The organism is Rhizorhabdus wittichii (assembly GCF_017607425.1).
Taxonomy (GTDB): domain Bacteria; phylum Pseudomonadota; class Alphaproteobacteria; order Sphingomonadales; family Sphingomonadaceae; genus Rhizorhabdus; species Rhizorhabdus wittichii.
The window spans coordinates 1-57,355 of record NZ_CP059321.1 but is presented as its reverse complement, the minus strand read 5'-3'; the positions used below and the strand labels follow the sequence as shown (position 1 = coordinate 57,355).

Below are 57,355 nucleotides of genomic sequence, written 5' to 3'. Positions count from 1 at the left end.
CCGCCCGACGGCACCCTGGACCGCGAGAATCGCCCTAATTTACAGGCCATCGAGTACGCGTACCCCTTATCGCCAGAGCACAACCCGCTAGTAGCGGGAGCGTATCAAAAGATGCGATTAGTGCGACGACGTTTTGGCACGGGGTTTGCCCGGAGCTTTGATGGGGCTTCGTAACATTACGCATATTGAGTCGGGAGCCGGGTCCATAGTCTTGGTGGCGAAGAAAGGTTCTTCACCGCCAGTTTTCCTCGGCGGGTCTTGTAAACTCAGCCAAGGAGGCTTCCACCATGTTGCTCAAGAAGAAGATCACCATCGCGCTTGCAGGCCTCGCCGTGCTCGGCGCCGCGCCTACCTACGCCCAGGGCATCGGCCACAGCTTTTTCATGCGTGGATCGATCGTCGGCAAGGACACGACCGGAACGGTCGTTTGTGTGGGTAAGGCCGACGGCGCGACCGTAGGCCAGGTCCTCGAGGTCTACCGTGTGGAAAGCACACCTGGACCTTCGAAGACCCCCGGCGCGGGCTTCCGGCGCGTGGCCGTCGGGCACGTCAAGATCGATCACATTTTCGATGACCATTTCGCGCATGTGAGCATCGCCGACGGCACGCCGAAGGTCCACGACATCGTCGAACTCCGCAGGAAATAAGTCGGCAGCGGGGACGGCGACCGCCGTCCCCACCATCAACGCCACCTCGCTGCAGAACGAGACCGGCACGATCGCTCGCAACCAAGCGACGAACACCGGCCTGGGTGCACGAGACATGAATTGAAAGGAATCGAGATGCGCTTCAAGAAGTCAATATCGATGGCCATGGCGAGTATCGCCCTCGCCGGCGCGGTCCCCGCTCTGGCGACCGGCATCGGCCACAGCTTTTTTATGCGTGGATCGATCATCGGCAAGGACACGACCGGAACGATCGTGTGTGTCGGCAAAGCAGATGGCGCGACAGTCGGACAGGTGCTTGACGTCTATCGCGTGAAGACGCTGCCCGGCTCCGGCTACAAAGGAAGCGGCCCCGCTTATCGCCGAGACCTCATCGGCCACGTCAGGGTCGATCATATATTTGACGACCATTTTGCGCATGTGAGCGTCGCCGACGGCGCTCCCGCAGTTCACGACATCGTCGAGCTCCGCAAGAAATAAGGGCGTGCCGGGGAGGGGCTTGCCGCTCCCCATGATGCCTGATGGCGGCCGCAAGCGACGAAAAGTCGCGCGGCCTTTGAGCGGACAGGAGAGCGGCGATGATCGACCGACGTCCAAATATTTCTCTTGACCCTGGACCTAGGTCCAAGCGGCACTGTGCCTCCGAGACTTGCCATGTCACGGCTTAGAATCGGTGAGCTGGCCGAGGCTGCCGGCGTTCGAAAGGACACCATACGTTATTATGAGCGCACCGGCCTGCTCCCCGCTCCGCAACGGACCAGTGCAGGATACCGCGTCTATCATCCTGCAGACGTCGAACGCATCAAGTTCGTTCGCGCTGCACAGGGGCTCGGTTACACCCTCACCGAAACGCACGCGCTCCTGCTGGTGCGGGCCGGAGACGCCCTCGCCGGGTCGGATATCCTCGCCGTCACGCGGGTCAAACTGCGCGAAGCACTGGTCAGGGTGGAACAGCTCAAGCTTATCGAAACAGGCCTTGAGCAGCTGGGTGAAGCGCCCTCGCACGAAGCCGAAAGCGACCCTTGCCCGATCCTCTTTCTGGTTCGGGACGGGCGGCTGTCTCAATTGGCCGCAGATCAGCCAGAACAAATGTCCGTGGGAGAGGACCACACCACCTGCACAGGGAAGGACTGAACATGAAATACTCTATCTCGCTGGGATTGCTACCACTGGCGCTGCTCGGCGCTTGCGCGACCCTTCCGCCGACTAGCGCGCAGATCGCGAGCTGCAAGGCCATGGAAGACAATATGGGTCTCGCGACGCCCCATGATCACAACGAGATGAAGGGACAGGGGCGCAACCCGATGAATCTCTCGCACGATCGCTGCCTGCAGATTCTCAAGCAGCAATGACACCCTGATCTGTCGGTCGAGCACGCTTATCAAGCTCGTCCGACGGGATTTGCGTTCGACCGCTCACTCTCATTCGGAGACACATCATGAAGACTCACCTCACGAATACGTCCGGGAAGATCGTCTCGGGGCTCACAGCCCTTGCGCTTCTCGGAACGCTTGCTGCGTGCGGCAAGAAGACGGACGGCACGCAAAACCAGGCTGCCTCCAATGCCTCTGCAAGCGCGCCCGGCGCTCTTGAAAACGACACCGCCGCCGCCACGGACTCTGTCGGGACCGACAACACGGCGGCCGATATGGATGAGCGCCACCGTCAGGATATGGACCACAGCGACATGCGCCGGGGTGGGCCGATGATGCCCAATGGCGCCCCGCCTACGAGCACGCCCGACAACAGTCAGTCCGCCCCGATGAAGGATATGTAAGCCGAGCAGGCTGAAAACCCCGGCACTGCCCGACCTGAGCAAGACCAATTCGAAGGAATAATGCCGCGACCTTTCGAATGGTCGCGGCAACGGAGACGCGCCATGACATATTTCACGATCGGAAAGCTGTCGCGTGCGCTCGGCATCCGTCCCGATACCATCCGCTATTACGAGCGCAACGGTCTGCTTCCTCCGCCCGCCCGGTCTTCTGCCGGTTACCGCACCTATGGCGACGCCGATCTCGAGCGCGTGCGGTTCATTCGCAAGGGGCAGCAGCTGGGTTTCACGCTTCGCGAAATCGGAAGCCTGCTCGATTTGCGCGCGTCCGACACCGCGACAACCGCCGATGTCCTGGCCATCACCGAGAGCAAGATAAATGAAGCGACCACCCGTATCGATGATCTGACCCGCATCAAGACCGCCCTGTCCGCCCTGTCCGCCCAATGCTCGATCGACATTCCCATCGCGGATTGCCCGATCCTCGCGCATCTCGCGAGCATTCCCAGGGGAAGCCCACCTGGCGACGGCGACCCTCATGCCGCCCGCGCAGTGAAGGCGTCCATATGAGACCTGTTTTGCAGCGTTTGGGTTTACTGCTGCTTTGGGCAAGTCGGCGCCAAGCGCGCGCGCTCCTCAGCCGAGCAAGTTTAGCCTTGGCTGTTATCGCTGCGGTTGGCGGCCTGGCCCAGCCTTCTGTTGCCGAGCATCTGCCCGGTCAGCATTTGGGCTCGAAGACGGATCTCATCGGTATCTGGTCATTCGACGCCCGGTCCGGGTGCAAGACCGGTACAGCCTGGGAGTTCCGGGCGGATGGATCTTATAATGAGATCAGTTTGCCCGACCGTGCACCGCAGGCCACCGGGACGTGGTACGAACGCGGTGACATCATCTTTTATTCCCTGGCGCGGCCAGAGACAGTCGCCCCGGGGCGGCCTGACAAACGCATGGTGATCATCGAACGCGAACCCGATCGCCTCGTCGCATTGGGAGGTCGCAGAGTTCGCCACGTGATGCACAGGTGTCCGTGATGACCGAGAGCCTCATTGTGGAGGGCATCCACTGGATCACGCGTGCCATCGAAGTCACCGGGACGGCGATCATCGTCGTGGGCGCCGGTTCTTCGCTGATCAGATTCCTGCAGCAATCCCTGAAAGGTCCGATCGACCAACATGTCGTCGGCAACTTCAGGTCGAGCCTCGGTGAAGCCATTCTTCTCGGACTCGAATTCCTGGTTGCGGCCGACATCATCAACACTATCGCGATCCAGCCAACGCTTAGCAGTCTCGCGGTCCTTGCCGGCATTGTGCTGATACGAACCTTCCTGAGTTTCTCGCTAGAGGTCGAGATCAAGGGTCGTTGGCCCTGGCAGCGGGCGACGGGAACCCCGCGCGATGATTGAGCATCGGCGCCGGCTCCGGGCGCCCGGGCGACAACGCCGGGGAAACAGGAAACTACGTATATTGGCGAAAATCGATTTGTGGTCCCTCGGGGCCGTTGCCAGCCGGATGTTCGGCCGGTCATAGCAATGGAGTATTGATCATGATCATGACGCGTTCTTCCCGCTTGCGCGCGCTCGCCCTAGGGGGTGCAATCGTGCTGTCGCCCGCCATCGCCTCGGCCCAGGGGCAAACCACCGGCCATCCGTCGACCCAGTCTGCGCCCTCCGCCAACGGGTCGATGCCGGCAGGCGGCATGGAGAAGCACGACGCGATGCCAGGCATGGCCGGCATGCCGATGCAGGACGACAAGATGCCTGCGGCCATGCCTCCGATGGCAAAGAAGGCCGGATGCTGCGGCATGAAGAAGATGCCGATGGCCAAGCACAAGGCAGCCCCGCACCGCCGCCATGCGAAACCCGCCACCGCGAAGCCGGCGCCGATGCCCGCGGACAAGCCGATGCCCATGAAGGATGACATGTAAGGAAGTCCTCAGGTGACGCGCCCTCACAACAACATCACCGGCCTCAAGCTATCGCGGGCTTTGAGGACGAGCGGTATCGCACTCGCGCTGGCGATGATCTCCGGATCACCGCCAGCGTCGGCGCAGATGGCCGAGTCAGAGCACGCGTCGCATCATCCAGCGGGCGGAGCCGCCGCGCCAGCGGCGATGCCAGCGGGCAACGTGATGGGGGCAGCAGCTCCGGCCGCGGCGAAAGCTGCCGATCCCATGGCGGCGATGATGAAAGGGATGATGGTGCCGTCGCCGGGTACCAAAATGGGCGCGGGACCGGCGGGATGCTGTGGAAACGGCGGCGCCAAACCCTTCTACCCCTCGCTGATGGACTGGCCCGTCCTGACCGATGAGGCACGACGGACGGTACGCGCCGCGGCTCTCGCCCGCCTGGGGTCGGGCGCCGAGGTCCTGACCGCGGAGCAAGCCCGGCTTCACCACGCTCTCATGTCGAACGACACGAAAGGAGCCCAGGATGCGATCAGGGGCGCCCGCGAAGGCCTCGCACTCGCGGACAGCGGAGCAGGCGCGCTCAGGGGCCTCGAAGAGGGCCGCCCTCCCCGGCAGATTGCCCTGAGCTGGTTCAAGACCCAGTCGGGTTTTGCCGTCAGCGACCAGATGGCATACGGAAACGAGCTGGCGGGCCTTTCCTGGTGGCACCTGATCGCGATGGCGCTGCTGGCGGCGGCTCTGGTTGCGGCGCTGCTACTCCGATGGGCGCGGCTGCGCCGCATCGCAAGCTTGGTGGAGCGGCTCGCACCAGGCGGGGCTACACCACCGGCCAGTCCGGCCACCTCTCCGGCCCCGGCCCCCATCGTGCCGGCGCCCGCTGCTCCTGCAGGCGCAGCTACGCCCGGCAGCGCCACGCCGGCAGCGCCGCGCCTGTGGAAAGGCGTCCTGCGGATCACCGCGATCTTCGACGAGACCCCGAGCGTCAAGACGTTCCGGCTCATGGAACCGAACCGCGGGCCGATGCCGTTCACGTTCCTGCCCGGCCAATATGCCTCGATCACCTCGGAGATCGAAGGCCAGAAGGTCCGACGATCCTACACGATCTCGTCGTCGCCCACACAGCGCGACTATATCGAGCTCACGATCAAGCGCGAACAATATGGGCTGGAATCGCGCCATCTCCATGATCATGCCGCTACGGGCGACCTTCTCGAGATTGCGGCGCCCGCGGGCCGGTTCTTCTTCACCGGCAAGGAAGCCGAGGGGATCGTCCTGATCGCCGGCGGAGTCGGCATCACACCGATGATGAGTGTGCTGCGCAGCCTGACGGACCGCTCCTATGAACACGACATCTACCTCCTCTACGGTGTCAACACGCCGACGGATCTGATCTTTCGCGAGGAATGCGACTATCTGGCGCGGCGCCACCACAAGCTTCACATCGTCTCCATCGTCGCAAAGCCCGAAGGGACCGACTGGGCCGGGCCTTCCGGTTATTTGACGGCCGATTTCATCGCCGCTTCCGTTCCCGAAATCGCCAGCAGGCGCGTTCACCTGTGCGGCCCGCCGCCGATGATGGACGCGGTGAAGGCGGCGCTTGCGCAGCTCAAGGTGCCGGCGGAGCAGGTAAAGACGGAGGAATTCGCGCCCCCCAAGGGCGGACCCGTCCTTGAAGATGAACCGGCGGAGACCGCGACCGACAGCTCGGCATCGGCCGCCCCGCAGACGCCGCCCGCCATTCCTTCCGCGCAGGCGACGATCGCTTTTTCGAAGTCCGGCAAAAGCGGTGCACTCGCACCCGATCAGTCCGTGCTCGAGGCGGCGGAGGCCATTGGCGTGGCCATCGACTATGAATGCAGGGTCGGCATCTGCGGAAGGTGCAAGGTCCCGCTGCGGCAGGGCCAAGTGACGATGGAAGTGGAAGACGCTCTCGCCGCCGACGAGAAGGCCGACGGTATCATCCTCGCCTGCCAGGCAAAATCGGTGGGCGATCTCGTGGTGGACGCTTGAGATGACCGAAACCGAGAAAGTAACGGTCGGCGCTCTCTTGACCGCTCTTGCGCTGCTGGTCCCGGCCTTCCTGCTGCATTCCGCGCCGCGGTTCCCCGGGAGCCTGGCGGGAGGCCTGTTCGGCATCGCCGCCGCCCTGCTTTTCGTGCTCCTGCTCGTCTACAGCATCGTGAAGCGGCAGGCGTGGGTCAAGCAGCGCACGCAGCGTCTCGTCTCGCTTGGCGGACTGCTCAGTTTCCATGTGTATGCCGGCGCGATCGGCGCGCTGCTCGGGATTATCCATTCAGGGCACAAGTTTCAAAGTCCGATCGGCATCGCCCTCGTGATCGCGATGCTGACAGTCGTCGTCACGGGCTTCATCGGCCGATATTATCTGGCGCAGGTCGGCCAGGAATTGCGGTTTCAGCAAAAGGAACTCAAGGTCCTGCGCGACCGCTATGACGTCCTGGCGGCCGTATCGGCCGATCTGCACGGTCAGAACATCGTTGATCCATCAGGACTGCCGCTGGACTCGCTGCTCGGCGCGATAGCCGATCTCGAATTCACGATTACCGCACGCGACGTCATCAAGGCCACGCTCGACAGGTGGATCGTCGTGCATATCGTCGCGGCGATCATCATGTACGGATTGCTGACGATGCACATCTGGAGCAGCATCTACTTCGGCCTGCGGTGGTGGCCATGAACCGGACGACCATCGTCTATCTGATCCTTGCGACGCTCGCGGTGGCCGCCGCGATCGCCGTCCCCCTCACCATCTACCGCTCGGGCAGCACCGCGCTGCCGCAATGGGCGTCGTCGGTTCGACCCGGGCCGCTATCGAACGCCCATGCATTTCTCGAAGGCAAGTGCGAGAGCTGTCACACGCCCAATCGCGGGATCAAGGCCGAAACCTGTATTGCCTGCCATGCGTCGGCGCCGGAATTGCTTATGAAGCCGGAGACCGCCTTCCACGTTAACGTCACGGAATGCGCCGGCTGCCATGTCGAACATCAGGGGAGAGACATTCGGCCGGTCCGCATGGATCATGCCGTACTCGAGAAGATCGCCCAGCGTGGCATGAACCATCCCGCGGGGCTCGACTGCCAGTCCTGTCATGCCCCCCGGGACACGCATAAGGGCTTCTTCGGCACGGACTGCGCCAGCTGCCATCTCACGAGCAGCTGGAAGATCAGCGGATTTCTCCACCCCAGCCCCAAATCAACCGAATGTTCGCAGTGCCACAAGCCGCCGCCGAGCCATAACATGATGCACTTCGAAATGATGGACAAGACGATCACCGGCGAGAAGAGCGCCCGCGTGGAGCAGTGCTTCGCGTGTCACCAGACCGACTCATTCAACAATATCAAGGGTGTCGGCATGGTGAAGGTCCATTGACCCGTCATAGGGGTGTACCGGCAACAGTCGCTACGCGCGCTTTACTCCAGCCCGAAAGAGCAATTCGAGGATTTCCCGGAGTTGGAAAGGGCGCTGCCCGACAGCTTTTCCTCGCGCCACGTCCGTTCGCGCGAAAATGCCGCTGCCCGCAGACCACATTCACGAAACCGAACTCAAGGATCCGTAACCGGCCGACCAAAGAACTGGAAAAATGGGACCAGCGTGCACGAGAACCCCGTTGGCGCGCGAGCCGGATTCCCAACAGGACGGCCCTTTGATGAAAGCTCCACGCCCAAAGGCGTCTCGCACCCGCCGATTGCGACGCATCCGCCAAATATTTGGCCCAGGATTTATTGCCGGAGCCGCCGACGACGATCCCAGCGGGATTGCAACCTATGCGCAAGCCGGCGCGGCTTATGGATATATGCTTGGCTGGACCATGCTTCTCACCTGGCCGCTTGCCGCGGCCGTGCAGGAGATCTGTGGTCGAATAGGGCGAAGTACCCGCGCCGGGCTGGCTGAAACCATTCGTCGTCGTTGTCCATCACCCGTTCTAAGGCTCGTTGTCCTCCTCCTGTTCATCGCAAATATCATCAATCTCGGGGCCGACCTGGGTGCAATGGGCTCGGCGATGTCTCTCATAGGCGGCGGTCCCCCGCACCCCTGGGTGATCGTCTTTGCGCTTGCTTCAACATTGCTCGAGACGTTTGTGGACTATCAGCGATATGCCCGGCTCTTGCGATGGATGACCCTGGCGCTCCTGGCTTATGCGGCGACGGCATTTGTGGTGCATGTATCCTGGGGCTCGGTCTTGCGCGGGCTTGTAGTACCAGCCATGCCCGGCTCGGGAGCGTGGATGCTGGTGGCGGCGATCTTTGGCACCACGATCAGCCCCTATCTTTTCTTTTGGCAGGCCTCGCAGGAAGCCGAAGAAGCGGGCCTGGCCAGCGCTGGTGATGCGGAGCCAGGGCCAGACTGGCAAGTGCGCCGTATCCGACTGGACAGCTGGCTCGGAATGCTGTTCTCGAACGTCATTGCCATCTTCATCATCGTGACGACGGCCGCAACTCTGAATGTCGCTGGAACCACCCAGATTGATACGGCTGCTCAAGCGGCCGAGGCGCTTCGACCGCTTGCAGGCGATTTTGCCTTCGCGCTTTTCGCTGTCGGAATCATCGGGACCGGCATGCTCGCCATTCCGGTGCTCGCCGGCTCTGCGGCCTATGCCGTTTCTGAAGCATTTGGTTGGCGGACCGGCCTTGCGCAAAGCGCTGGGCGGGCCAAGGCCTTCTATGGCGTAATTGCTGCCGCGGGGTTGCTGGGTGTGCTTGTGCACTTCTCCTCGATCGATCCGATGAGGGCATTGCTATGGAGTGCTGTCGTCAACGGCTTTGTTGCAGCCCCACTTATTGCCCTGGTGATATGGCTCGGCTCGGATTCCGAAGCGATGAACGGCCAGCCCATTCCTCGGCGGCTGCAACTGCTCGGTGGCGCAGCCTGTCTGGTCATGGTCGGTGTTGCCATAATGACCACAGTTTCGTGGATCGCCCCGACCGCGCGATAAATGATGATGATCCCCTGGCGATCCAGCGCTCGCACGCACAGATCAAGCTTGGCACGAGATTGACGCGTTCCGCCCTCAGCAATTTCAGCATCGTGAATCCGGCCGACGCGCGGCCTGGCTCAGGCGACGCCGGTCAGCAAGTCCTGCGCACATTACGTAACGCGACGTGTGTGTGCTTGCCATAAATCGAAGAAATGCAAGCCAATCGCCCAAGTCACCGCGCCAGCATTAACGCCGTCAGGCCGGCGCGGCCGCGCAATCCTGTGTCCAAGCTGCTCAGGCGTGGAGACAGAATATTGGCCTTGACTCTGGACGGTGGTCGAAGCCCGACAACATGGTCGGATCATGAACCCCATTGCTCGGCAACCGTCGTCTTGCCGCGGCGCGAACACGAGGGAGCAGCGGACGCGGCCCCCAAGGCGGCATGAGCCGCTCTGAGAGATATTTTCATATTTGAGGTCGAGCATGAACCACTCTGTGATCATTCCCCCGCTCAAGCGTATCGCTGTCGTAGGAACCTGCATTCCAAGGCAGTGTGGCATCGCCACCTTCACCAACGATCTGCAGCAGGCGTTGAAGAACTGCGATTCCGATCTCTCTTCAATGACGATCGCGTTGACGGACGATGCCAACACTTACGCCTATCCGCCCGATGTCGCCCTGGAGATCCAGCAGGCCTCGCCCGCGTCCTATGCAGTCGCCGCCGACTTCCTCAACGTGTCGAACGTCGATCTCGTTTCTCTTCAGCACGAGTTCGGGATCTTCGGAGGTGAGGCCGGTGAATTCATCCTTGGCCTTCTCAGCGGCCTCAACGCTCCGATCGTCACGACGCTGCACACCGTACTGGCCAACCCCAACCCTGCACAACGTCGCGTCATGGATGGCATCATCAAACACTCATCCCGCCTCGTCGTCATGGCGGACAAAGGACGGCGCATTCTGCAGGACGTCTATGATGTCCCGACCGAGCACATCGCCGTGATACCCCACGGCGTTCCGGACCGCGCCTTTATCGATCCGGCGATGGCGAAGCACAAACTGGGACTTGCAGACCGGACCTTGTTGATGACCTTTGGCCTGCTTGGTCCAGGCAAAGGTATCGAAACGGCAATTCGCGCAGTGCCGGCACTCGTTCGCGACCATCCCAATCTGCTCTATATGATTGTCGGCGCGACCCACCCCAACCTCGTTAGGGATGAAGGCGAACGCTATCGCGATAGCCTCGTTGCACTCGCAACCGAACTCGGCGTCATCGAGAATATTTGCTTTGTCGACCGTTATCTCTCACTGGATGAGCTGCTCGACCATTTGGCTGCATGCGATATCTACCTATCGCCTTACCCCAATGAAGCGCAGATCGTTTCAGGAACGCTCGCTTACGCTGTTGCCCTTGGTAAAGCGGTCGTCTCCACGCCCTTCTGGTATGCGCAGGAACTGCTCGCCGACCATTGTGGCGTGCTGGTGCCTTTTTCGGAACCGGATGCACTCGGAGCTGCCGTCGCTCGATTGATCGTCGATGGCGCGTCGCGTAGCGAGATTAGAACCCGCGCGTACGAGCGCGGTCGCGCGATGATCTGGTCGAGCGTGGCGAAGCAGTACCTGAAAGTCTTCTCCGATGTCCGATTTGAAAGACGCTCCGGCGCTTCTCGGGCTATACGTCCTGTAAATGACGAAGCCTGGAACAGGGCGCTTCCACCGATAAACACGGACCATCTCGCCGCTCTTACCGACATGGTCGGCGTAACCGGGGTTTGAGTAGCAACGGAACAGAAAACCTACATAGGGCGCACCTTCAGGCGTCGTCGATACCCACAGCACCGGGATCGCGTAGCGGCCGAAGCTCGCCGCGCGCCACCATGTCGGGGATGGTGAAGGCGTAGCGCCCGAGCATGTTGATGTGCTTGGTTCCGAGCGGCGAAAGGCGGGCGACGTCCTCGTCCAGGATCACATGACCTTCGGCGCGGAGCTGGTTGAGAGCGGCGTCGATGTAGATCGTGTTCCAGAGCACGACCAGATTGACGACGAGCCCTAGCGCGCCGAGTTGATCCTCCTGTCCTTCACGGTAGCGCTGGCGCAGTTCACCGCGCTTGCCGTGGAACACGGTACGGGCAAGCTGGTGACGGCTCTCGCCGCGGTTAAGCTGGACGAGGATGCGGCGTCGGTAGGGTTCGTCGTCGATGAACCGCAGCATGTAGAGCGACTTGATGAGGCGGCCGAGTTCCTGGAGGGCGCGCGCCAGCCTTGTCGGACGATCGTTGGTCTGGAGGACGCGGGTGAGTCCGGTCGCGCGCACGACGCCGAGTTTCAGCGATCCGGCCAGGCGAAGGAGGTCATCCCAGTGCTCGACAATCAGCCTGGTGTTGATCCTGTTCGCCGCGAGGTCATCCAGCACGCCGTAATCGGCCTTGCCATCGACACGCCAAAACCGCGCGCCGCCGATATCGGCGATGCGCGGCGAGAACTGGAGCCCAAGCAGGTGGAAGACGCCGAAGATCGTGTCGGTATAGCCGGCCGTATCGGTCATGATCTCGCTTGGCCGCAATTCGGTTTCCTGGTCGAGCACGACCGCCAGCAGATGGAGACTGTCGCGCAGCGTACCGGGGACCGTCACGGCATTCAGCCCGGAAAAGCGGTCGGAAACCAGATTGTACCAGGTGACGCCGCGTTCGCGCCCGAAATAGCGCGGGTTTGGGCCGGCGTGGATCGTGCGGACCGGCACGGTAAACCGCAGCCCATCGGCCGAGGCAACCTCGCCGCCACCCCAGGCGCGGGTCAGTGGGATCCTGTTGTGCGCGGCGACCAGCAGCGCGTTGGCGGTGGTCAGCGTCTCGGCGCGCATGAAGTTCTGTTTCACCCAGCTCAGCCGAGACCGGCGCAGCGCGGGCACCTCGGGACGTACAAGCGGCTCGAACCCGGTATTGGTCGCCTCCGCGACAAGCACCGCGCAGATCGTCGTCGCTATATCCTCGGCGCGCGCATTGCCTTCGCTGGCATGAGTGAACGCCGCCCCGAACCCGGTTCGCGCGTGCATCTCCAGGATCAGCTCGGGGAGATCCAACTGCGGCAGCCGTGCATCGATCGCCTTATGGAGATCGGTGAGGCTGAGCGGCTCGTCGATCTTGTCGAGCGGCCCGATCGACAGGTCGGCACCGCCCGCGGTCTTTGTGATGGTCACTGCATTATTGGCCGGCACGCGCGCGGCTGTCTCGCGGTAGGCGAGATCGATCCGCGCCGACAGTTTGGCGATTTCCTCGTCGCCAGCGACCGCCACGCCGACCGTGCGGCATACCGTCGGTCGGGCCGCTTCCCAGGCGGCCCCCGTCAGCAGGCCCTTGCGCGGGTCGGCATAGCGAAGCGAGCGAACGGGAAAGACATCTCGGCGACGGATGGCGCGGCGTAGCCGGTCGAGCGTACAAAGCCGGTAACCGGTCAGATCGAATGCACCGTCATCGGTCTTCAGCTGACGACCCCAGGCCTTGGGGACGAACGCGGTCGGCGTCGGCCCACGGCGCTTTTCGCCCTGGTGAACTCTGCGCAGGTGATCGACTGCGTCCAGCAGCGGCTGCCCCGCAGGCGCGGCGGCAAGATCCAGCCCAGCAAGCATTTTCGGCAGATAGCGCATCGTACCAGTCTGTCGGCGCAACTCGACGAAGTAGCTCTCGTCGGTCGGGCGGGCGAGCAGATTCACCTGCGCGACGGCGTCGGTCAGCGCTGCCCGGTCGACCAGCGCGAACACGGCCGCGCGGACCTCCGTGTCGCCGATACTGTCATCGAGCAGCACGGCACCGACATCGCGAAGCCGGAGCGATGCGGCGTCGAGATCGCGCAGTGAGCGCATCCTGGCTTCCTTGGCGTTGATCCGTGCGTTGGAGAACATCCTGGTCGATACGGCGTCGAACAGGTCGATGACATCGTCGCTGGCCGACGCTTCGAGGGTGCGGATGAACGCGACCAGGGTGGCGGCGCGGCGATCATCGGGAAGTCGGGCTACGGCCTGCGCCCTTGCGGCAGCGGCAAATCGCGCAAGGGCAGCCGCCTTGCCTGGTGGCACGCGGTCCAGTTCGGGCAAGCCTGCGGTGAACGTGCGGATCTCGGTCAGGCGGTCGACGGCGCGGCTGATCTCTGGGCCGCTTTGCAGATATGGCCCATCACGCAGCCGATCGAGCGGACTTTGCCGTCCGTCCTCGGTAACAGCGACGAGCGTATCAAGCCGGGTACGTTGCTCTGGCGTCAGCTTGTCGACCAGACGGCTATGAACGTGCGCGGCGACCCGCGTGCGGACCCGTGCAATATCGCGCTCGAGGACGGACAGGCCCGGCAACAGCACCTTGGCTTCGAGCAGCCATATCGCTGCTGCATCGAACAGCGCCGATGGCCGATCGGTGCCCGTCCAGCACAGCGCGTACATGAAACGGTGCAATCGGAACGCGATCCCGGGATCGGAGAAGACGCGGTAGCCATAATGATCGCGGATGCGCGGGCCGTGCCGCCATCGTCCCTTGGTCGCGCAATATCGCGCCATTAGTTCGGCCGGTCCGTCGATCGCCAGTTGATCGCTGGCGAACCGCGTGACCGATGCCGGTGTCTGGGCCGGATCTTCGAGAAAGGTGCCGAGCAGCCTCAACGAGCCAAGCTGCACCGCAACGCCGAGCCGGTTATGGGCGCCGCGGTGCGCGCCGATGAACGCCCGGTCCGCATCGTCGAGGTGAAAGTGACGCGCCAGTTGTTCCGATGTCGGATCGCCAACGAAGCGGCCATATCGCAGTGCTTGGTCATCCGAGAGAAAGCTGACGGGCACCGCTTCGCGTTATGCCGCTGCCGTGGACTTGGTCCCGCGCTTGGCTAGCAGTTCGCTGGCCCGCTCTCGCGGCTGTCCTTTCGCATCGACATAGGCATAAAGCGTCGACACTGACACGCCGAGCTGGATCGCGACATCGCGCGCGGCATTGTCGCGGTCTGCCATCAACGCCATCGCGGCCTTCAACTTCTGTTTGGTCATCACCCGTGGCCGACCGCCTGCGCGACCACGCGCCCTGGCCGCGGCCAGCCCCGCCATCGTGCGCTCGTGGATCAAGTCGCGCTCGAACTCGGCAAGAGTCGCGAAGATACCGAACACCAACCGGCCCGTGACGGTCGTCGTGTCGATATCGCCGGTCAGCACCTTCAGGCCGACCCCGCGCTTCTGCAGATCGCCGACCAGTCCGACGACGTGGGGCAGCGACCGTCCAATCCGGTCGAGCTTCCAGACAACGAGGGTGTCGCCATCACGCATGATATCGATTGCCTTGTCGAGCCCAGCCCGTTCGGTCGCACGGCCCGAGCACACGTCGTCGAAGATCCGGTCGCAGCCAACACGATCCAGCGCATCGCGCTGCAGATCGAGATTTTGCTCGCCCGTCGACACCCGCATGTACCCGATCAGCATCGACGTCCGCCCCCTTTTTCATCAATCTATCGAAGGATGAGTTTACCGGCTATAGATTTCTGGACGGGTATATATGAGATTGAGGGTCATCCAGCGGCCCGCTCACGATCGTGGGGGCGCTTCGCATCAAACCCGGGTTTGATGCGAAGGCAGCCAGCCCAGACTGCCTTGTGTAGGTTTTCTGTTCCGCTGCTACTCAAGCCCCAACTGGTGGAAGCTGGGCATTGGTCGGTTTATCCGAATTATCTATTCGTGATCCGTCGGCTTATATCCCGAAATGCTTTCGGTATGACAGGGGCATCAGGTTTTTGGCTTATCGCGATTTCCGAGTCAGCAGGTGATCCCACCTGCTTGGAAATCGCTCTGGGGAGAGGGACATGCAGAGGATCGAACGCCGCATCGACGTGAGCGCAGCCGCACCGGAACTGGCGGGGCCAGTCGAGATGGCCGTCACCATCTACCTGCCCGATCCCGCCCTGATGCCCGATCGCCCGGTGGCGATCTTCGCCTGCCCCGGCGGCGGCTATTCGCGCCATTATTTCGAAATGCGCTTCGACGGCCATCAGGGCTATCACGAAGCCGAATGGCATGTCGCGCGCGGCACCATTTATGTCAGCATCGACCATGTCGGCGTCGGGCAGAGCAGCATCCCGGACCTGTCGAAGATCAGCTATCAGACGATGGCCGCCACGCATGACAACTGCGTGCGGCAGATCGCCGACATGCTGCGCGCCGGCACGCTGCTACCGGATTTCCCGGCCGTGTCGCCCTTCCTGATCGGCATGGGCCAGTCGATGGGCGGGGGCGTGTCGATCCTGGCCCAGGGCCGCTTCGCCACCTTCGACGCGATCGCGCCCTGCGGCGTCAGCGCGATCCAGACCGCGCTGCCGCAACGCGACAAGGCTGCGTTCGAACATGGCATCCGCCGGTTTGACGCGGTGGCGGAGGGGCGCGTGACCAATCATCTCGATCACGACCATGAAGGGGTCGACTATGTCTATGCCTTCCATTGGGAGGATGTGCCGGCCGACATCCTGGACGAAGACATGAAGGGCGGCTACCCGATCCGCGAGACGAGCCCGATCTTCGGCAGCCTGACCATTCCGCACTGCGCGGTGCAGATGATGCTGCCCGGCACCTTCGCCGCCGACGCGGCACGGATCACGGTGCCGGTGCTGGTCGCCAATGGCGAGCGGGACACCTGTCCCGACCCGCATGCCGAGGCGGCGGCCTATCCCGCGTCGCGCGATATCGGCATCTTCATCGTGCCGACCATGGCGCACATGCACAATTTCGCCTCGACCCGAGAGACGCTGTGGCGGCGGCTGCACGACTGGTCGCGCATGCTCGCCGCCGGCTGAATGGAAGGGTGATCAGCCCATCTCGTCCATGCGGATCCAGCGGCGTTCGAGATTGGCGCGCTCCACCGCTTCCACCACGCGGTGTACGGCGGCGGCCTCGGTGAAGCTGGGCGAGCCTTCGGTGCCATTGCGGATCGCGTCGACCATGTTCTTGAACATCCAGTCCATCGCCGCGAACATGCGCGGTTCGGCGGTGGTGTTGCTCATGCCCGGCACGGCGTAATAGGCGTTGTCGACCATCACTTCGTGGCAATGCCGCTCGCCATAGGTCAGCAGGCGGGTGTCGCCGGCATAGAGCTTGGCCATGGGGAAGTTGCCGAAGCTGTTGTCGATCAGCAGCAGACGGCCCTTGTCGCCCCAGATCTCCACGCGCCACCCTTCGGTATCGGGCACGCACCAGCCTGCCTGCAGACTGCCGATCGCGCCATTTTCCAGGCGCAGCGTCGCGCTGCCCAGATCATGGGTCTCTGGCCGCAGTCTCTCGCCATTGGGCAGGAACCATTCGGGTACGCCGGTCGTCAGCATGCCCGTCGCCTCCGCCACCGGGCCGAGCAGGTGCGTGAGGTAAAGCAGCGAATGGGTGGCGAAATTGCGCCAGGCGCTGCCGCCGCTGCTCTTCTCCGCGATCCAGTAATAGGGATCGGTATGTTCCGAAAAGGCGCAATAGGCGTAGGGCTTGCCCTCGAAATCGTTCAGCGGGAGCATGAGCTGGACGTTGAAGCCCAGCGGCTTGCCGATATAGCCCTCGTCGATCATCCGCTTCATCTGCTGCGCGTGCGGCGCCCAGCGGAACTGCCCGTCGACCACGCCGACCACGCCCGCCGCCTTCTGCGCGTCGCGCATCGTCTCGGCATCGGCCAGGCTGGTGGCGAAGGGCAGGGCGTCATAGACATGCTTGCCGTTCTTCAGCGCCGCCATGACCATGGGGAAGCGGAAGGACGGACGCGTGCCGACGTCGATGATATGGAGATCGGGATCGGCCGACATCTCCTCATGGTTCCAATAGGCCTTGGGGATGTCATATTCCCGGGCCGCCCGCTCGGCGGTCTCCTGCCGCGAGGTACAGATCGCCGCGACCTCGACCCCCTCGATTCGCCGCCACGCCGCGCCATGGACCTTGAGACTCCAGTTCGCGCTGATGATTCCGACCTTGAGCTTGTCCGCCATTGCCTTTCACCTCCGGTTGCTTCCAGAGCGCGCTGCGTTCAATCTGACGCAGGTCGCGCGCTCTGGTTTTTCGTTTTCGCATCGCTTTATGCCAAAAACCGGTTCCCACTTTTTGGCGCGATGATTAATTGGCCGCCTGTGTCCAATTAATCAGGCATCGAGGCAAGGGCGAAGCGGATCATGGATATGATGAGTGCAAAGCCTGCCAGTCGCCCGCGCGGTCGCCCCACGGCGGATGCGGCGCAGGCCCGCGACGAGGACAATCTGGCGGATGTCGACATGGACAGCGCACTGGCCTTCGTCGCCCGGATCGACGAATATACGGTGCGTACGGTACTCGCCGAGGACAATCGGCAATATGAAGGTCGCCTGATCGGCGATATCGCGCGGGAGGAAGGGCGGCATCCGCTCGACGTCATGCTCGACATTGCCGTCCGCGACGAACTGCTCACCAGTTTCGCGCCCGATGTCGGCCATGATGATGAAAAGACGCTCAAGCTGCGGGCAAAGGTGTGGACCGACGACCGCACGCTGATCGGCGCGTCCGATGCTGGCGCCCATATCGACATGATCGACACCTTCGCCTTTTCCACCTCCGTCCTTCAGAATGGAGTCCGCCAATATGGCGTTATCAGCCTGGAGGAGGCCGTCTATCAGATGACGGACCGGCCGGCACGCTACTTCGGCCTGGTCGATCGCGGGCTTCTGAAAGTGGGCTATCATGCCGACATCGTGGTGTTCGATCCCGATACCGTCGGCCGTGGCAAGACCTATATGCGCTACGACGTGCCGGGGGACAATTACCGGACCTATGCCGATGCCACGGGGATCGAGCAGGTCTTCGTCAATGGCGTGCAAATCCTGGAAAAGGGCGAGCATAGCGGCGCGCTGCCCGGCAAGGTCCTGCGGTCGGGCGTCGATACCTATACGGTGGCGCTGGACGCGCTGCGGGAAGGGCGGACCGCCGATCTGGTGGACGCATGAGGGTGCCTGGGGTGAGCATGTTCCATCGTCGCCGTGCACCGGACATGGCGACACAAGGAGGTGTGACGGCGCCATGACGACGACGGACAGCTATACCGACCTTGATCCTGCGCTTCGCACCATCGGCGGGCTGTGGCTCGCCGCGCTGGAGCGATGGCCCGACCGGGCCTTCCTGCGTTTTGGAGAAGAACGCTATACCGTCAGGCAGATGCACGACCATGTGCTCGACTGGATCGCAACCTTCGATCGCGCCGGGCTCGAACGAGGCGCACCCGTCGCCATCCTGATGCGCAACTGCGCGGACTATGTCGCTCTGCTGATCGCGATCGGGGCATCGGGCCGGGTGGCCGTTCCCATCAATGCCGAACTGACCGGCGAACTGCTCGCTTATCCCCTGCTGGACTCCGGGGCCAGGCTGGTCGTCGTCGACGCGGAGCGGGAGGCGATGGTCCGCTCGCTCGCCCTGGAGCCGGCGCCGGTCGTCATCGTCGCGGGGAAGGAGGCTGACCCGGCTGCAACACCGGCGCCATCGGACGCGCCGGCCCTGTTCGCGCAGCGGGTGCGGGACATCGCCCGCAGCGAACCGTCGACCATCCTGTACACGTCCGGCACCACCGGCCCGCCCAAGGGCGCCGTGTTGCCGCAGGAATATTTCGCCTTCCTGGGCTGGTCGTCCGCATCGTCCAACCGGTTCATCGATGGCGATGTCGTGTTCGTCGTCCTGCCGCTTTTCCATATCAACGCGCAGGCAAGCCTGTTCGGCGCGATGCTGTCCGGCATCGAGATCGCCCTGGAGCCGAAATTCAGCGCGGCGACCTTCTGGCGGCGCGTCAGGGATACGGGCGCGACGCATCTGAGCCTGATCGGCCTGATCGGCAATATCCTGATGCAGCGTCCGCCCGAGGAATTCGTGCCCGATCATCGCGTGCGCATGGCGATCGTGATCCCCGCGCCCGATCCGGTGGACGCGTTCGAACGGCGGTTCCAGCTTGAGATATTCTCGAACGCCTATGGCATGACCGAGGCCCCTGTCTGTCCGCCCGGTCGATGCACGCAGATGAGCCGGCCGGGCTTCATCGGCCAGGCCATGGACTATTATGATGTCGCGCTGGCCGATGATGACGACCAGTTGCTGGGCACCGAGCAGGTTGGAGAGATTGTCGTGCGGCCGCGCCTGCCCAACATCATGTTTCACGAATATCTGGGCCGGCCCGAAGCGACGGTCGCCGCCTGGCGCAATCTGTGGTTCCATACCGGCGATCTGGCGCGGCGCGATATCAACGGCGACTATTGGTTCGTCGGGCGGAAGAAGGAATGCATTCGGCGCCGGGGGGAGAATATCGCGCCGATCCAGATCGAGAATGTGGTGCTGAAACTGCCCGGCCTTGTGGAGGCGGCCGCCGTGGCGGTGCCTGCAAAGCTGGGCGAAGACGAGATCAAGCTGGTCGTCGCTCTCCGGGACGGCGCCAATCTGGCGCCGGACGCGATCTGGCGTGCCTGTGCGGAGGGGCTGCCACGCCATATGTGGCCTGCCTATGTCGAGATCGTCCCGCATCTGCCCAAGAACGCCAGTCATCGGGTGATGCGCGACCAGCTTGCCGGGCTTGGCGGACCCGGCGTCTGGGCGGCGACGACGGAGGCCGCGCGATGAGCAGGGGTAGGACGGCGCTGGACGCCGTGCGCATCGTGGGCGTCCATACGACCGAACAGAAGCGCAGCCATGCACCGCGGACCAGCCTTTCGCTGGCGATCGAGGCGATCCGGGGGGCGCTGGCCGATGCCGGGCTGGACATGGACGATGTCGATGCGGTGCTGGGCGCGCCGCTCGACTGGCCGCTGGGCTATGCCGCGATCTCCGGCGGGATGCAGGGCTTCTGGGGCAAGCAGCTGGGCAAGCCCATGCATTGGGGATCGAACAATTATGGCGTGCTCGCCGTGATGGAGGCGGCCGCGATGATCCAGGCCGGGCTGCTGGATGTCGCGGTCGTGGTCTGTGCGTTCAGCGGTGCGGCGTCGCCAGCCTATCGCAAGCAGAATTATCAGGATGGCAGCGCCTTTACGAGCTGGACGGGGTCGTTCACGCCCGCGCAATATGCCCTGGTCGCATCCCGATGGGTGCATGAGCGTGGACCCGATGTCATCGATGCGATGGCGCAGGCATCAGCGACCATCCGCAATTTCGGGGCCCTCAATCCAGCGGCGCTCTATGGCGGGCGACCTTTGGTCACGGGCGCGGATGTCCTGGCTTCGCGCATGATCGCCGATCCGCTCACGCTGCTGATGTGCTGTGCCAATAATGACGGCGGTGGCGCCGTGGTGCTGGCGCGGTCGGACCGGGCGGCGGACACGCGCAAGGGCGGCAACAGGATCATCTGCGCCGGCGAGATGCAATCCAACTCGCCCTATATCGAACCGCCGGTACTGGTCGATCCACGACCGGTCCGCGCCTATATCGCCGACCGCATGGCCGCCGCCGGGATCGGGCCGGGCGACCTCGATATCCTGCAACTCTATGACAATTTCGCCATTCATGTCCTTGATCAGCTTGAATCCTTCGGCATTGCGGGGGTTGGGGAGGCACAGGACATGGTGCTCTCCGGCGCACTCGGACTGGGCGGTCGATACCCGACCTGCACCGATGGCGGCCTGATGTCCTTTGGCCATCTGGGCGGATTTCTGTATCGGGTCGTGGAAGCCGTCAGGCAGTTGCGCGGGGAAGTGGACGATCATTGCCCCGGCGCGGCAGGGGGCGTCCATACCCATGATCCCACCTTGTGCCGCCATGTCGCCGACGCGGAGCTGGCGTTGGTCGCCAACCCCGGATCGCCCACCGGCACGGCGAATTTTCTGGTGATTGCGAAATGACCGACTGCGAGCCGGGACGGCCACTGCCCACGATCGACATGCTGAACGCCCCGTTCTGGGAGGCGGCGCATGACGGCCGTCTGGTCGTGCAGCAATGCGCCATATGCGGCGGCCATGAATGGACACCGCAACTGGTCTGCTCCGCCTGCCTCAGCGGGACACTGGTGTGGACGCCCGTCTCCGGCCAGGGTGAGATTTATGCCCTGACCATCGTGCGCGCCATGCAGGTCGAGGCCATGCCGCCGCCCTATGTCGTGGCGATCGTCCTGCTGGATGAAGGCGTGCATATGCTGACCAATATCGTCGATGCCGATCCGCAAAGCGTGCGGATCGGACAGCGGGTCGAAATAGCGTTTGTGCAGGAACGTGCGGGGATCAGCCTGCCCTGTTTTCGCCCGATCGGCAACGATGCCGGGATTGATTCGCCGTTGCGGTCGTCGGCCGGGGGTGGGCCATGAGCATTGGCACGCAACCTCGTCATGCTGCGAAAGGCCATGCATCTCCGAACTATACATGTATAATAATCATTGTGCGGGCCGATGCTGCATGCTAGCCAATATCAGGCTGAATGCCGAAGGTCGAAGCGACTCGCAGGGGTGGTTTCGATCCGGCTTCATACTAGTATATGGCAACCGCGCCGGGCGGCTGCCGTGGCATGCGGCAAGAGGATCGATAGCTCTGAGCAAGCAGAGCGATACCGATAAGCATGTTGTGATCTTTTGGTGAGAGGTGCTGAAATGTCAGTCGAGTTCCGTCCTTTGAACAATATCGGCGCCGAAGTGGTCGGGCTGGACCTGACCGCGCCGGTCAGTGATTCCGTCAAGGCCGACGTCTATGCGGCCTGGCTTGACTATGGCGTATTGCTGTTCCGGGAGATGGGCACCGACGCCGACGCGCAGGTGGCGCTGACGGAGTGGTTCGGCGATCTTCTGGACAATGAGGATAATTACGCGCTGAAATCGCTCAGCGTCGAGGGCACAAAGCAGATCATCGAGGTCAGCCGGGGCGGCAAGCCCATGTCGCCCAGCTATTTCATTGATGGCAAGCTGACGGCGGGCTTTCTGTTCTGGCATCAGGACCTCGTCTACACGCCGGAAATCTGCAAGGGCAGCCTGCTGCGTATGGTGCAGATCCCCGAAGAAGGCGGGCAGACCGGCTGGGTCGATACCGCAAAGGCCTATGATGCACTGTCGGACGAGATGAAGGCGCGCATCGATGGGATGGAACTGCGCCATTGCCTGCGCACGGACCTGAACGGCGTTCCGTTCGGGCTGCCCAAGTCGCTGCGCGAAGCGACCATGGAAGAGGCCCCCTATGACAAGCCGTCCTTCCCTGCCCTGCCGCATGTCGTGCACCCGCTCGTCCAGCTGCATCCTGAAACCGGGCGCAAGTCACTGGGTATCAGCCCGCTGGGCATTGTCGGCATCCTGGGGCTGCCCAAGGATGAAAGCGACGCGCTGCTGAAGGAACTCGTCGAATTCACGCTCCGGCCCGAATTCATGCTGATCCACGAATGGACCGTCAACGACATGATCGTCTGGGACAACCGCCGGACGATCCACAGCGTGCTGGGCTATCCTTATGGTCAACAGCGGGTCGCGCATCGCACGACGCTGTCGGGCAAGGTGAATTCGGGTCGCCTCTATCAGGAAGCGGTCGACGCGTAAGGCGAATGCCATGCTGTCCCTGGTTCCGGCGACATCGGGAAAGGTCGGCGGGATCGGGGCAGTGCCGCATCGCAACGGGTAGCCGGCTGGGGCAGCCGGGATGCGGTGCGGCGGGATCAATCATGCATCTGGACAATCCGAGGAGAGGGTATCGTGCAGGCCAATCGACCAGAATATACGGTGCTAAGCCATTTTGAGACTGTCTATCGCCCCGGAGAACGGGCGCTGGCATCGCAACTGTTCGAAGCGCTAGGCCTGAAAGTGGTCGATTCCGGGAAATATGTGCTGGGCTTCGTCGGTGACACGGCCAGCGGCAACCTGCTCGAAAACAGCATCACCACGTCCGAGGTCACGCCCGAGCACTGGGCGTTCGAACAGGTTCTGGACAAGGAGCTTCAGCGCCCGGAAGTCGCGGAACTGAGCCAGACCTATTTGCAGGCGCTGAAGACCGCGCCGCAGAACCGGCCGCATTTCGGCATTGCCTATTCCTCACTCGAATCATGGAGCGCGGCCGTCGACGGATTCCAGCGCGCGGTCGAAGCGCATCCCGAACTGAAAGGGCGCGCCCAGATAGCGAGCAAGTTCGTGCCGGGAAGTCCCGGAGCGCAGACGGATTACCTGCATCATGCCTTCATCCACACGGACATTATCGGAACGAGTTGCCTGTCGCTGGGCCTTATCATCGAGTTCCAGCATTATGCGGAGAATCCTACGCCCGCATGATGTCGGCCTTTTGTATCCATGATCAGGCACGGACAGGATCATGCCCTGATCCGGACTGGTCGGATGCCTCATGATCGCCCCGGCAACCGATGCGCTTCTTCGTCATCCACGGATGTGATGGTTGGAAGGCTGGCCTTGGCAGGAAGAATGGAGTGCCTATCCAGTTCGGGATGATGTCTTTGCCGCGTTTACGCCGGGCATGAGTGGCACTGCTATCTCATGGCGCCGGCCAGGGAGCGGCATGGCGAATCTGTGGAGCGCCACTCTTTCATCCCTTTTCTAGCCTCTCTCCCTAGCCAAGGTTGTTTATGCGCGATTTATCGATTCTGTTCGAACCCGTGACCGTCAACGGCGTGACCCTGCCCAACCGGATCGCGATGGCGCCGATGGGGCGCAATTTTGCCGACGACGGCGTGCCGCCCGCCGGCCTTGCCGACTATTTCGCGCGACGGGCGCGGGGTGGCGTTGGCCTGTGCATCGGTGAGGCGTCGAGGGTCGACCATCCGGTCGCGTCCAACGACACGCTGCACACGGCTTTTCATGGGCAGGATGCCCTTGGCGTCTGGCGCACGGTCGTGGATGCGGTCCATGCTGAAGGCGGCTGCTTCATTCCGCAGATCTGGCACGCAGGCATGCTGAGGTCCCCCGTGTCGGATCATCCGCAAATTCCCAGTCCGCATCTGCCGCCGGTCGGGCCTTCGGGCTGGGCCGAACCGCTGGTGCACACGGCCGGATGGGTGACGCCCATCCGTGAAGCCGCGCAGATCGGCGAAGCCATGACGGACAGCGACATCGCAGACGTCATCGCCTCCTTCGCGCGCGCGACAGTCGAAGCGCGGGACATGGGATGCGACGGCGTCAACATCCACGGTGCGCACGGCTATCTGATCGATCAGTTTTTCTGGACGCGCACGAACCTGCGTGACGACGATTATGGCGGCGACCTGCTCAATCGCACTCGGTTCGCCGCGGAACTGGTGTCGGCCGCCCGCGCGGCCGCGGGGCCGGATTTCCCGATCTTCTTCCGCTGGTCGCAATGGAAGCAGCAGGACTATCATTGCAAGATCGCCGAGACGCCGGGCGAGCTGGAAACCTTCCTGCGCCCCCTGGTCGATGCCGGCGTCGACATGTTCGACTGTTCGACGCGCCGCTTCTGGGAACCCGAGTTCGAAGGCAGCGCCCTGAACCTGGCCGGATGGACCAAGAAGCTGACGGGCAAGCCGACCATGACCGTCGGGTCTGTCGGCCTGGAACGCGCGAACTTCGCCGACGACGCGGAAAGCTCCATGAGCGATTCCGGTCTTGCGAGCCTCGATCCGCTGATCGACCGGCTGGAGGCGGGGGAATTCGACCTGGTCGGGGTAGGTCGCATGCTCATTACCAATCCGGAATGGGCCAACCAGGTGCGCGAGGGGCGCGATCATGAGATCAGGCCCTATAGCAATACGCATCTGATGGCCCTGGACTGACTATCACGGGGTTTCGAGACGGGACTGGACTTGGGTTCTGTTCCGATCGGGCCTGGCCGTCGACCGACCGAGCCGCAGGGCTCGGTCTACATTATCAGCAGCCAGCGGCAGCAGCCCGCAGGCGCTTGCCGGGAGAATGGACGATATGCGCGCAGTTCAGTTTTCGGATTATGGATCGACGGATGTCCTGCACCTCGTCGATGTTCCCACCCCCGAACCGGGCGACGGGCAGGTGCGGGTCGCAGTCGCCGCTGCGGCCGTAAACCCCGCCGACTATAAGTGGCGTGAAGGCATGTTCCGCGACATGGCGCCGTTGCCGCTGCCGCATATATTGGGATATGACATAGCCGGCACCGTCGATGCCGTCGGACCGGGCGTCAGCGATTTCGCGGTCGGCGATCGGGTTTTCGCCCTGCTCGATACCTTTGTGAAGGGCGGCTACGCGCAGTTTGCCATTGCGCGGCCGGAATGGCTGGCCAGGGTGCCTGCCGGGCTTGATCTGGATGTCGCGGCCAGCCTGCCCACCGCCGCCCTTGCGGGCATGCAGATCATCGAAAATCATGTGCGCCCGCAGGCGGGGGACATCGTGCTGATAACCGGCGCGGCCGGCTCCGTCGGCCGGTTCGCGATCCATGCAGCCAAGCAGGCGGGCGCACAGGTTGTCGCCGCCGTGCTGCCAAGCCAGCAGGAACTGGCCCTGTCGCTGGGTGCCGATAAGGCCATCGTCCTGAACGAAGAGGCACCGGCCGACATAATGTTCGACCATGTCGCCGACATGGTGGGGGGCGATCATGTCGCTGCATTGTGTCGACGGGTGAAGCCGGGCGGCCGGATATTGACGGCCGCGACCACGCCCATCAATCCGGATGGATTGCCGTCGGCGCCTGTCTTCTTCGCGGTTCATCCCGATGGCGCCGGGCTTGCGCGCATCGGGGCGCTTGTCGCGCAGGGTACCATCCCTGTTGCCTCCACACGACCCTTGCCGCTGTCGGAAGTGGCCCAGGCGCATCGGTGGGTAGAGGCCGGGGACCTGACGGAAAAGATCATTCTGCACCCCTGATCGCCATAACCGCTTACACAAGCCAACCCGAAGGAGAGAGACATGAGTGACGTTCTGACGCCGGATCTGATCGCGTTCATCAAGCAGCAGAAGGATCGGCAGGACATTCTCGATTGCCTGCTGCGCTACACGCGTGGTGCCGACCGGCACGACCATGCCCTGATGGAGTCGGCCTATCATCCCGATGCTTGGGACGAACATGGCGTGGCAGAGGGCAATCCCAAGGACTTCGTCAACTGGGCGCTGACCTGGCATGCGGAAAACCAGCTCAAGCATCAGCACATCGTTTCCAACCACACGATCGAGCTGGATGGTGATACCGCGCATGTCGAAACCTATTACGTGTTCTGGGGCGAAAATCGGGAAGGGCGCCCGCAGATATCATTCGGACGCTATGTCGATCGCTTCGAAAAGCGCGAAGGGGTCTGGGCCATTGCCCATCGGGTGTGCGTGAACGAATATACCGGCAATTTCGATGGCGTGGAAATTCCGGCGGACGCTCCTGTCCTGTCGACCGGGCCAAATCGCCGCGACAAGACCGACATCTCCTACCGGCGGCCGCTGACCCGCAGCAATTAGGGTGGCCATGGTCCGATGAACCCGGGGCGATTGTTCCGGTGTCCCGGCACCCTTTACAGCCTTTAAGATGCAGCAGGGTCGAGAGGCTCTGCTGCATCGATTAGAGCGCGCTGCGTTAAATATGACGCAGGTCGCGCGCTCTAATTTCTCTGTTTTCGCATCGCTTTATGCCAAAAACCGGTACCCACTTTTTGGCGCGATGCTCTAGTGGCGAATGGTTGGATCGGGCCGCTGCGCTCATGCCGATATGACCAGCAGATCCCAAGCATTTCCAACCGGCCGATCTTGGCCTACATCATGGGTGCTATGCGGTGGCAGCGGGGCCAGCGCCCTTGATCGGGATGGATGAGCGAACGGAATGGCGGGCAAGGCATCTACTTCGGCCAGGACCGATAAAATCCCTGCAAAGGATGACGCTTTATCGGAAGAGCGCATCGTCTCGGTCGCGCGGCACCTGATGGAGACGATAGGGCTCGAGCAGGTGACGATGCGCAGGGTCGCGGCGGAACTGGATGTGACGGCGATGGCCCTCTATCATCACGTTTCGGACAAGCAGGCCCTGATCGCTCTGGTTGCCGACGGGGTCATGAATGTCGTCCCCGAACAGGATTATGACGGCACGCCCTGGTATGAAATATTGCGCCGGGGTTTCCTGACGGTGCATCATGAAATCGCGCGCTATCCCGGCCTTGGCCTGTATATTTCCAATACCAATGCTCTCTACCCCAGTGGCTTTCGCCTTATGAAGAAAACCATCCGGCTGCTGATGGACGCGGGTTTCGACGAGCATGAAGCGATCGAGGTCAACTATCTCCTGCTGACCTATCAGGGGGGGTATTTCCTGATGGAACAGATTGGCCAGCGGACCGCCGATACGCGACAGGACCGCAAGGAGGTGGTCATCAGGCCGGACATCCAGACACGTGGCGGCATGAACAGCTATGACGCCTTCGTCAGGGGCCTGGACGTCATCATCACGGGTTTTCGCGCGCAGCTGGCGGCCAAGCAGGTCATGATCCGCTAACAGACGCCTGCTTGCCGGGCCGGTTTCCCGGGGGGCCGGCAATCCGCTCGCGCACCAGTCGGGAGTGCAGGGCAGCCCCGGCTGGTGCGCTCTCGCATTATCCCCGCAAATGGGTGGGCAGTTCGGGCATGAACACGGCCTTGACTTCGGTGAAGCTGTGCAGCCCTTCCATGCCGCCTTCTCGGCCCACGCCGGAATGCTTGAAACCGCCATAGGGGATGCTGTAGTCGATGACGCGCCCGTTGTGCCCGAAATTGCCCGTGCGGATACGGCGCGCAATGGCATAGGCGCGGTCGGTGTCCTGCGTGAAGACGCCGCCGGACAGGCCATAGATGCTGTCATTGGCGATCGCGATCGCTTCTTCCTCGCTGTCATAGGGGATCACCGTCCCGACCGGGCCGAAAATCTCTTCGCGGGCGATCACCATGTCGTTGCTGGCATCGGTGAACAGGGTCGGCTCGACGAAGAAACCCTTGTCGAGATGCCCGGGCCGGCCGCCGCCCGTCGCGATCCTGGCGCCTTCCGCCTTGCCCTTTTCGATATAGTCGAGCACGCGGACATGCTGTCGCCTGGCGATGAGCGGCCCCATCTGCGTACCGTCCTGAAAGGGATCGCCCACGACCACGGACTGCATCGCCGCCGCAAAGGCGTCGGTCACCGTGCCCATCAGCGCACGCGGCACGACGATCCGGCTGAACGCCGAACATTGCTGTCCGCACAGGCCGACCAGGGTCGACATCACGCCGCCTACGACCGTGCCGATATCGGCATCGTCCAGGACGATGGCAGCCGACTTGCCGCCCAGCTCCGTCGTGATCCGGCCCGATCGGGCGCTGACGACGGATGCGATATGCTCGCCCGCCGCCGTGGAGCCGGTGAAGCTGACCTTGTCGACTTCCGGCTTGCGGATCAGATAGTCGGACACGTCCCGGTCGGCCGTGACGACCGAGAAGACGCCTTCGGGCACGCCTGCCGCAGCAATGCATTCGGCCAGGATCATCGCTTCGAGCGGTGTTTCCGGCGAAGGCTTGGCAATGACCGTGCATCCCGCCGCCAGCGCCGGGGCAACCTTCAGCGCCAAGGTGGGCAAGGGGGCGTTCCAGGGCACGACCGCGACGACCACGCCAACCGGTTCGCGCACGACAATGGCATGGCCGCCGGCCATCGCGGGACGCACTTCCTCCTGCCAGTTCTGTTCAGCGAGGTCGGCATAATATTTGAAATAGCCGCCCAGGAAAGGCGACATGCCCCGCGAGTGGGCATAGGGCATCCCGACCTGCATCGAAAAGGCACGGGCGAAATCATCGCCGCGCTTGCCCATCTCCTCGACGATGCGGCGCAGATAGACGGCACGCTCGGCGCCGGTCAGGCGCGGCCATGGACCATGATCGAACGCGCGGCGTGCGGCCGCGACGGCCAGGTCCATGTCGGCCGGGGACGCCATGGCCACCCGCCCGACCGTCTCCTCGGTCGATGGCGAAACAATGTCGATGCCGGCATCGCCCCGGGACGATGTCCATTCGCCGCCGATGAACAGCTTGTCGGGGCTGGCGAGATTAACGAGCGTGTCGGTCATAGTCATACTCCAGGTCGCGCAAGGCGAAGACGGTGCGAGGCGAAAGTCGATATGCACCCATGTGCAGGGAAAGTCACAGGCGCAAGGGGGCGGAGCGGGTCATGGCGCTGGTCATGCAGCCATGGGGCGCGGCTGTTCCCCGCGCACCAGTCGGCCCGGCAGGGCGCCCGTGGCAATGCCCTCCTTATAGGTCACGACGCCGTTCACGATGGTGGCGGCATAGCCTTGGGCCTTCTGCACGAGCCGCTTGCCGCCTGCCGGCAGGCTCTGTTCGATGCTGGGGCGATGCAGGGTCAGGCGGTCGATGTCGATGATGTTGAGGTCGGCCTTATACCCGATGGAAAGGCGGCCGCGATCGTACAGGCCGAGCGATTCCGCCGCTTTGGACGACAGGGCCTGGATCGCCTTGGGCAGCGGCAGGCCGTTTTCCCCGATCCGCTGGGTCAGGATATAGGTGGGATAGGGGGCGTCGCACACGGACGCGTAATGCGCGCCGCCATCGCCCAGCCCGACGACCAGATTGGGCCTGTCGAACAGGTCCCTGGTCTTTTCCAGATAGGCGTCGGTATCGCTGCCGACCACGGCCAGCACCGCGCGACCATCATCCTCCAGCAATGCGTCATAGACCATTTCCTTGAAGCTGATGCCGGCCTGCTGCGCCCTGACATCCAGCATGTCTTCCGGACGGGGATGATAGTCGGCCGGGTCGGACAGCGCGAACAGCTTTTTGGCGTTGTGGATGATCGCGACGAAGCTGGGATTGGGATCGTCGGGCTCCTCTGCCAGCAACCGGGCGCGCAGTTCCGGATCGCGCATGCGTGCGACCTTTTCGGCCAGAGGCAGGTTCGCGAGCGGGCGGAAACTGGGATTCAGCGCGAAATGATGCAATGTCAGGTCCAGGCCGAACAGCAGCCCGATCGGGCGCGGCAGGAACTGCCCCCGCAGCGGTATACCGTCTTCATCGGCCTGTCGCAGCGCTTCGACATAGGTACCCCAGTTGTCGGGCCGGAACGCCAGGTCGAGCAGGCTGAAATTGACGGGGCGTCCCGTTTCGCGGGCGATCCTGCTGATGGCGGCCACTTCGCCATCGGCTTCGGCGTCGATGTTGAGATTGAGCTGGAACACGCCCGACCCGGCGTCCGCAAGGCCGCTGGCCAGGGCGATCAACTCGTCCTCGGGCGTGTTGACCGACGGCGCGAGCTTGCCGTCGCGGAAGCGATGGAACAGGTTGCGCGACGTCGATACGCCCAGGGCACCCGCTTCGACCGCTTCGCGCGTCAGCGCGCGCATGGCCTCCAGATCATCGTCCGTGGCCGGTTCCAGATTGGCGCCGCGTTCCCCCATCACGAACACGCGCAGCGGGCTGTGCGGCAGCTGGCAGGCGAAATCGATGTCCGCCTTCCGCTCGGCCAGGGCGTCCAGATATTCGGGGAAGGTGCGCCAGTTCCATGGCACCCCTTCCGCCATGACGATCTGGGGAATATCCTCCACCCCCTCCATCAGGCGGATGACCAGATCATGATCGCCGTCCCGGACGGGGGCAAAACCGACTCCGCAATTGCCCATCACGACCGTCGTGACGCCATGCTGCGACGACGGGGCGAATTGATGTTCCCAGGTGATCTGCCCGTCATAATGGGTGTGGACATCGACGAAGCCGGGCGTGACGATCCGGCCGGTGGCGTCGATCTCTTCATCGCCGCGTTCGCTGATGGTACCGATCGCGGTGATCACGCCCGCCTGGATCCCGATATCGGCCTGAAACGGCTCGCTGCCGGACCCGTCGACGATCGTCCCGTTGCGCACTATGAGCTGAAACTGGGCCATGGTTGTAGTCTTTCATGAATGACATGCGGCAGATGCGCTCCGTGCAGGGCAAGGCGCAAAGGCCTCTTCCTGCTTCGGCGGGCGACAGGCTATCCGTCGCTGGCCATCGGACAAGTGCATTTTGGACATAGGGCTGTGCCGGCGAGTACAGGGTGAAGGGCCATGATGGCTCATGTCGCCAGAATGACGGGCGTAAAGCAGCCAGCCATCATCCTGGCATGGTCGAACGGCAAATCGTCGCCGGACGGACCGCATGGCTGCGCATGCTCTCTGTACGCCTCGCGCGATGGCCATTCGACAAAGGCGAAGACGGTCCTTTCATGGCTGCCTGCCCCCGTCAGGGCCGGAAAATCGACGGGGCGGCTGTCGGGAAAATCATCCTGCCAGGACAGGACCAGGCGACAGGCCCCCTGCTGGCCAAGACGCGCCCATGCGCGTTCGGCGACATCGTACAGCGCATCCTGCCGCCCGTCGTCGATGGGAAATACGAAGCCCTGCACATAGGGCGATGGTGAAGGCTCCCCGCGTTCGAGCAGCAGGCGAAAGCATCCGCTGACGACGCGGTCATTGTCGAACGGGAGCGGGAACAGCGCCGGATCGAAGCGCGGGTCGGCCTGCATGGCGGCTTCCAGCAGCGGCATGTTACGGTCTCTGGTCGCCTTGTCCTGCCACTCGATCCAGCTGAAGACGGCGATTTCCCCGTCCCGGCAACAGGCTGATGCGCTGAACCCGCCAGAATCCGACGGTACGCTGTCGTCCGGCCAGCATTCCAATATCCGGTTGGCGCCATGTTGGGTCCATAGCTCGTCGGCCATTGCGCTGAACCGGATGAAGCCCTCCTGGTGCGTTACGGGCACCGGCATGATGAAACCTTCGATATAGGTCATGCGCCTTTTCCCCTTGTGGAGGGTGGAACGGGATTGCGGGCCGGCCGGCCCTTCGCTTCAGCCGTGCAGGAAGACAGGCCGGATCGCCTGCCCCCTGCGCATCAGGTCGAAGCCTGTGTTGATCTCCGCGAACGGCAGGATATGGCTGATCAGGGGATCGAGCAGGATCTTCCCTTCCATATACCAGTCGACGATTTTCGGAACGTCCCGGCGGACCTTGGTGTTGCCGGCTGAATTGCTGACGAGGCGTCGGCCCGTCACCAGCGCGAAGGGTTCCAGCTGCAACGCCTCGCCGGAAGGAACGATGCCCAGCAGGCAGCAGACGCCAAATCCCGGCCGGGTGCAGGCGATCGCGGCCTCCTGTGCGGAGACGGATCCGACACATTCGAAGACATTGTCGGCCCCCCGGTCGGTGATGCCCAATATATGCTGGGTCAGGTCGGTGCCAAGTTTCCGGGGATTGATGAACTCGCTCGCTCCCATCAGGCGCGCAGCCTCTTCCTTGGCATCATTGGTATCGACGGCGATGATCCGGGTCGCCCCGGCGAGGCGCGCGCCCTGGATCGCGGACAGGCCGATCGCGCCCAGGCCGATGACCAGCGCGGTGGAGCCCGGCTCGATATCCGCCGAATACAGCGCCGATCCCACGCCCGTGACCAGGGCGCAGCCTATGGTGCAGACCTTTTCCAGCGGCGCGTCGGGATGGATGCGCGCAATCTGGTCTTCATGGACGATCGCATGGTTGGAAAAGGTGCCAAGGCCCATATAGGCGCCAACGGCTTCGCCATGCCGTGAAAAGCCCGATCGGGCAAAGACGTTGCCGTTCAGCATCTCCTCGCAGCTATTGGCTTTCTCCGACAGGCAATAGGGGCAGGTGCCGCATTGGGGCAGCGAATGTCCGATCACATGGTCGCCCGCGGCGACATGGGTGACATGGGGGCCGACTTCCAGCACGACGCCCGCGCCTTCATGCCCCAGCACCGTGGGTGCCGCCCAGGGCAGCGCGCCGTCCACCACGCTCAGGTCGGTATGGCACAGGCCCGTCGCCCTGAATTCCACCAGCACCTCATGCGGACCCGGCGACCGAACGTCGATCCAGTCCAGCGTCAGCGGAGCATGGCTCCGTTCGAAAATGGCGGCCTGGGTCCGCATGCATCCTGTTCCTTGCTCTTGGCGATATCGATGGGTGGGGTAACACGGGATGCAGGGCTTCAGGCGAAGCGCGCCATGTCCAGCACGAAGCGGAAACGAACGTCCTTCGCCGCGACGCGTCGAAAGGCTTCGTCGATACGGTCAGAGCCGATCAGCTCGATATCGGCGGCGATGTTGCGCGCGGCGCAATGATCCAGCAGCTGCTGCGTTTCTGCGATGCCGCCCACGGCGCTGCCCGTGATCCGACGCCGGCCGCCCAATAGAAGCCCGTTGTTCAGCGGCTTTTCCATCAGGCCGAGCGTGCCGACGTTCGACAAGGTGCCGTCTACCGCCAGCAGCGGCAGGAAAATCCCCATGTCATAGCCGGCGGGGACGGTGGACAGGATATAGTCGAATTCATTGCGCAGCGCCGGAAAGTCGCTGGCGCTGTTCCATTCGAAAAAGCGCTGCGCGCCCATCTTCATCGCGGCATCCTGCTTCCCGGCCGTGGTCGAGAATATCGACGTGTCCGCGCCGGCATCCACGGCCAGCTTCAGCGCGACATGGCCCAGCCCGCCAAATCCGACGATGGCGACCTTCTTTCCCTGCTTGATGTCCCAGTAGCGCATGGGGGAATAGGTGGTGATCCCTGCACACAGCAACGGGGCTGTCGCCGCCAGATTGACCCGAGGGTCGATCTTCAGCGCAAAGCGTTCCTTGACGACGATGTTCGACGCATATCCGCCCTGGATGACCCCGGTTGGCGTCACGCCATAGGTCGGCGTGAAGCCGGTCTGGCAATAGGGCTCCAGGCCCGCCAGGCAATATCGGCACGTGCCGCAACTGTCGATCATCGTGCCGACGCCGGCCAGATCGCCGACCTTGAACTGGGATACCGACGCGCCGACTTCCCGCACGCGGCCGACCATCTCATGACCGGGAACCAGCGTGCTTCGCAGCGGGCCGAACGACCCGTCGAGGAAATGGATGTCGGTGTGACAGACACCGCAATAGAGGATGTCGATCAGCACATCGTCCGCCCCGGGAGAGCGGCGTCGGAATTCGAACCGTTCGAACGGCTTGTCGATGGCGCTTTTCGCCAGGCCGACCGTCCTGACCGTTTTGGCCGCCTTTCCAGTGGCGGCAACGGCTTCCTGTGCAAGCGTCGCGACCGTAGCCACCGCGCCGGTCGCCAGGGCGCCTTTCAGAAACGCCCTGCGGTCATCCCCAGGCAGCCGGGAATGGACGGGTTGCTCCATATCATCGCAGCGCTTGCACATGAGCCTTCTCCTATCGCGTCGACCGGTTGTGACCCGGTTTCACCATCGCCTTCACCATCGCTCTCACCACCGCAGGGGCAGGTGGGTCATGGCCATGGCGGTACCGCACCGGACCAGCGGCACATCATCCTCGGCCACCCAAAAATCGGGCAGACGGGGGAGCCATTCCTCCAGGAAGACGCGCAATTGCATCCGGGCGAGCATCATGCCGATGCACCGATGCGGACCGGCGCCAAAGGTCAGCGTCTGGCCGGCGACATTCTTGCGATCGAAATCGACCGTCATGGCATCGGGAAACCGGCGCTCGTCCAGATTGCCGAGCAGCGCCGGCGATAGCACGGGATCGCCCTGCTTCATCGTCACGCCCTTATACTCCATGTCGTTCTTGACCCCGCGCCCGGTGACGCCGGCCGGGAAGCGACGCAGATATTCCTCGACAGCGGCGGGAATGAGGGACGGCTTGTCGATCAGGGCGCGCCGATGGTCGGGGTGCGTGGCCAGGTGATGCGCCACGAAGCTCAATGTGGCCGGCGTGGTGTCGACGCCTGCGAAAAGGATATTGAGCGCGCTGCCGACACATTCATTTTCGTCCAGTCGCCGGCCAAAGGCCTCACCCTGCACCAGCGCGGTCAGCGGGTCGTCGCCCGGCTGGGTCCGGCGCACGTCGACCCGCGACTTGAGATAGGCCCAGGCGTCCCTGGTCGTGGCCGCCGCGACCTCCATGTCCGGTTCGCGCACCACCGTCTGCGCCCATGGCATGAGCATCTCCCAATCCTCCTCGGGCAGGCCCGCGAGCCCAAGGAAGGCGTAGATCGGCATGAACATGGCGAAGTCGTTGTAGAATTCGCAGCCTCCCTGCGGGATCAGTCGATCCATGATGTCGCGGGTCAGCTGGCGGGCATGCTCGCCCACTTTCTGGATCCGCTTGGGGAAGAAGAAGGGGTTGATGAGCCGCCGATATTCGGTGTGCTCGGGCGGCTCGGACGCGATGGGGAGCGGCGGCGCGGGCGTATTGCGATAGGGAATGGCATTGCCATAGGGCACGGTGGTGAACAGGTCGCCATTGCCATACACGGTCTCGACATCCTCGGCCCGGGTGACGATCCAGTGGCCGCCATTGCGGGGCGTCCAGAAGATTTCGGGCCGGTCCTCGTCATGCAGGCCCTTCCAGTGCGAGAAAACCTCGTCATAGGAGCCGTCGAAGAAGATGTTGAAATCCCGCACCAGATGCGCAGGCACATGCGCGGGCACGGTCATGGTTGCTTCAGTCATGGTCTGACTCTTTCTTGAAAATCAATCGGATATCGGGAAGGCTCGGGGCGTCCGCCCATCGAGCCTGTCCTGCAAGCAGAGGCTCAGTTGCCGGCGGGGACGAACGGCGCGGGGCGGCGCGTGAAATCGACGCCCGTGACCCAATCGCCATATTCGGGCGGCAACTGGCTGACCGCGTCCAGGCTCGCCAGGTCTTCGGCGCTTAGTTGCACGTCGACCGCGCCGAGATTGTCTTCCAGCTGGTCCAGCCGCTTGGCGCCGATGATGACGCTGGTGACGTGCGACTTGGCCAGCAGCCAGGCAAGGGCGATCCGGGCCACGGACACGCCCTGCGCGTCGCCGATCCTGCGCATTTCGGTGATGCATGCCCAGGCGCGGTCCATGTCCACGATCGGATAGTCGAAATTGCTGCGCCGCGCGTCTTCGGGCGAGCTGGAGCCGGGGCCGAATTTCCCCGACAGCAGGCCGCCGGCAAGCGGCGACCACACCATCAGCCCCATCTGCTCGTCCTTCAGGAGATGGACATGCTCGCGCTCGATGTCGCGGCCGGCGATGGAATAGAAGGCCTGGAGCGTTTCGAAACGGGCATAGCGCGCCGCTGCGCTGACCCCCAGCGCCTTGGCGATCTTGGCCGCGCGCCAGTTCGACACGCCGACATAGCGGACGAGGCCCTGGCTCACCAGATCGTCGAGCGCCCGCAACGTTTCCTCCACCGGCGTCACGCAGTCATTGGCGTGGATCTGGTAGAGGTCGATATAATCGAGTTGCAGGCGGTCGAGGCTCTGCTTCACCGAATCCATGATGTGCCCGCGCGAAGCGCCCTGCGCGTTAGGCCCGCTACCCATCTGGAGGGTGCATTTCGTGGCGATCACGACATCGCTGCGGTTGACCCCCAGATTACGGAGCGACTGGCCCACCAGCCGTTCGGATTCCCCGTTGGAATAGACATTGGCGGTGTCGATGAAGTTGACCCCGGCGGCCAGTGCCCGTTCCACCAGCGGATCGACGGCATCCTGCCGCAGTGTTCCCATCGCGGCCCAATAGCCGGCGTCCGGATTGCCGCCGAAGGTCATGGTGCCCAGGCACAGCTCCGACACGAACAGGCCGGTGCGGCCAAGCTGGTTATATTTCACGGATCATTTCCTCTCATGGCCGGCGCGAAGCGACCGGGGGCTGCGGCTGAATTGTCTGGCTTGCCAGGGGTGTCGGAACAGCCCGGCGTGGCCGGCAGGCTGTTCGCGAACAGTTGCATCCTCTCAAGCTTGGGCTATTATGCGAACAATCCTTCAACATTTGAATTCGCATATGGCCACGACCCAACGATATCTGCTGAACCCAAGGAAAATGCCGCGACAGGCGCGATCGGCCGCGACGGTCGAGGCGATCCATGAAGCGACTATTCAGGTTTTGCTGACGGAGGGGCCGTCCCGGTTGACCACCACGAAAGTGGCGGAGCGCGCCGGCGTCGCGGTCGGTACGATGTACCAGTATTTCCCGCAGAAACAGGCGCTGATCTTCGCCGTGGTGCAGCGGCATCTGGGCCTGATCGCCGAAGCGGTGGAGGATGCCTGCGGGCGGTTGCAGGGGCAGACGATCGCCGTGATGTCGGACGGCCTGGCGGCATCCTATCTGGCGGCCAAAACGCATAATATCGAAGCGTCGCGCGCGTTATATGCCGCCGCGAGCGAACTGGAGGTCCCAGATATCGCAGGCGACATGTCGCGGCGCATCTATGCCGCCCTGCGCGCCCTGCTCGCCAGCAGCCGGGACGGCCGGTTCGACGATCTCGATACGGTGACGTTCATCCTGCAACAGGCGCTGTCCGGGACGGTGCGCGCGGTGCTGGAAATGGAAGGGGGGCCGACGCCGGCGGCGCTCGACATGCTGGGCAGCCAGTTGCCGCTTTTGTGCCGTGCCTATCTCGATGCGACCTCCAGCCTGGCCGGCATCGGCGCGCTGCCACAACCCGTCGCTTGCGCGACATGCGCCTGATCGGAGCTTAGCGGCGCTGCCAGAGTACGCGACCGGCGTTCAATCTGACGCGGCCCGCACGCGCCGGTTTTCCTGTTTTCGCATCGCTTCGTGCCCAAAAGCTTTCCCGCTGTTGGGCACGAAGCGATGGACCGGTTCAGTCGCGAACCAGGTTCAGCAACTGTTCGGCCTTGGCGCGGAAAGGCTGGCGCACATCCTCGCCGACGATCAGGCGCAGCGGCGGCTCGGGGCTGTCGATCGCGGCCAGGATGGTCTGGGCGACGCTCTCCGGTGACGCGGCCGCCGTGGCATAATAGCCTTCAAGGGCAGCCTTGCCGCCGCCGGAAAGCGCGGCATATTCTGGCATGCGTCGCTCGGTGTCGTGCGTGCCGTGCGAGATGAACCGGGTCGCGACGGCGCCGGGCTCGACGATCATCAGCTTGATCCCGAACGGCGCGATTTCATAGGCCAGCGACTCGCTCATGCCCTCCAGCGCGAACTTGCTGGCGCAATAGGCGCTGATGCCGGGCGAACCCATCAGGCCGCTGCCCGACGACATGTGGACCAGTTGCCCGGCGCCGCGTTCGCGGAAGTGCGGCAAGACCGCCTGCGCCAGCGCCCAGGGACCGAACAGATTGACGTCGAACACTGCCCTGGTTTCAGCGATCGTCGTTTCTTCAAAAGCGCCGTAGAGGCTCTGGCCGGCATTGTTGACGACGATGTCGAGCGGCCCGCTTGCCAGGATCCCGTCGACGATGGACTGGACATTGGCGATGTCGGTGACGTCCAGCCGGACGCCCGTCGAGCGGCCCGGCGCGATGGCATCGAATTTTGCGACATCCTCCGCCTTGCGCGCGCATCCGACGACATGATCGCCCCGGTCCAGTGCGGCCTGCGCCAGAGCGGCGCCGATGCCGCTGGAAATACCCGTGATGAGCCAACGCTTCGCTTCACTCATGATATGCCTTTCTCAATAGAGCGATAAGGATGTTCTATGTGCTGGGTGACTGTGCATGGCGGCTGCCGAGCTCATCGGCCTGAAAGGCGGGCAGGCCGTTGCCCTGCCGCAGGCAGAGCCGATCGCACATCCCATCCTCAGTCCTGTCCATTTTCGTTTCGCGAATATCTATACGGGTAAAGGCATCTTATGCAACATGCTGTGCTGGCGGCGACAGGCGTATGGACCGGCCGCAATCAGGGCAGATGAAGCATCGGCTATGTGATCGGGAAAAGCGGACTTTCGCTGCTGGTTGGACCGGACAACAGGAATTTTCTGCTCGCGACGAGCGAACTGAAGTGCATTGGTAAGCGCCGGCACTTTGATAGAGAGAGGAAATAATTATGTTCAGCCACATCATGGTTGGAACAAATGATCTGGAGGCATCCAGCCATTTCTACGATGCCATATTCGCCGTTCTTGGCCATGAGCATCGGTTTGTCGATCATCTGGGGCGTATATTCTGGTCCACTGCGACAGGGAATTTCGCGATTGCCCGGCCGATCGATGGTCTACAGGCGACCCATGGCAACGGCATGACCATCGGTTTCGCCTGCGATTCCGACAGGATGGTGGACGCCTGGCATGCCGCAGGTGTGGCAAATGGCGGCACGGCTATCGAGGACGCACCGGGATTGCGGGATGCCGGCACGCCGATGGCGCGCTACAACGCCTATCTGCGCGATCCGGCCGGCAATAAATTATGCGCGATGCATTTCATCGGCGCGCAGGAAGCAGGCGCCACGGCCTGACAGAGTAATGCCCGCATGATGGGGGCGAGGGCAGGGCAATATGGTCAAGGAACGGCCGATCCGATCATGTCGGACCGGCCGTTCCTTACAGCATGTTTCAAGCGTCTGCGTATTGCGCCGGAGCTGGTTCCGAAGGTGCGTTCCGCGTGCCCCGGATGAGGCGCCCCGGCAGGGCGCCGCTGGCCTCCCCGTTACGATAGGTCACGGCGCCGCTGACGACGGTGGCGACATAGCCGGTGGACTGCTGCGACAGGCGCTTGCCGCCGGCCGGGAGGTCCGCCTTGATCTGCGGCCGGCGAAGCATCATCGCGTCGAGATCGAGGACGTTGAGGTCCGCCTTGTAGCCCGCTGCCACGACGCCGCGATCCGCCAGACCGACAGATCTGGCCGGCTGGCTCGTCAGGGAACGGACCGCCGTGGGCAGGTCCAGTCCACGGTCGCCGACCCGGCAGGACAGCAGATAGGTGGTATAGGCGGCGTCGCAGACCATACCGTAATGCGCGCCGCCGTCGCCCAGCGCCGGGATCAGATTCTCTTCCCCGAACAGGACGGCGGATTTGTCGAGATAGGGGAGGATATCCGTCGCGAACGACGCCAGGATTGCGCGACCTTCGTCTTCCAGCAGCGCGTCGTAGATGACCTCGCGCTCGGGACGGCCCAGCCGCTCCGCCTCCGCCTGCAGGCTGTTTTCAGGGCGGAAATCGTACCGCACCGGGTCGGTCAGTCGGTAGAGCGACGAAATCGACTTGATCATGCCGACGAAGGACGGGCTGGGATCGTCCGGTTCTTCCGCGATCAGCCGGGCGCGCAGCTCCGGGTCGCGCAAGCGTGCGACCTTTTCCGCCAGCGGCAGGCCAGCGATCGCCCGATAGCTGGGATTGAGCGAGAAGGGGTTGAAGCTCAGGTCCAGCCCGTACAGCACGCCAAGGGGGCGTGGCAGGAACTGGCCGCTGATGGTCAGGCCATCGGCTCTGGCCTGCCGGATGCCCTCGATATAGCGATGCCAGTTGGTCGCGTCGTTCGGCATGTGGATCAGGCTGAAATTGACGGGACGCCCGGTTGTTTCAGCGATCGTGCGAAACACCGCCATTTCGTCCCTGGCGTCGTTGTCCAGATTGGGGTTGCACTGGAACACGCCGGTGCCGGCGTCGGTCAGGCCCTGCGCCAGCGCCAGGATCTCGTCGACTTCGGTATTGACCGACGGGGCGAGCTTGCCTGACCGGAAGCGATGGAACAGATTGCGCGAGCTGGCGACGCCCAGCGCGCCCGCCTGAACCGCTTCCGCCACGCAGCGACGCATCTCAACCAGATCGTCCGACGTGGGCGGTTCCAGATTGGCGCCGCGTTCCCCCATCACGAAGACGCGGAGCGGGCTGTGCGGGATCTGCGTCGCGAAATCCACGTCGCATTCCCGCTGTTCGAGCACGTCCAGATAATCGGGGAAGCTCTTCCAGTTGAACGGGACGCCTTCAGCCATCACGACTTCGGGAATGTCCTCCACCCCCTCCATCAGCTTGATCATCAGATGATGGTCGCCCTCGCGCACGGGGGCGAAGCCGACGCCGCAATTGCCCATGACGATGGTGGTGACGCCATGGTTCGACGATGGGATCATCCGGTTTTCCCACGTGATCTGGCCGTCATAATGGGTATGGATGTCGACAAAGCCGGGCGTCACGGTCAGGCCGGACGCGTCGATTTCCTCGCGCCCCGTCCCGGTGAGTGACCCGACCTCCACGATCAGGCCGTCCCGCACGCCGACATCGGCGATATAGGGTTGCGTGCCGGTGCCATCGACGATCGTGCCGCCGCGGATCACCAGATCAAATTGCGTGCTCATGCCTCTCCTTTCCGGCCCGCCCGCCGGGTGCAGGTCGATTGCCCGTAATTACGAATCCGATTATACGCGTATATGATCGGCTGGCAATGTCGTTAAGCTCGAAGGGCACGCCGCCGCCTATGCAGCGGAGCGCTCCGCCTGCGACAATTGCCGGAAACGGGAGACCTCGCGCGCCGGCGGGGCGCCGAAAACCCGCTTATATTCCCGGCTGAACTGCGACGGGCTGTCATAGCCGACTTCGAAGCCGGCCTTGCCCGCTTCCATGCGTTCCGACAGGATGAGGCGCCGCGCCTCATGCAGCCGGATCTGCTTTTGATATTGCAGCGGGCTGAGCGATGTCGCGGCCTTGAAATGCTGGTGGAATGCGGACGGGCTCATATTGGCGGCGGCGGCCACCGTCGATACGCTGAACGCCTCGTTATAATGGCGCTTGATCCATTCGATCGCGCGATTGACCTGCGAGATGCGGCTGTCGGCCAGAACCAGCTGTCGCAGCATCCTGGCTTCCGGGCCCTGCACCAGCCGGTAGAGAATTTCCCGCTCGATCAACGGCGCCATGATCGGAATGTCGCGGGGCCGGGCGAGCAATCCCAGCAGCCGGGCGAGCGGGTCCAGCAGGTCCGGCGTCACGGTACCCAGCATCAGGCTGTCGGTCGGGTCGGATCGTCCGCCGTCCGGGGGCAGGTCCAGGACGAGCGTCCGCAAGGCCTCCAGGTCCAGCTTCAGGCGCAACCCCAGATAGGGCTCCTGCGGGCTGGCGACGGTGATCGATCCGGCCAGCGGCAGATCGACGGCAACGACCAGATAATGCGCGCAATCATAGGCGAAGCTCGCCGTGCCCAGCATCGCGACCTTCGCCCCCTGCAGGACGAAGCAGATCGACGGTTCATACATCGCATGCATGAACTCGGTCGAGACCTGCGACTGATAGACCGAGACATTGGGCAGCGCGGTTTGCGTGTTGCCCTCGCCGCCATGCTGCCGGACGATCTGCTGTAGCGTGGCAAGCGAGTCCATGATGCTCTCCGATGGCCTGTCCGGAAAAGCGGATCCGGGACTTACATGTATGCTTAACTCGTAGGATTGTGCAATTCTACAGGAGGAATTGTCTACCACCTTCAGCGATCCCGGTCATAGCTTGCCGGCAAACAGCCTTTCAGGAGAGCCTCCATGCATGATCGATCCGCCACGCCTGCGCGTCCCGCCTTCCTCGACGGCAAGGCGAAGAAGCTGTTCATCGGCGGGAAGTGGGTTGAGGCCCAGTCGGGCAAGACCTTCGGATCGGTGAACCCGGCGACGGGCGCAGCCCTGGACGAGGTGGCGCTGGGCGACGCGGTCGATGTGGATCTGGCCGTCGCAGCGGCCAGGCGCGCGTTCGAGGGGCCGTGGGGTAGCATGCGCCCGGTGGAACGGCAGAAGATATTGCTGCGCATCGCCGATCTGCTGGAAGCGCATGCGGAGGAGATTGCCCTGCTCGACACGCTCGACATGGGGGCGCCGGTCGTGATTTCCCGCTATCTGGCGTCGAACGTCATTGGCGACACCTTCCGCTTCTGCGCGGGGCAGGCCGTGGCGATCCAGGGGGAGACGATGACACCGTCGCTGCCCGGCGACGTGTTTGCCTATACCCGCAAGGAGCCGATCGGGGTCGTGGGTGGCATCGTTCCCTGGAACGGCCCGGCGTTCAACGCCACCTGGAAGATTGCCCCCGCTTTGGCGGCGGGGTGCACGCTGGTGCTCAAGGTCGCGGAGCAGGCGTCGCTCTCGCCTCTGCGCATGGCGCAATTGTGCATGGAGGCGGGACTGCCCGAAGGCGTGCTCAACATCATCACCGGATTCGGCGAAACCGCCGGCGCGCGGCTGGCCGCCCATCCCGACGTCGACAAGATTTCCTTCACCGGATCGACCGAGACGGGCCAGCATATCATCCGTGCCTCGGCCGGGAACATCAAGAAGCTGACGCTGGAGCTGGGCGGCAAATCCCCCGATATCGTCTTTGCCGATGCCGACCTAGACCGGGCCGTGCCCGCGGCGGCGATGGGGGTGTTCGGCAATTCGGGCCAGGCGTGCCTCGCGGGATCGCGGCTTTTCGTCGAACGCGGCATCTATGAGGAGTTCACGCAGCGGGTCGCGGAATTCGGCAAGTCGCTGACCGTGGGCGATCCGCTGGACGCCGGCACGCAGATCGGCCCGGTGGTGTCGAAGGAACAGCTCGACCGGATCAACGGCTATCTCGCGGCGGGCGCGTCGGAGGGCGCGGTGGCGCTCGCCGGCGGGGTGCAATTGACCGACGGCAAGCTGGCCGATGGCTATTTCATCCCGCCCACGGTCTTCGCCAATGTGCATGACGACATGACAATCGCCCGCGAGGAGATTTTCGGCCCGGTCATTTCGGCCATTCCCTTCGATGAGGTCGACGACGTCATCCAGCGGGCAAACGACACGCCCTATGGCCTGGCCAGCGGGGTATGGACCAACGACATCAACAAGGCGCACAAGGTGTCCAGCCGCCTGCGCGCGGGCACCGTATGGATCAACGCCTATTCGCTGATGGACCCGGCGGTGCCGTTCGGCGGATACAAGATGAGCGGATATGGCAAGGAATCCGGCACGCATCAGGTGCAGGAATATCTGAACAGCAAGGCCGTCTGGGTCCAGACGAACTGACCGCTGGGCACACCGTAAAGATGCACCGCCGGGCGATTTTCCGGCGGGCCGACAACAAGAAGATCGATTGGGGAGTGATGTGATGAGCAGCATATGGCGCGCCCTCCTGCCTCTGGGAGCGCTTCTCCTGGCGATGACGGGATGCCAGCGCGGCGCGTCATCGGGCGGTGACGCCGACTGGCCGCTGCACGGGCAGAATGCCTGGGGACAGGGCTATGCTGCCTCGGATCAGATCGACACGTCCAATGTCGCCCGGCTGGGCCTGCAATGGTATCATCAGTTCGATGTCGATCGGGGCGAGGAAGCGACCCCGATCATGGTCGACGGCGTGCTGTATGTCAGCACCGCCTGGTCGAAGGTCCATGCGTTCGATGCGCGCAGCGGCAAGGAACTGTGGGCCTTCGATCCCAAGGTGCCGCCCGAGACATTGCCCAAGGGCTGCTGCGATGCGGTCAATCGCGGCGTGTCGGTCGCCAACGGACGCGTGTTCGTGGGGACATTTGACGGACGACTGATCGCCCTCGACGCGCGCAGCGGCAAGCAGCTCTGGTCGATCGTCACGGTCGATCAGACCAAGCCCTATACCATCACCGGCGCGACCAATGTCGCCAAGAACCTGGTCATGATCGGCAATGGCGGCGCGGAATACGGCGTGCGCGGCTATGTGTCGGCCTATGATCAGGCGACGGGGCGGCTCGTCTGGCGCTTCTATACCGTGCCCAATCCGGACGGGAAGCCCGATGGGCAGCCATCCGACAAGCCGCTTCGGGAACTGGCGGAAAAAGGCTGGTTCGGCGATGTCTGGCGCAAGATCGGCGGGGGCGGGACGGTCTGGGACTCGATGGTCTATGATCCGCAGAGCGACCTGTTCTATTTCGGCGTCGGCAACGGAACCCCCCACGATCACAAGGTTCGCTCGCAGGGGAAGGGCGACAATCTGTTCCTGTCCTCGATCGTGGCGGTGAAGGCCACGACCGGCGAATATATGTGGCATTATCAGACCACGCCGGGCGACAGCTGGGACTATACCGCGACCGCGCCGCTCATCCTGATGGACAGGGTGATCGACGGGAAGCCGCGCAAGCTGATCGTCCAGGCGCCCAAGAACGGCTTTTTCTACGTGCTCGACCGCCTGACCGGAGAGTTGGTGTCGGCCAGCCCGTTCGTGCCGGTCAACTGGGCCACGGGCATTGATGCCCGGACCGGCCGGCCGATCGAGGTGCCCGCAGCACGCTATGAAACGAAGGGCTATTACCAGCTGCCGGGCGGCTTTGGCGGGCATAGCTGGCACCCGATGGCGTTCAGCCCGCAAACCGGGCTCGTCTATATTCCCGCGCAGAATGTCGGGCAATTTTTCGAGAAGGACCCCGATTTCAAGTTTCGGCCCGGCCATCTCAACACGGCGCTGGGCGGCGCCAAGCTGGAATTCCCGGATGACGACGCGGCGATCGCGGCCGTCAAAAAGGCCAGTTTCGGCGAGCTGATCGCCTGGGATCCCGTGGCCCGGAAGGCGCGATGGAAGGTCCGGCATCGCTTCTTCATGAACGGTGGCGCGCTGGCGACCGCCGGCGGGCTGGTGTTCCAGGGCAATGTCGAGGGGCATTTCGTGGCCTATGATGCCGCCACTGGCCAGCAATTATGGTCCTATGAGACGGTCAACGGCATCGTCGCCGCGCCCATCAGCTATCAGCTGGGTGGCAGGCAATATGTCGCCGTCATGGTGGGAACCGGCGGCTTTGCGCCCATGATCGGGACGATCACGCCGGACCTGCCGCGCCTGCGCGGACGGCTGATGGTGTTCGCGCTCGACGGCCAGGCCAAGGCGGAGCCCTATGACGTACCGCCGCCCGCGCGCGTCGATCTGCAGGGCGTCACCTCCACCGGCGATCCCCAGGCAGGACTGGCCAAATATAATTTCGCCTGTCTTGTCTGCCATGGTTTCAGCGCTACCGGGCGCTACACCGCCGATCTGCGGCGGTCCGAGATCATCAAGTCGTCGGAGGCTTTCCAGAACGTCGTGCGGGGCGGTGTGCTTAAGGATCTGGGGATGGTGAGCTTCGCCGAGCTCTATTCGCCCAGCGACGTCGAGGATATCCGCGCCTATCTGATCCGCGAAGGCGGGAAGGTTGAGAGACGGCAGAACAGGCCGCCCGCGCCATGATGGCGCGTCCATATTACGCGGATGTGATGAAAGTCAGCCGGCAGTCGCTATCCGTTGACAAATGTGGCTCCCGCTGCAAGCCTCCCGGGAAAGAGATGAGGGGAGAGCGGCATGGCGGGGGCTGACACAGGCGATGCGGTACCCATGCCGCGCCAGACCTTGCTACAGGAATGGCAGGACCACTGGCGCGTAGGCGTTGCCGCTTTTCTGGCGCTGAGCTTTTCGCTGGGGTCGTACATGGCGGCGACCAGCATGTTCATCCTGCCGCTGGAAAAGGCCTTTGGCTGGTCGCGCAGCGACATAGCGTTCGCGCATAATGCCGGCCTGCTGTCTGCATTCCTGTCGCCATTCTTTGGCCGCCTGATCGACCGGGTCGGTGCGCGCAGGATCATGCTCGTCGGGAGCGTGCTGTTTGCCCTGGCCTTTTTCGGGCTGGGGGCGATGAACGGGTCTCTGCTGCTGTTCTACTTCCTGTTTGCGATGATCTTCGTGTCTGGTCTTGCGACCAGCGGCATCACTTGCTCGCGCGTGGTCAGCGAAGTCTTCGTGCATTCGCGCGGCTTTTCGCTTGCCGCGGCGCGCAGCGGGATGGCGCTGTCGGGCGCCTTCCTGCCGGCGATCCTCTATCTCGTGATTACCCACCTGGGGTGGCGTGCCGGCTATATGGTCGAAGGCATGATGGTGCTGCTGATCGTGTGGCCCGCAATCTATTTCTGGATCGGCCGCTCAGGGACGCGCCGGGATCCGCAGGCGGCCCGACCCTTGCCAACGGCGGTCGCCCCGGTCCGGTGGGGTCAGTTGCTGCGCGAACCGAAAATCTGGGTCCTGTGCCTGGGTGCCAGCCTGGGCTATGCGCCGGCGTCGGCGTTGATGAGCCAGTTGCAGCCCCTGCTGATCGACAAGAGCATCAATCCGGCCAGCGCCGCCACCCTGGTCGGCCTGGCGGGTGTCGCCAGCTTTGTCGGCGCGATCGTCACGGGCAGCCTGGTCGATCGGTTCTGGGCGCCGGGCGTCGCCCTGATATTCGCCTGCGGGTCGGCGGCCGGGTGCATGCTGTTCGCCGGAAATGCGACGATGACAGGGCCGGTTGCCGCAGGCGCCATCATGCTGATCGGGCTGGGCCTGGGCGCGGAAATCGACGTGGTCGCCTATATGGTCGCGCGCTATTTCGGGGTCACGAGCTTTTCGACGATTTATGGCCTGACGGTGTTCTTCCTGACATTTTCCGGCTCGCTCAGCTCATGGCTGTTGGGATCGGCCTATGATCGGTTCGGCAACTATGATCTCGCGCTGTCGGTCATGGCCGGAGCCTTCCTGGCCGCAGGACTGGCCTATCTCATGCTGGGCCGTTACCCGTCCCGGCCGGTGGAATAGGATATCGTCCGGAGGAACAGGCACATGGACGTTCAGACCGTCAGATAGCCCCCGTCCACCGGCAGCAGGGATCCGGTCACATAGCTCGACGCGTCGCTCAGCAGCCAGACGGCGCCTTGCGCGACTTCGTCTGCACTGCCGACCCTGCCCATCGGGATGGCGGCCTTGACATGCTCTACCATCTCGACCGCCTCCAGCGACACAGGCCCCCGGTCCAGCATCGGCGTCTGCGTGACGCCCGGCAGAAGCGCGTTCACGCGGATGTTCATCCTCGCATAATCCACGGCCGCCGCCCGGGTCAGGCCGATGACGCCATGCTTGGCCGCGATATACTCGGCCGAGCCGGGGATCGCGACCTGCCCCAGGCTGGAAGCCGTGTTGACGATGGATCCGCCGCCGCCGGCAAGCATGGCCGGAATCTGATATTTCATGCACAGGAACACACCCGTCAGGTTGATACCGATCAGGCGATGCCAATGGCCCGTGTCGATCTCATGCAGGGGTATGTTGGACTGTTCGATCCCGGCATTGTTGAACGCACCATCGAGCCGGCCGAACCGATCGATCGTCATGCGGACCATGTCGCGGACATTCTCCTCCTGCGCGACGTTCACAGCCACGAAGATCGCCGAGCCGCCAGCCTGTTGGATGTCCGCGCAAACCCGATGACCCTGCGCTTCGTCGACATCCGCCAGGACGATGTGGGCGCCATGCGACGCCAGGCGCAAGGCCGCCGAACGCCCGATGCCGCTCGCCGCGCCCGTGACGATGATGACCTTGTTCTTCAATGTGGACGGCATGGCGCCTCTCCGGTTTCATGGTGCAGCTTCGTCACAACTGAGGGCGGCCAGATCGGCAGCTTGGACGATCAGCGGGTCGTCAGGCGGGGAACGCTGTCAAAGAATACACGACCGGCCGCATCCAGCCGGATGAACTCGCTGTAATGACCAAGGTCGGCCCGCGTGTCGGCGTAGCTGAAGTCGAGAAAGCCTTCGATCTTTCCGTGAAAAGGGACCGCATAGCCGAGCGCATCCAGCCGTTCGAGCATCGCGTCATGATCGTCGATCAGAAATCCGAAATGATGCAGATGGACAGGCCCGACCGTTGCCGGCAGCACATCGTCATAGATCGTCTTCTGCGTGGTATCGGGCTGGATGATTTCGATCATGACATCGTCGATGAAGCCAAGGCCAAGCCGCTTGGTGGGCGAAGCGACGCCGTCGGTCGGAGCAGGGTCATTGATGAGAAACGCCATGTCGCCATAGCGTGCGCGATAGGATGCGATGGCGCTGTCGAGATCGCGCGTGACATAGCCGAACTGAAAGAACCCGCTGAAGAAATGCTGCATGTCTCTTCTCTCTGGAACAGGGTGTAATACCAAGCTGCGTTGATGAGAACTCATAAGCCCCTCCCCTGAAGGGGAGGGAGAGTCTCGCTCAACGCAGTTTGGTATAAATCAAGCGATCAGGCGGCAGATATTTTCCGGGATTCGTTGAAGAATGCATGGCCTGCGGGCAGGCACAGGATATATTCCAGATAATGGCCGAATATGGGCCGGGTATCGAGATACAGATATTTCAATATATCTTCATGCTGGCCCTGGAACAGAATCGGAAAATCATGCCTTTCCGACTCTTTCAGGACATGATCCCATTCGGCGTCGTCATAGAGCATGTGGGCGATATGATGCAGCCGCAACAGCTGGCCCGGTTCCGGCGCCGGCGTTTCCCAGAAGGTCTGCTCCGCAGTCGATGCCTCGGTCCGGGTGACTTGCTGGATCTGGATCATGATGTCGCCGACCCAGGTCTTGGCATCGCGCATCGTCACGCCCGGCGCGGCTTCGAGCACGGGAGAATATTGCCAGATGCGCGCGCCGAACCGTGTTTCGATGGCGCGCTTGGCGCCATCCATGTCTCTGGTCGCATAGCCGAACTGGAACAGATTGGGCAGAAAGATGCCGCCCGCTTCGTTGTCGAAGGCGTTCACGCGCATGGACAATCCCCTCCTCGCCATAATGATCGGCGTGCGTCGTAATCAGTAGGCGGCCAGTATCCGGCCGAAATAATCCTCAACCAACGGCCGGAGGCCCGGGTGCGTGGCGATGAAACCGGGATTGTCGGGCAAGGCGCGGATCGCAATGTCGGCCACTTCCTCTGCCGTGAGGAAGAATTTGGTGTCGGCAAGCGGCATCGGCGCCCCTTCGCGCGGTACCATGTCGGTAGGCGACATGCCGGTGTTCGCCGTCGTGCCATAGCGGGCGGGGCGGCTGCGCGCCGACTGGAGGATGTCGGATTCGGTGCCGGCGGGGATGAGGATGCTCACGCCCACGCCATGCTGCGCCGCTTCGGGCCGCAATGCCGCGCCCAGCGCCATGACCGCCGATTTGGCCGATGTATAGGGACCATGGCCCAGCACCCAGTCGGGCACCAGGCCGGCGTGGGAACCCGTCAACAGGATCTGGCCTTCGCCTGCTTTGGCCATCAGTGGATAGAAGGCCTGGATGCAATGGGTGACGCCGCGCAGCACGACGTCATAGATCCAGTCCCAATCCTCGTCCCCATGGTTCAGGAATGGGCCAGCGGTCGTCACGCCTGCATTCGCGCACAATAGATGGACGGCCCCGAATTCCGTCACCGCCCGGTCCGCCAGGTCGCGCACCGCCGCACGGTCCGACACGTCGCATGGCACGACCAGCACCTGCGCGCCGCGCTCGCGGACGGCATCCGCCGCCAGCGCCAGCCGCTCGGCGCTGGTTGACGCGAGCACGATGTTCATCCCTGCGTCTGCCAGTCCCAGCGCGAGGGCGCGACCGATCCCTGTCGCCCCGCCTGTGATGACAGCGGTCTTGCCTTTCTGAATAACCGTCATGCGCTCTCTCTCTCCTGCCGTCGGCCCAGCGGGCTTGCGAGCCGCTGCCGGGCGTCTGGATCATCTTGTCATGCGTGCTGCACGATGCCTGTAGGCAGTATGTGCGCATGTGCCACGCCGGCATCATCCGGACCGCAGGGATAGCATGGGGCTCCGGCCTGGACGCTTCGAATTTCTGCAAAAGAATTGTTCGGAGAACGGCCATAATCGGCGCGGGCAGGAGATGGGCTGCTCTGCTATGGAGTCATGGCAGGCAGAGCCGCCACGGGCCGCAGGACAGGCGGAGACGGATGTTCAACCGTCTGCGGTCGAATGTCTGGCGAAAGCAACGATCCGCTGACGCGGACCATGCGAATGATCAGGTGAGGATAGAGTGATGCTGAAAATCGCAGTTCTGGACGACTATGCGAATGCGTCCCTGTCCTGTGCCGACTGGTCGGATATCGAGCGTCGGGCGGACGTCACGATCTTCAACCGCTATATCGCGGAGGAGGATCTGGTTGCGACGCTCGCGCCCTTCGACATCATCTGCCTGCTGCGGGAGCGCACCGCGATGCCGGCCGCGATATTGCGCCAGTTGCCGCAACTCAAGGCGATCATTCTGTCCGACGCCTATATTCGCGTCGTCGATCGGGACGCTGCGGCCGCGTGCGGGATCGCGATCGTCGATGGTCAGCCGCCCGAAGGCGCCACGATATCGCCGCACGATACGGCCGAATTCGTGTGGGGCCTGATCATCGCGACCGTGCGCCATATTCCGCAGGAAGTCGCCCGTCTGCGCCAGGGGCAATGGCAGCAGACGCTGGGGATGTCTTTGGCCGGGCGAACGCTTGGCATTGCCGGCCTGGGCAGGACAGGCGCGAAGGTCGCCGAATATGCGCGCGCCTTCGACATGAAGGTCATTGCCTGGAGCGCGAACCTGACGGAGGAAACGGCCGCACGGCATGGCGTGGAACGGGTCGACAAGGACATGCTGTTCCGTCGGAGCGATGTCGTTACCATTCATTACGCGCTGGGCGATCGCAGTCGCGGCCTGGTCGGCGCGCGCGAGATCGACGCCATGAAACCGACCGCCTATCTCATAAACACGTCGCGCGGCCCGATCGTGGACGAACAGGCCCTGCTGTCGGCGCTTCGGGAAAAACGCATTGCAGGGGCGGCATTGGACGTGTTCGATCGGGAGCCGTTGCCCGGCGAGCATCCATTTCTGGCGCTCGACAATGTCGTCGCCACGCCGCATCTGGGCTTCGTCACGGATCGGACGATGGGCTTTTATCACGCCAGTATCGCGTCGACGCTTGGGAACTATCTGCGCCAGACCGCCTAGACGCATTTCGTTTGCGCACGGCCAGGGGCACAGCGACGCCGGATCAATCGGGCGGCGTCTCGCAATCAGGGAGGATGACAGGATGCGCGTTGCAGTGACCGGAAGTTCGGGGAAGATCGGCCGGGAGGCCGTGGCGGCGCTGCTGGCGGCAGGACACCAGGTGGTCGGCCTCGACCAGACGCTCGGATCGATCGAGGGGATGCATCCGCTCCTGTGCGACTGCACGGATTTCGGCCAGGTCATGGGTGCGCTGAGCGGTGCCGACATCGCTGGACGGATCGACGCCGTGGTGCACATGGCGGGCATTCCCGCGCCCGGGCTGACGCCGGACCACGTCGTTTTCCAGGCCAACTTCATGTCCACCTACCATATCTTCTCCGCAGCGGCACGTCTGGGGATCGAGCGGGTGGTATGGGGGTCGAGCGAATCCATCCTCGGCGTGCCGTTCGCCATCCCGCCGCAAATCGTGCCGATCGATGAAAGCGTGCAGACGCGGGCGGAATGGTCCTACTCCCTGACCAAGAAGCTGGGGGAGGAGATGGCGGACGAATTCTGTCGCTGGCACGACAATCTGTGCATCGTGTCGCTCCGCTTCTCGAACGTCTTCACCGCCGCCGATTATGCCGCACGCCCCGCAGTCGAGGCGAACCCGCAGCAACGCCATTATAATCTGTGGAGCTATGTCGACGCCCGCGACGCCGGCATGGCTTGCCATCTGGCGATCGAAGCGGACCTTTCCGGGCATGAGCGGCTCATCATCGCGGCGGCGGACACCGTCGTCAGCATGCCTTCGGCCGAACTGATGGCCACCTATTTCCCCGGCGTGCCGTCCAGCGTGCCGCTGGAAGGCAATGTCTCGCTCCTGTCCTCAAAGCGCGCTGCCGAGCGGATCGGCTATCACCCCCGCCACAGCTGGCGGGACAACGACGGGGCCTGATCCGAAACGGCATTTCGGATCTGGGTCTAGGCCAGGCTGCGGGCGGACGGGCGCAGGAAATCGGGGACGATCGGCAGCGGCAAGGAGGGGAAATTGCCGTCGTCGCAAGAGGGCGGGTCGATGCCCGCCATCGCTTCTTCATAGGTCTGAACCAGCGCGCAGGCAGCATCGGCCAGCGTGAAGGCATCGATCCATTCCTGCGCCGGCCGTTGCGATATGCGGGCCGCAATGGCGGCCTTCGTGGCAGCGGCGTCATCGAACGGGGCATCGATCAGTTCCGGCAATTCCAGCACGGTGCAGAATGCGTGCCAGAACTTGTCCTCGACCGGTGCCGCAGCGATCCAGCGACCGTCTGCCGCGCGGTACAGGCTGTATCGCGGCGAGATGCCGGTTTCGATGGAGTCATTGGGCAGGCGCCAGCGCCCTTCGCCGAACGCACTGACGAAGGCGGGATACAGGAAGGGATGCACATTGTCCGCCATGGCGATCTCGATCCTGCTCCCTCGCCCCGTCCGTTCGCGTTGTAGCAATGCGAGCAGGATATTGATGACCGCAGGATAGCTGCCGCCGCCAATGTCTGCGATGAGCGCAGGCGGCATCACCGGAGATCCGTCCGCCGCCGTCGCCTGCATGAGCAGGCCGCTCTCGGCCGCGTAGGTCAGGTCGTGCCCCGCCTTCAACGCAGCGGGGCCAGTCGATCCATAGCCGTTGATCGAGCAGTAGATCAGGCGCGCATTCATGGCCCGCAACGCGTCGGCGCCCAGTCCGAGGCGATCCATCACCCCCGGCCTGAACTGTTCGATCACGACATCGGCCTGCCGGATCAGGGGATCCAGCTGCTCACGGGCGGAGGGGGACTTGAGGTCGACGAACAGGCTGGTCTTGCCGGCGTTCAGCATCGCGAATTCCGCCGGGCGCGCACGCATCATGTCGCCTTCGGGCGGCCGTTCCACCTTGATGACGTCCGCGCCGGCGGCCGTCAGCATGAGCGTGGCGAACGGCCCCGGCAGAAGCGTGCTGAAATCCAGGACGCGTATGCCTTCCAGCGGGAGTGCCTGGGTCATGCCGGTGCCTGGGCCGTGAGCAGGGCGCGCAGCTCCTCCTTGCGGACCTTGCCGCTTGGCGTCATCGGCAGGCTGTCGATGATCTCAAGCCGTTCGGGCCACTTGAACTTTGCGACACCCTTGTCGTCAAGCCATTGGGTCAACGCCTTCAGCGTCGGCTGCATGTCGGCAGCGGGCACGACGAAGGCAACGGCCCGCTGGCCCAGCCGTTCGTCCGCTATGCCGACGATGGACAATTGTGCAATCATCGGATGATCGAACAGCAATCCTTCCACTTCGGCAGGAGAGATATTCTCGCCGCCGCGAATGATGATGTCCTTGCGCCTGCCGACGATCCGCAGATAGCGGTCGGCATCGACCTCGGCCACGTCGCCGCTATGGATATAGCCGTCGGGATCGAACGCGGCGGCCCCATGCGCCGGATCCAGATATCCCAGACACAGATTGGGGCCGTGATAGACGAATTCGCCTCTGCCGGTCTGGCTCTGGGCCCCGTCTTCATCGACCAGGCGATAACTGCAATTATCACATGTCCACCATCAGACCATATTGGATAGGGAAAGAAACATGGGTGTTTGGTTTCCCCTGAGGTTGGGATAAAGTCGCCTCAATGGTGACCTCCCCCTCTACCGACTTCTCCATCGGGCCGGCAATGCTTATGCTCGGCCGACTGGATGGACGACTTCAGAACAGCCCATGGGCTGACATTTGGTTGGCCCGTGCGCGGTTGCAGGGCGCGGCCCAACTCGCCGGTCTCGCCGGCGTGCCCATCGACGTCCGTCATCTGCAGCACTGGATTTGCGGCCGCACACCCCCTCCCCGCGCCTCTGAAGGGTTGAACGATCCCGTCTCTGTGGCAGCGGTGTTTCATCTCGCCATCGAGGCCGGCGTTGGCGACAAGGGGCCGTTGGCGCGCGCGACGCTCAACGTCTTGCGCACTGTGCTGGATGATCGATCCGAAGCCGAAGTCTGGGCGGGCAGCGACCTGGCCTATTTTGGTCCAGCGTGGCGGCAGGCGCGGATCGAGGCACAAGCGCCCTACCCCTCCCCTTCCCTGCGCTCTGTCGCCGATCGGATTGCCGCCATGCTCAAGACGGTGGTCGATGCCGATCAGTCTGCAGTGGACGTGATGGCGATCGACGGTCGGACGCTCACGCTCGAACCGAGGGTGCGCGATCGCGCCTGGTTGGTGGCCAGCCATGTCCCCGCCATGCTCCATCATGCCGGTCTCACATTGGGCACCCTGCCCTCCCTGATTCTGTTGCCGAAATTTCCGCCACACAACGTTGGCGAGTTGACCGATGTCATGATGCGATCGCTGCTGGCGACCTGCCAATCCGGCCTGAAGGATCTCGACTGGATCGAGCGCCAAGGCTCAAAGGCGTTGGCCGTATCAGCAACACGGCGCAGCCGTGCTCCCCTCCTCGCCCGCCTTGCGCTTGCCTATCCCGGGCTTCGCCCATCTGCCGTGGCGCGGCTTCTTGAGGTCACGCCGCAGGGAGCACGAAAGCTGGTGGCCAAACTGGCGTGAAGCCGAGCCTACTGCCAATGCGTGTCGAGCAACGCCTTGATGGCCGCCTCCACTTCGTCCCGCGAACCGCCAGCATGTGGAAGCAGGGTGATCCTCACCCCCTTGCGGTCCTTACCCTCGAACCGAAGCAAGGGCTTTCCGCTCTGCGACGCCACAGTTTCACTCGATCCTGACCTCTTGGGGGATCCTGACCTCTTGGGGGGATCGGCCGCCAGCGCCAATGCACGAATAATCTCCGGCACCGCAATAAGAGCGCCCTCTCCTCCCGATCGATCGCCGAGCGCCGCTGCTTCGGCAAATACGCGCTGGCGACGATCATCGGGTTTCAGCAAGGGCTTGATGGCTGTGACATGCTTGATCCGCAAATCCTGCGGATTGGGAAAAGCGACCATCAGTTCCGCCGGCAGGCGCGCGAGATCGAGATAACGGCTCAACCAGCTTTCGGTAACGTTGATCCGCTCGGCCATGACCTTTTGCCGGCCCTCGTAATACGCATCGAGGGCGCGAAGATAATCGCGCGCGCGCTCCAGATCACTGAGGTCTTCGCGCGCTCTGTTCTCAATGTCCGCTATGCGGAACGCTTCCTCGTCCGACAGTTCGCGAATGTCGATCAGGAAGCGGAAGTCGGGATAATTGTGGCCGCGTAACCAGCTTATCGACCAATGGCGGCGCGCGCCGCAGATCACCTCGAAATCATAATCGGGTTCGCCACGCACGCGGCGGACGATCGCGGGCATCTCTTGGCGACCTTGCGCCTTTATGCTCTCGATAAGATCGGCGCACCGCTCTTCGTTGAGCAAGGCATATTCGCGGTTATGCCCTACCCACATCCGGCAGCGCGCGGGATCGACCAATTCGTGGGTGCGGCTAACGACCGTCCCCGCGGCCAGTTCGGCCAACCGATTCTCCCGGCCTGTCAGGACATTGGCGCCCAGCCCAGGCCGGCGCGGCGCGGGCGCACCATCTTCGGGTGGATTGATTCCAGCGGCCAATTCTGCTGCGAAACTCGCATTCTTCCTGCTCATGAAGCCGTTCCTTCACCCGGAATTGCACCGGTGCAATTTTCCCGTTTCACGCCAGACCTTCCTTTCGCAAACGGCTCAAATGGCTGGGCCACATGGCCCGAATATCCAACTCGAGTTCAGCATTTACCCCATCGAGATAGGTCAGACAGCGGTTGCGGACCGCACTGCTCGTCACAGGACCGTCGAGCTCATAGACCGTCATCAAACGCGCGGTCGCGTTGTCGATCTCGGCGGAGTCCTTCAGCGGCGTGCGGACCATCGCCTGACCGAAAAGTGTCCGCATCAAATTGAGTAGTTCCTTCTGCATCGACTTGTTCTCATCGACCTTAGAGGCGACAAAGCGCAGAAATTTGAGCGTCGGCGCAAAGCCGCGTTCCGCCAGCGTCTCGATGGTTTCATCCAACATCGCCAGAAACGCCGCGGTCGAAGAAAAGTCCATGACGGTCGGCGGCACTGGAACGACAAGCGCGTTCGCGGCGCGCAAAACCGACAATGAGATGGCGCCAAGGGCCGGCGGCGGATCGAGCACGATCACATCGAAACGATCGGAGATACTAGCGATGCCCTCGGACAGGCGATCGATAAGCCCCCCCTGCCCTCGCGCCATTCGGGCTGCAATCTCATATTCTGACTGGAACAGCCGCAAATTTGCCGGGATCAGTTCGAGACCGTCGAAATGCGTTTTGCGCAGCGCATAATCAAGCGAGGTCTTCTCCTCTTCCCGGAGAAACGGGTAGAGCGTATCCTCCTCGCTCAGATCAAGATCAGGCACATAGCCGAACAATGTCGTCGCGGAGGCCTGGCTGTCGCAGTCGATCAGGGCAACACGATAACCCTGGATTGCGAGATATTGGGCAAGGTGGACCGACAAGGTCGACTTGCCGACACCTCCCTTGAAGTTCTGGACGGCCACGACACAGCATGGATCGTCGGCCGCTCGCCAGGGCCTAGTGCCGAACAGGCCCCGCATATCATTGAGTTGGGCAAGCGTGTAACCAACCCTGCGATTATTCTCGGTTCGCGGCGGCGGCGGAAGACGCCCGTCCTTTTCCGCATCGCGGATTGCAGCGGGCGTCCGCCCAACCAGATCAGCGGCCTTTCCGATCGGAAAAGTGGGCTCACGGCGTTCATCCGCGCGCGCGCTGCGCGCTGAATCGCGCAGGCGCTCCAGCACCGACGAGGTGCGCTGGGCAAGCGCCGCCACCGAGAGAAGATCATGGGTGTCGTCAATGTCTAGTGATGCTGCCAC

Annotated in this window: 54 protein-coding genes; 33 read left to right on the top strand and 21 right to left on the bottom strand. The window is 63.3% G+C overall.

The genetic code is table 11. The features are described from left to right. Positions 1–287 precede the first annotated feature (287 nt). The 13 genes from HRJ34_RS28680 to HRJ34_RS28620 all read left to right on the top strand — a co-directional run bounded on the left by HRJ34_RS28680 (position 288) and on the right by HRJ34_RS28620 (position 11,050). Positions 288–647 (top strand): hypothetical protein, encoded by a 360-nt coding sequence (locus HRJ34_RS28680; protein WP_024018512.1) that lies wholly within the window; start codon positions 288–290, stop codon positions 645–647. A gap of 135 nt (positions 648–782) precedes the next feature. Then, positions 783–1,145, top strand: coding sequence for a hypothetical protein (locus tag HRJ34_RS28675; RefSeq protein ID WP_024018511.1), 363 nt, complete (start codon positions 783–785; stop codon positions 1,143–1,145). 174 nt (positions 1,146–1,319) lie between these two features. Then, the gene (locus HRJ34_RS28670) at positions 1,320–1,799 is read left to right on the top strand and encodes a MerR family transcriptional regulator (protein ID WP_082679233.1); all 480 of its coding nucleotides are present in this window, start codon (positions 1,320–1,322) and stop codon (positions 1,797–1,799) included. Positions 1,800–1,801: 2 nt separating this feature from the next. Then, positions 1,802–2,017 (top strand): hypothetical protein, encoded by a 216-nt coding sequence (locus tag HRJ34_RS28665; protein WP_024018509.1) that lies wholly within the window; start codon positions 1,802–1,804, stop codon positions 2,015–2,017. An 86-nt stretch (positions 2,018–2,103) separates the two neighbouring features. After that, the gene (locus HRJ34_RS28660) at positions 2,104–2,442 is read left to right on the top strand and encodes a hypothetical protein (RefSeq protein ID WP_024018508.1); all 339 of its coding nucleotides are present in this window, start codon (positions 2,104–2,106) and stop codon (positions 2,440–2,442) included. 102 nt (positions 2,443–2,544) lie between these two features. Beyond that, on the top strand, positions 2,545–3,009 hold the full coding sequence (locus tag HRJ34_RS28655) for a heavy metal-responsive transcriptional regulator (protein WP_024018507.1): 465 nt from the start codon (positions 2,545–2,547) through the stop codon (positions 3,007–3,009). 460 nt (positions 3,010–3,469) lie between these two features. After that, entirely contained in the window at positions 3,470–3,841 is a 372-nt protein-coding gene (locus HRJ34_RS28650; RefSeq protein WP_024018505.1) for a DUF1622 domain-containing protein, read from the top strand. Between the two features lie 140 nt (positions 3,842–3,981). Continuing rightward, entirely contained in the window at positions 3,982–4,362 is a 381-nt protein-coding gene (locus HRJ34_RS28645; protein WP_024018504.1) for a hypothetical protein, read from the top strand. Positions 4,363–4,374: 12 nt separating this feature from the next. After that, complete coding sequence (locus tag HRJ34_RS28640; protein ID WP_024018503.1) at positions 4,375–6,354, top strand: FAD-binding oxidoreductase; 1,980 nt, start codon at positions 4,375–4,377, stop codon at positions 6,352–6,354. Between the two features lies 1 nt (position 6,355). After that, positions 6,356–7,039, top strand: coding sequence for an iron reductase (locus tag HRJ34_RS28635; protein WP_024018502.1), 684 nt, complete (start codon positions 6,356–6,358; stop codon positions 7,037–7,039). Then, the gene (locus tag HRJ34_RS28630; RefSeq protein WP_024018501.1) at positions 7,036–7,731 is read left to right on the top strand and encodes a cytochrome c3 family protein; all 696 of its coding nucleotides are present in this window, start codon (positions 7,036–7,038) and stop codon (positions 7,729–7,731) included. Before HRJ34_RS28635 ends, HRJ34_RS28630 begins: the two co-directional genes overlap by 4 nt. Positions 7,732–7,969: 238 nt before the next feature. Further along, positions 7,970–9,295: an NRAMP family divalent metal transporter gene (locus tag HRJ34_RS28625; protein WP_226949255.1), complete on the top strand. Its 1,326-nt coding sequence runs from the start codon at positions 7,970–7,972 to the stop codon at positions 9,293–9,295. A gap of 465 nt (positions 9,296–9,760) precedes the next feature. Beyond that, positions 9,761–11,050 carry a glycosyltransferase family 4 protein gene (locus HRJ34_RS28620; RefSeq protein WP_226949254.1) on the top strand — a complete coding sequence of 430 codons (1,290 nt, stop codon included), beginning with the start codon at positions 9,761–9,763 and terminating at the stop codon, positions 11,048–11,050. A gap of 37 nt (positions 11,051–11,087) precedes the next feature. Here HRJ34_RS28620 and HRJ34_RS28615 read toward each other — a convergent pair whose 3' ends face one another. Together HRJ34_RS28615 and HRJ34_RS28610 are read right to left on the bottom strand one after the other, a co-directional pair. Beyond that, the gene (locus HRJ34_RS28615; protein ID WP_208634701.1) at positions 11,088–14,093 is read right to left on the bottom strand and encodes a Tn3 family transposase; all 3,006 of its coding nucleotides are present in this window, start codon (positions 14,091–14,093) and stop codon (positions 11,088–11,090) included. 9 nt (positions 14,094–14,102) lie between these two features. Further along, positions 14,103–14,720 carry a recombinase family protein gene (locus tag HRJ34_RS28610; RefSeq protein WP_208634700.1) on the bottom strand — a complete coding sequence of 206 codons (618 nt, stop codon included), beginning with the start codon at positions 14,718–14,720 and terminating at the stop codon, positions 14,103–14,105. Positions 14,721–15,097: 377 nt separating this feature from the next. Here HRJ34_RS28610 and HRJ34_RS28605 point away from each other — a divergent pair, with 377 nt between their 5' ends. Further along, a complete protein-coding gene (locus tag HRJ34_RS28605) occupies positions 15,098–16,081 on the top strand; it encodes an alpha/beta fold hydrolase (RefSeq protein ID WP_208634699.1) in 984 nt (327 codons plus the stop codon). A gap of 12 nt (positions 16,082–16,093) precedes the next feature. Here the strand turns inward: HRJ34_RS28605 and HRJ34_RS28600 are convergent, their stop codons facing one another. Beyond that, on the bottom strand, positions 16,094–17,248 hold the full coding sequence (locus HRJ34_RS28600) for a Gfo/Idh/MocA family protein (RefSeq protein WP_208634698.1): 1,155 nt from the start codon (positions 17,246–17,248) through the stop codon (positions 16,094–16,096). A gap of 189 nt (positions 17,249–17,437) precedes the next feature. On the opposite strand from HRJ34_RS28600, the gene HRJ34_RS29385 reads away from it, so the two are divergent. The 10 genes from HRJ34_RS29385 (at position 17,438) to HRJ34_RS28555 (ending at position 27,619) form a co-directional block, all read left to right on the top strand. Further along, positions 17,438–18,232, top strand: a complete 795-nt coding sequence (locus HRJ34_RS29385) for an amidohydrolase family protein (protein ID WP_226949253.1) — start codon at positions 17,438–17,440, stop codon at positions 18,230–18,232. A 73-nt stretch (positions 18,233–18,305) separates the two neighbouring features. Beyond that, positions 18,306–19,883, top strand: a complete 1,578-nt coding sequence (locus HRJ34_RS28595) for an AMP-binding protein (protein ID WP_226949257.1) — start codon at positions 18,306–18,308, stop codon at positions 19,881–19,883. A gap of 26 nt (positions 19,884–19,909) precedes the next feature. Beyond that, positions 19,910–21,097 carry a thiolase family protein gene (locus HRJ34_RS28590; RefSeq protein ID WP_208634696.1) on the top strand — a complete coding sequence of 396 codons (1,188 nt, stop codon included), beginning with the start codon at positions 19,910–19,912 and terminating at the stop codon, positions 21,095–21,097. Continuing rightward, on the top strand, positions 21,094–21,555 hold the full coding sequence (locus HRJ34_RS28585) for a Zn-ribbon domain-containing OB-fold protein (protein WP_208634695.1): 462 nt from the start codon (positions 21,094–21,096) through the stop codon (positions 21,553–21,555). The genes HRJ34_RS28590 and HRJ34_RS28585 overlap by 4 nt, the downstream gene beginning before the upstream one ends. A 279-nt stretch (positions 21,556–21,834) precedes the next feature. Further along, positions 21,835–22,764, top strand: a complete 930-nt coding sequence (locus tag HRJ34_RS28580) for a TauD/TfdA dioxygenase family protein (protein ID WP_208634694.1) — start codon at positions 21,835–21,837, stop codon at positions 22,762–22,764. 153 nt (positions 22,765–22,917) lie between these two features. Beyond that, positions 22,918–23,487 carry a hypothetical protein gene (locus HRJ34_RS28575; protein ID WP_208634693.1) on the top strand — a complete coding sequence of 190 codons (570 nt, stop codon included), beginning with the start codon at positions 22,918–22,920 and terminating at the stop codon, positions 23,485–23,487. A 308-nt stretch (positions 23,488–23,795) separates the two neighbouring features. Further along, positions 23,796–24,956: an NADH:flavin oxidoreductase gene (locus HRJ34_RS28570; RefSeq protein WP_208634692.1), complete on the top strand. Its 1,161-nt coding sequence runs from the start codon at positions 23,796–23,798 to the stop codon at positions 24,954–24,956. 136 nt (positions 24,957–25,092) lie between these two features. Next, positions 25,093–26,016, top strand: a complete 924-nt coding sequence (locus tag HRJ34_RS28565) for an NADP-dependent oxidoreductase (RefSeq protein WP_226949252.1) — start codon at positions 25,093–25,095, stop codon at positions 26,014–26,016. Positions 26,017–26,058: 42 nt separating this feature from the next. Continuing rightward, a complete protein-coding gene (locus tag HRJ34_RS28560) occupies positions 26,059–26,595 on the top strand; it encodes a nuclear transport factor 2 family protein (protein ID WP_208634691.1) in 537 nt (178 codons plus the stop codon). A 358-nt stretch (positions 26,596–26,953) separates the two neighbouring features. Further along, a complete protein-coding gene (locus HRJ34_RS28555; protein ID WP_208634690.1) occupies positions 26,954–27,619 on the top strand; it encodes a TetR/AcrR family transcriptional regulator in 666 nt (221 codons plus the stop codon). Positions 27,620–27,716: 97 nt separating this feature from the next. On the opposite strand, the gene HRJ34_RS28550 is transcribed toward HRJ34_RS28555, so the two are convergent. The 7 genes from HRJ34_RS28550 to HRJ34_RS28520 all read right to left on the bottom strand — a co-directional run bounded on the left by HRJ34_RS28550 (position 27,717) and on the right by HRJ34_RS28520 (position 36,725). Next, positions 27,717–29,195, bottom strand: coding sequence for an aldehyde dehydrogenase (locus HRJ34_RS28550; protein WP_208634689.1), 1,479 nt, complete (start codon positions 29,193–29,195; stop codon positions 27,717–27,719). A 111-nt stretch (positions 29,196–29,306) separates the two neighbouring features. Further along, a complete protein-coding gene (locus tag HRJ34_RS28545; RefSeq protein WP_208634688.1) occupies positions 29,307–31,022 on the bottom strand; it encodes an N-acyl-D-amino-acid deacylase family protein in 1,716 nt (571 codons plus the stop codon). Positions 31,023–31,192: 170 nt separating this feature from the next. Then, positions 31,193–31,909, bottom strand: a complete 717-nt coding sequence (locus HRJ34_RS28540) for a DUF1428 family protein (protein ID WP_208634687.1) — start codon at positions 31,907–31,909, stop codon at positions 31,193–31,195. A gap of 57 nt (positions 31,910–31,966) precedes the next feature. Next, complete coding sequence (locus HRJ34_RS28535) at positions 31,967–33,061, bottom strand: alcohol dehydrogenase catalytic domain-containing protein (protein ID WP_208634686.1); 1,095 nt, start codon at positions 33,059–33,061, stop codon at positions 31,967–31,969. A 59-nt stretch (positions 33,062–33,120) separates the two neighbouring features. Continuing rightward, positions 33,121–34,320 (bottom strand): NAD(P)-dependent alcohol dehydrogenase, encoded by a 1,200-nt coding sequence (locus HRJ34_RS28530; RefSeq protein WP_226949251.1) that lies wholly within the window; start codon positions 34,318–34,320, stop codon positions 33,121–33,123. A 63-nt stretch (positions 34,321–34,383) separates the two neighbouring features. Further along, the gene (locus tag HRJ34_RS28525) at positions 34,384–35,592 is read right to left on the bottom strand and encodes a cytochrome P450 (protein WP_208634685.1); all 1,209 of its coding nucleotides are present in this window, start codon (positions 35,590–35,592) and stop codon (positions 34,384–34,386) included. An 83-nt stretch (positions 35,593–35,675) separates the two neighbouring features. Continuing rightward, on the bottom strand, positions 35,676–36,725 hold the full coding sequence (locus tag HRJ34_RS28520; RefSeq protein WP_208634684.1) for an aldo/keto reductase: 1,050 nt from the start codon (positions 36,723–36,725) through the stop codon (positions 35,676–35,678). 172 nt (positions 36,726–36,897) lie between these two features. Between HRJ34_RS28520 and HRJ34_RS28515 the strand changes: the two genes are divergently transcribed. Further along, positions 36,898–37,584, top strand: a complete 687-nt coding sequence (locus HRJ34_RS28515; RefSeq protein ID WP_208634683.1) for a TetR/AcrR family transcriptional regulator — start codon at positions 36,898–36,900, stop codon at positions 37,582–37,584. A 136-nt stretch (positions 37,585–37,720) separates the two neighbouring features. Here HRJ34_RS28515 and HRJ34_RS28510 read toward each other — a convergent pair whose 3' ends face one another. After that, complete coding sequence (locus HRJ34_RS28510; RefSeq protein WP_208634682.1) at positions 37,721–38,521, bottom strand: SDR family NAD(P)-dependent oxidoreductase; 801 nt, start codon at positions 38,519–38,521, stop codon at positions 37,721–37,723. A gap of 55 nt (positions 38,522–38,576) precedes the next feature. Between HRJ34_RS28510 and HRJ34_RS28505 the strand changes: the two genes are divergently transcribed. Both HRJ34_RS28505 and HRJ34_RS28500 read left to right on the top strand, forming a co-directional pair. Then, the gene (locus HRJ34_RS28505) at positions 38,577–38,786 is read left to right on the top strand and encodes a hypothetical protein (RefSeq protein WP_208634681.1); all 210 of its coding nucleotides are present in this window, start codon (positions 38,577–38,579) and stop codon (positions 38,784–38,786) included. Between the two features lie 118 nt (positions 38,787–38,904). Continuing rightward, complete coding sequence (locus HRJ34_RS28500) at positions 38,905–39,312, top strand: VOC family protein (RefSeq protein WP_208634680.1); 408 nt, start codon at positions 38,905–38,907, stop codon at positions 39,310–39,312. Between the two features lie 97 nt (positions 39,313–39,409). Here HRJ34_RS28500 and HRJ34_RS28495 read toward each other — a convergent pair whose 3' ends face one another. Together HRJ34_RS28495 and HRJ34_RS28490 are read right to left on the bottom strand one after the other, a co-directional pair. Continuing rightward, entirely contained in the window at positions 39,410–41,152 is a 1,743-nt protein-coding gene (locus HRJ34_RS28495) for an N-acyl-D-amino-acid deacylase family protein (RefSeq protein ID WP_208634679.1), read from the bottom strand. 117 nt (positions 41,153–41,269) lie between these two features. Then, positions 41,270–42,169 carry an AraC family transcriptional regulator gene (locus HRJ34_RS28490; protein ID WP_208634678.1) on the bottom strand — a complete coding sequence of 300 codons (900 nt, stop codon included), beginning with the start codon at positions 42,167–42,169 and terminating at the stop codon, positions 41,270–41,272. Positions 42,170–42,322: 153 nt separating this feature from the next. Here HRJ34_RS28490 and HRJ34_RS28485 point away from each other — a divergent pair, with 153 nt between their 5' ends. From HRJ34_RS28485 to HRJ34_RS28475, 3 genes are all read left to right on the top strand, one after another. Then, entirely contained in the window at positions 42,323–43,819 is a 1,497-nt protein-coding gene (locus HRJ34_RS28485) for an aldehyde dehydrogenase family protein (protein WP_208634677.1), read from the top strand. An 82-nt stretch (positions 43,820–43,901) separates the two neighbouring features. Then, the gene (locus HRJ34_RS28480; protein WP_208634676.1) at positions 43,902–45,980 is read left to right on the top strand and encodes a PQQ-dependent dehydrogenase, methanol/ethanol family; all 2,079 of its coding nucleotides are present in this window, start codon (positions 43,902–43,904) and stop codon (positions 45,978–45,980) included. A 111-nt stretch (positions 45,981–46,091) separates the two neighbouring features. After that, on the top strand, positions 46,092–47,354 hold the full coding sequence (locus HRJ34_RS28475) for an MFS transporter (RefSeq protein WP_208634675.1): 1,263 nt from the start codon (positions 46,092–46,094) through the stop codon (positions 47,352–47,354). 32 nt (positions 47,355–47,386) lie between these two features. Here the strand turns inward: HRJ34_RS28475 and HRJ34_RS28470 are convergent, their stop codons facing one another. The 4 genes from HRJ34_RS28470 to HRJ34_RS28455 all read right to left on the bottom strand — a co-directional run bounded on the left by HRJ34_RS28470 (position 47,387) and on the right by HRJ34_RS28455 (position 50,222). Further along, positions 47,387–48,154 (bottom strand): SDR family NAD(P)-dependent oxidoreductase, encoded by a 768-nt coding sequence (locus HRJ34_RS28470; protein WP_208634674.1) that lies wholly within the window; start codon positions 48,152–48,154, stop codon positions 47,387–47,389. Positions 48,155–48,222: 68 nt separating this feature from the next. Then, positions 48,223–48,702: a VOC family protein gene (locus HRJ34_RS28465; protein WP_208634673.1), complete on the bottom strand. Its 480-nt coding sequence runs from the start codon at positions 48,700–48,702 to the stop codon at positions 48,223–48,225. 116 nt (positions 48,703–48,818) lie between these two features. Then, entirely contained in the window at positions 48,819–49,346 is a 528-nt protein-coding gene (locus HRJ34_RS28460; RefSeq protein ID WP_208634672.1) for a hypothetical protein, read from the bottom strand. Between the two features lie 42 nt (positions 49,347–49,388). Next, positions 49,389–50,222, bottom strand: a complete 834-nt coding sequence (locus HRJ34_RS28455) for an SDR family oxidoreductase (protein ID WP_208634671.1) — start codon at positions 50,220–50,222, stop codon at positions 49,389–49,391. Between the two features lie 376 nt (positions 50,223–50,598). Here HRJ34_RS28455 and HRJ34_RS28450 point away from each other — a divergent pair, with 376 nt between their 5' ends. Next, positions 50,599–51,549, top strand: coding sequence for a D-2-hydroxyacid dehydrogenase family protein (locus HRJ34_RS28450; protein WP_208634670.1), 951 nt, complete (start codon positions 50,599–50,601; stop codon positions 51,547–51,549). Positions 51,550–51,631: 82 nt separating this feature from the next. Next, the gene (locus HRJ34_RS28445; RefSeq protein WP_208634669.1) at positions 51,632–52,486 is read left to right on the top strand and encodes an NAD-dependent epimerase/dehydratase family protein; all 855 of its coding nucleotides are present in this window, start codon (positions 51,632–51,634) and stop codon (positions 52,484–52,486) included. Positions 52,487–52,512: 26 nt separating this feature from the next. Here HRJ34_RS28445 and HRJ34_RS28440 read toward each other — a convergent pair whose 3' ends face one another. Both HRJ34_RS28440 and HRJ34_RS29530 read right to left on the bottom strand, forming a co-directional pair. Further along, positions 52,513–53,550: a CaiB/BaiF CoA transferase family protein gene (locus HRJ34_RS28440; RefSeq protein ID WP_208634668.1), complete on the bottom strand. Its 1,038-nt coding sequence runs from the start codon at positions 53,548–53,550 to the stop codon at positions 52,513–52,515. Continuing rightward, positions 53,547–53,918 (bottom strand): AMP-binding enzyme, encoded by a 372-nt coding sequence (locus HRJ34_RS29530; RefSeq protein WP_208634667.1) that lies wholly within the window; start codon positions 53,916–53,918, stop codon positions 53,547–53,549. Before HRJ34_RS29530 ends, HRJ34_RS28440 begins: the two co-directional genes overlap by 4 nt. A 242-nt stretch (positions 53,919–54,160) precedes the next feature. Here HRJ34_RS29530 and HRJ34_RS28430 point away from each other — a divergent pair, with 242 nt between their 5' ends. Continuing rightward, positions 54,161–55,081 (top strand): hypothetical protein, encoded by a 921-nt coding sequence (locus HRJ34_RS28430; RefSeq protein WP_208634666.1) that lies wholly within the window; start codon positions 54,161–54,163, stop codon positions 55,079–55,081. An 8-nt stretch (positions 55,082–55,089) separates the two neighbouring features. Here HRJ34_RS28430 and HRJ34_RS28425 read toward each other — a convergent pair whose 3' ends face one another. Both HRJ34_RS28425 and HRJ34_RS28420 read right to left on the bottom strand, forming a co-directional pair. Then, positions 55,090–56,106, bottom strand: coding sequence for a ParB/RepB/Spo0J family partition protein (locus HRJ34_RS28425; RefSeq protein WP_208634665.1), 1,017 nt, complete (start codon positions 56,104–56,106; stop codon positions 55,090–55,092). Positions 56,107–56,152: 46 nt separating this feature from the next. After that, positions 56,153–57,355 (bottom strand): AAA family ATPase, encoded by a 1,203-nt coding sequence (locus tag HRJ34_RS28420; RefSeq protein ID WP_208634664.1) that lies wholly within the window; start codon positions 57,353–57,355, stop codon positions 56,153–56,155.

Bases quoted from the DNA above. Each gene is read 5' to 3' on its own strand.
- HRJ34_RS28545 (WP_208634688.1), bottom strand. From the start codon at position 31,022: ATGGCCCAGTTTCAGCTCATAGTGCGCAACGGGACGATCGTCGACGGG.
- HRJ34_RS28535 (WP_208634686.1), bottom strand. From the start codon at position 33,061: ATGCGGACCCAGGCCGCCATTTTCGAACGGAGCCATGCTCCGCTGACG.
- HRJ34_RS28620 (WP_226949254.1), top strand. From the start codon at position 9,761: ATGAACCACTCTGTGATCATTCCCCCGCTCAAGCGTATCGCTGTCGTA.
- HRJ34_RS28610 (WP_208634700.1), bottom strand. From the start codon at position 14,720: ATGCTGATCGGGTACATGCGGGTGTCGACGGGCGAGCAAAATCTCGAT.
- HRJ34_RS28495 (WP_208634679.1), bottom strand. From the start codon at position 41,152: ATGAGCACGCAATTTGATCTGGTGATCCGCGGCGGCACGATCGTCGAT.
- HRJ34_RS28455 (WP_208634671.1), bottom strand. From the start codon at position 50,222: ATGACGGTTATTCAGAAAGGCAAGACCGCTGTCATCACAGGCGGGGCG.
- HRJ34_RS28505 (WP_208634681.1), top strand. From the start codon at position 38,577: ATGGCGGCTGCCGAGCTCATCGGCCTGAAAGGCGGGCAGGCCGTTGCC.
- HRJ34_RS28510 (WP_208634682.1), bottom strand. From the start codon at position 38,521: ATGAGTGAAGCGAAGCGTTGGCTCATCACGGGTATTTCCAGCGGCATC.
- HRJ34_RS28430 (WP_208634666.1), top strand. From the start codon at position 54,161: ATGGTGACCTCCCCCTCTACCGACTTCTCCATCGGGCCGGCAATGCTT.
- HRJ34_RS28585 (WP_208634695.1), top strand. From the start codon at position 21,094: ATGACCGACTGCGAGCCGGGACGGCCACTGCCCACGATCGACATGCTG.
- HRJ34_RS28500 (WP_208634680.1), top strand. From the start codon at position 38,905: ATGTTCAGCCACATCATGGTTGGAACAAATGATCTGGAGGCATCCAGC.
- HRJ34_RS28600 (WP_208634698.1), bottom strand. From the start codon at position 17,248: ATGGCGGACAAGCTCAAGGTCGGAATCATCAGCGCGAACTGGAGTCTC.
- HRJ34_RS28440 (WP_208634668.1), bottom strand. From the start codon at position 53,550: ATGACCCAGGCACTCCCGCTGGAAGGCATACGCGTCCTGGATTTCAGC.
- HRJ34_RS28665 (WP_024018509.1), top strand. From the start codon at position 1,802: ATGAAATACTCTATCTCGCTGGGATTGCTACCACTGGCGCTGCTCGGC.
- HRJ34_RS28605 (WP_208634699.1), top strand. From the start codon at position 15,098: ATGCAGAGGATCGAACGCCGCATCGACGTGAGCGCAGCCGCACCGGAA.
- HRJ34_RS28550 (WP_208634689.1), bottom strand. From the start codon at position 29,195: ATGACCGACACGCTCGTTAATCTCGCCAGCCCCGACAAGCTGTTCATC.
- HRJ34_RS28515 (WP_208634683.1), top strand. From the start codon at position 36,898: ATGGCCACGACCCAACGATATCTGCTGAACCCAAGGAAAATGCCGCGA.
- HRJ34_RS28565 (WP_226949252.1), top strand. From the start codon at position 25,093: ATGGACGATATGCGCGCAGTTCAGTTTTCGGATTATGGATCGACGGAT.
- HRJ34_RS28630 (WP_024018501.1), top strand. From the start codon at position 7,036: ATGAACCGGACGACCATCGTCTATCTGATCCTTGCGACGCTCGCGGTG.
- HRJ34_RS28595 (WP_226949257.1), top strand. From the start codon at position 18,306: ATGACGACGACGGACAGCTATACCGACCTTGATCCTGCGCTTCGCACC.
- HRJ34_RS28660 (WP_024018508.1), top strand. From the start codon at position 2,104: ATGAAGACTCACCTCACGAATACGTCCGGGAAGATCGTCTCGGGGCTC.
- HRJ34_RS28560 (WP_208634691.1), top strand. From the start codon at position 26,059: ATGAGTGACGTTCTGACGCCGGATCTGATCGCGTTCATCAAGCAGCAG.
- HRJ34_RS28525 (WP_208634685.1), bottom strand. From the start codon at position 35,592: ATGACTGAAGCAACCATGACCGTGCCCGCGCATGTGCCTGCGCATCTG.
- HRJ34_RS28655 (WP_024018507.1), top strand. From the start codon at position 2,545: ATGACATATTTCACGATCGGAAAGCTGTCGCGTGCGCTCGGCATCCGT.
- HRJ34_RS28445 (WP_208634669.1), top strand. From the start codon at position 51,632: ATGCGCGTTGCAGTGACCGGAAGTTCGGGGAAGATCGGCCGGGAGGCC.
- HRJ34_RS28530 (WP_226949251.1), bottom strand. From the start codon at position 34,320: ATGTGCAAGCGCTGCGATGATATGGAGCAACCCGTCCATTCCCGGCTG.
- HRJ34_RS28680 (WP_024018512.1), top strand. From the start codon at position 288: ATGTTGCTCAAGAAGAAGATCACCATCGCGCTTGCAGGCCTCGCCGTG.
- HRJ34_RS28425 (WP_208634665.1), bottom strand. From the start codon at position 56,106: ATGAGCAGGAAGAATGCGAGTTTCGCAGCAGAATTGGCCGCTGGAATC.
- HRJ34_RS28675 (WP_024018511.1), top strand. From the start codon at position 783: ATGCGCTTCAAGAAGTCAATATCGATGGCCATGGCGAGTATCGCCCTC.
- HRJ34_RS28555 (WP_208634690.1), top strand. From the start codon at position 26,954: ATGGCGGGCAAGGCATCTACTTCGGCCAGGACCGATAAAATCCCTGCA.
- HRJ34_RS28635 (WP_024018502.1), top strand. From the start codon at position 6,356: ATGACCGAAACCGAGAAAGTAACGGTCGGCGCTCTCTTGACCGCTCTT.
- HRJ34_RS28650 (WP_024018505.1), top strand. From the start codon at position 3,470: ATGACCGAGAGCCTCATTGTGGAGGGCATCCACTGGATCACGCGTGCC.
- HRJ34_RS29385 (WP_226949253.1), top strand. From the start codon at position 17,438: ATGAGTGCAAAGCCTGCCAGTCGCCCGCGCGGTCGCCCCACGGCGGAT.
- HRJ34_RS28570 (WP_208634692.1), top strand. From the start codon at position 23,796: ATGCGCGATTTATCGATTCTGTTCGAACCCGTGACCGTCAACGGCGTG.
- HRJ34_RS28450 (WP_208634670.1), top strand. From the start codon at position 50,599: ATGCTGAAAATCGCAGTTCTGGACGACTATGCGAATGCGTCCCTGTCC.
- HRJ34_RS28480 (WP_208634676.1), top strand. From the start codon at position 43,902: ATGAGCAGCATATGGCGCGCCCTCCTGCCTCTGGGAGCGCTTCTCCTG.
- HRJ34_RS28580 (WP_208634694.1), top strand. From the start codon at position 21,835: ATGTCAGTCGAGTTCCGTCCTTTGAACAATATCGGCGCCGAAGTGGTC.
- HRJ34_RS28460 (WP_208634672.1), bottom strand. From the start codon at position 49,346: ATGCGCGTGAACGCCTTCGACAACGAAGCGGGCGGCATCTTTCTGCCC.
- HRJ34_RS28465 (WP_208634673.1), bottom strand. From the start codon at position 48,702: ATGCAGCATTTCTTCAGCGGGTTCTTTCAGTTCGGCTATGTCACGCGC.
- HRJ34_RS28470 (WP_208634674.1), bottom strand. From the start codon at position 48,154: ATGCCGTCCACATTGAAGAACAAGGTCATCATCGTCACGGGCGCGGCG.
- HRJ34_RS28670 (WP_082679233.1), top strand. From the start codon at position 1,320: ATGTCACGGCTTAGAATCGGTGAGCTGGCCGAGGCTGCCGGCGTTCGA.
- HRJ34_RS28475 (WP_208634675.1), top strand. From the start codon at position 46,092: ATGGCGGGGGCTGACACAGGCGATGCGGTACCCATGCCGCGCCAGACC.
- HRJ34_RS28645 (WP_024018504.1), top strand. From the start codon at position 3,982: ATGATCATGACGCGTTCTTCCCGCTTGCGCGCGCTCGCCCTAGGGGGT.
- HRJ34_RS28485 (WP_208634677.1), top strand. From the start codon at position 42,323: ATGCATGATCGATCCGCCACGCCTGCGCGTCCCGCCTTCCTCGACGGC.
- HRJ34_RS28540 (WP_208634687.1), bottom strand. From the start codon at position 31,909: ATGACCTATATCGAAGGTTTCATCATGCCGGTGCCCGTAACGCACCAG.
- HRJ34_RS28490 (WP_208634678.1), bottom strand. From the start codon at position 42,169: ATGGACTCGCTTGCCACGCTACAGCAGATCGTCCGGCAGCATGGCGGC.